This window comes from Deinococcus sp. Marseille-Q6407 (genome assembly GCF_946848805.1).
GTDB lineage: Bacteria > Deinococcota > Deinococci > Deinococcales > Deinococcaceae > Deinococcus.
Genome location: NZ_CAMPFU010000003.1, coordinates 397367 through 454135, shown reverse-complemented (window position 1 = coordinate 454135; position 56769 = coordinate 397367). Strand labels below are relative to the sequence as shown.

The following is a 56769-nucleotide window of genomic DNA, read 5'->3' as shown; positions in this document are numbered from 1 at the left end:
CAGGCCTTCACTCAGGACTTTCTTGGTTACGGTGGCTTTCATTGCCCTCAGTTTACCCAAGTCTCCGGGGAAGAGCCCAGCTTCTGTCTCCTTTCTGGCATTTCATCTCCCAGGCAAAACCCACCCGAAAACCTCAGTTACTATTTTCTGTTGTTTAAATTTAAAAGAACTAGTAGTAGTAATAGTAGGTCCTGTGGATAGTGTGGAAAAACGGTTCCGAAGCCGTCCACAGCGAGATTTGCCTTGTGGACAAATTTGTGGATAAGTCGCCCTACCCTGTGGATAACCTGTGGATAACTTCCTGGGTTATCCACAGGTTAAAGCTCCTCCTAGTTATCCACAAAGTTATCCACAGAAAAAATAGAGTTATCCACAGGGTTATCCACAGGGTTATCCACAGTAAAAGAAACTTTTCACATCCTTTTGGAACAGACTTTGGAACGTTTTCAGCTGTTCCGACTGTCTTTTATCCTGACTAGATTCAGAAATCTCCCGGGGTTTCTGTGCCTTCCAGGTCGGGGAGGCCCTCAAGCTGCCGGCGCAAGCGGCTGACCTGGAGAGCCATTTCCTCGTCTTTCTTGATGTTCTCGCTGACCTTATTTACTGCGTGCATCACGGTAGAATGGTCACGGCCAAAATACTGTCCGATCTCCGGCAATGAATGGGCGGTCATTTCCCGGATCAGATACATGGAAATCTGGCGCGGCACCACAATGTCGCGGGCCCGGCCACTGCCCCGGATCTGTTCGGTGCTGACGTCAAACAGCTGCGCAGCTGCCCGGACCACTTCCGGCATTTCCACCTGGAGTTCCTGCGGTGCAAAGACATTGGAAAGGGCTTTTGCTGCTACGGCGCGGCTGAAAGGTACGTTGTTGAGGCTGGAAAACGCCACCACCCGCATCAAGGCACCCTCCAGCTCACGGATGTTGGTGGTCACCTGCCGCGCAATCAGTTCCAGCACGTCCTGCGGGATATTGATCTGGGCCTGTTCCGCATTCATTTTCAAGATGGCCACCCGAGTTTCGAATTCCGGCGACTGGATATCAGTGATCAGGCCCCATTCGAAGCGGCTGCGTAGGCGCCCTTCCAAGGTTTGGATGTCCTTGGGCGGCCGGTCGGAACTGAGAATGATCTGCTTGTGGCTCTCGTAGAGGGCATTGAAGGTGTGGAAGAACTCTTCCTGGGTCCGTTCCTTACGGGCCAGAAACTGAATATCGTCCACCAGCAACAGGTCCACCGAACGGTAGCGGTCGCGAAATTGGGTGGTCTTGTCGTCGCGGATGGAATTGATCAGCTCGTTGGTAAAGGACTCGGTCGAGACATAGGCGATCCGTTTTTCGGGGTGCCGCTCCATCAGGTAGTGCCCCACCGCGTGCATCAGGTGGGTCTTGCCCAGGCCCACGTCGCCGTAAATGAACAGGGGGTTGTAGGCTTTGCCGGGCGACTCGGCCACCGCCAGTGCGGCGGCGTGAGCTAGGTTGTTGTTGGGCCCCACCACGAAGTTCTCGAAGGTGTACTTGGGATTCAGCAGCTTGCTCAGCTCGGGGTCTGGGGCTTGGCGCGCCGGCCTCAGTGTTCCCCCTGAAGGCTTGGGTGCTGGAGCTGGTGCATCCGGCAGAATCATGGCTTCCTGCACGGCTGGCAGCACCTCGAAACTGACCTGCGGATTCTCGGCGCCCAGGCTCCGCAGCGCGTCTTCAATCAGGCCCAGGTAGTGCTTGCGGAACCACTCCTGCGCAAAGGAATTGCGGACGCCCAGCACCAGCGCGCCCTCGCGCACACCCAGCGTTTTGACCGGAGCAAACCAGGTGTGGTACTCCACTTCCGAAATGTTATTGCGGACATAAGCCAGCACGTCCGACCAGATTTCCTGAGAAATAGCCGCACACCTCCTGTCGTTTGGCCGGGTGTGACCCCTTGGGCTGCCCCCGGCAAAGTGCGGCCAGCATAGCACCGGGATTGCGAGCTGCCGGGCCTCCAGATATAAAAAAACCTCCGCCGAAGCGAAGGTCATTGTCATTTATGGTGGGCGATACGTGATTTGAACACGTGACCCCTCGCGTGTGAAGCGAGTGCTCTACCGCTGAGCTAACCGCCCTGAAGACTCCTCGCAGAGCCATCTGGTGGGCCCTGCCGGACTTGAACCGGCAACCAATCGGTTATGAGCCGACTGCTCTAACCATTGAGCTAAAGGCCCGTATCAAGCTTCAGAAGTTTAGCAGCGCCCCGCCGAAAAAGTCAACGCTGGCTTCCCCGCCTCTACACAGGGACCGATCACAGTAAGATTGCCGCATGACCTTTTCTGCGCCGGCTGCTCCCACCGTCCACGTGGCTTCCGAGGTCTTTCCTTTCTCGCGCACTGGCGGCTTGGCCGATGTGCTGGGGGCCCTCCCGGCGGCGCAGGCTGCGGCCGGTACGGCGGTGATGGTGGTCTCGCCCTGGTACCGCGACCTGGCCGACGCCGCCGCTGTGGAGAGCGTAGGAACACTGAACATTGACGGCATAGGCGAGGTGCGGCTGGGCCACGAGCGGCGGGCCGGCGTGGAGTATCTGTTTCTGGGCCTGGAAGCTTTTGACCGCGAAGGGCTTTATCACTCCGACGATGTGCAGCGCTTCAGCGCATTTGGATGCGCCGTCCTGCCGGCTCTGCAAGCGCTGAATGTCCAGCCGCAGTTGCTGCACGGCCACGACTGGCAGGCCGCGCTGGCGGTGGCGCACGCGCATCTGAGCGGCTGGCCTACCGTCTTTACCATACATAACCTGCAGTATCAAGGGCGCTGGTCGCTGCACGAGGCGGCCGGCTGGACCGCTCTGCCGGCCTGGACCTTTCAGCCGGATTTCGTGGAATTTTTCGGCGACCTGAACCTGCTCAAGGCCGGTCTGGTCTTTGCCGACCGGGTGACCACTGTCAGCCCGACCTATGCGCAGGAAATCACCACGCCCGAATACGGTGAGGGGCTGGAAGGTGTGTTGCAGCGGCTGGACAGCGAGGGCCGGCTGTGCGGCATTCTGAACGGGCTGGACCTGGACCGCTGGAACCCCCGGCGTGACGCCGCAATCATGAATTATTCCGGCCCGCGCAGCAAGGCGAGCAACCGCCGCCGCCTGCGCGCGGAGTTCGGCTTCGACCGGGCGCCAGTGCTGGGCACCGTGAGCCGGCTGGCCGACCAGAAAGGCATGGACCTGCTGCTGCTGGCCCTGCCGGAACTGGTAAAAAGCTGGAACGTGGTGATTCTGGGCGGCGGCGACCCCCTGCTGGAAGCGGCTTTTCAGGGCTGGCACTTTCACCCACGGGTGGCCTTCGTGAGCGGGTTGAACGAGCCACTGGCCCACCGCATCTACGCTGGGGCGGATGTGTTTGCTATGCCCAGTCGCTTCGAGCCGTGTGGCCTGTCGCAGATGATTGCGCTGCGCTACGGCACACTGCCGGTGGTGCGGGCAACCGGTGGCCTAAAAGACACGGTGCCGCCCAGCATCGGTTTTCCCTTCGTCCCGGCCACCTCACAGGCACTGCTGGACGCCTGCAGCGAGGCGCTCGCCACCCGCCGCGACCGGGCGGAATGGGAGCGCCGGGTCAAGGCCGGCATGGCGCTGGATTTCAGCTGGAACGCTTCGGCACAGGCTTACCGCGATCTCTACAGCGAGATTCTGGCAGAAGGCTGAGGAAGGGGTCCGGCCGCGCAGCCGTGCGGCTCAGGCCGGGAACAGCTCCAGTACAGTGATTTCCGGCGGGCAGAGCATCCGCACCGGCAACCCTGACACCCCCAGCCCCCGGCTCACGTAGGCTGGGCTGCCGTGGGCACCCTGGTGCCAGCCCATCGCGTAGCGGGTGCCGTAAGCGCTGGGCACCTTGACAGCGCCGATGCCCGGCAGCCGCACCTGCCCGCCGTGGGTGTGCCCGATCAGCGTCAGCCCGATGTGCTGCGGAAAGGTGGGCAGGATGTCCGGGTTGTGGGTGAGCAGCAGCGTGGCCCGCTTCCCCGCGCCGGCCAGCAGGCGGCTCAGGTCCGGCCGGTCCCCCCACTGCCAGTCGTCGGTGCCGGCCAGATAGAGGTCCGGCCGGGGCTGGGCGGAGGCGTTGCGCAGAATCTGCACGCCGGCTTCTGCCAGCTGCCCGGTCAACTCACGGCGGAATTCCGGCCAGCCGGGGCGCCCTTCACCGCGCCAGCGCGAGTCGTAGCGGCCGAAACTGCCGTAGTCGTGGTTGCCCCACACGCCATAGACGCCCAGTGGAGCCTGCAAGCGGGCCAGCTGCTCCAGCAGCGCGGTGGGCCGCTCGCCGGGGCGGACATCCACAAAATCGCCGCCCAACAGAATCAGGTCCGGCCGCTCGGCCAGGGTCACGTCGGCCCAGCGTTGCACACTGCGTGCTTCGATAAATAGCCCGTAGTGCAGATCGGTCAGAAAGGCCACCTTCAGCGGGGCTTGCAGCCCGCTCAGGGGCCGGCGGTGCCGGGTGATGCTCAGGCCGTAGCCCTGGGCCACAGCGCTGCCACCCAACAGGCCACCCAGGCCCAACAGGCCCAGGCCCGTGCGCTGCAACCATTCCCGGCGGGTCAGCTGGCGGTCGTCGTTCATGCGTTTAGAGTAAGCCGCTCAGGTTAAACGAAGTAGACTGCGGCGGTGATGTCCGAGCCCCGCACCGTCTTTGTGGTTCCTGACCTGCATGGCCGCGCCGACCTGCTGGAAGCGGCTGTTCGCTACGCCGAAGCCCACTGGCCCAACTGGCATTTGCTGTGCTTGGGTGACGCCATTGACCGTGGCCCGGACTCGCTGCGCTGCGTGGTGCGGCTGCTGGAACTGCGCGCCGAGGGCCGCGCCACTCTGCTGATGGGCAACCACGAGCGCATGGCCCTGGACGGCCCGCAGCATTTTCAGCAGTTTGTAGACAGCGGCAATCCTGAGGAGTTCCGTCTGGCCATGCAGGGTCTGCAGTGGTGGATGCGGGCCGGCGGCGAGTCGGTGCGCCGCGAGCTGGGCGGCCTGACGCTGGAAGACTTTCCCGAGGTGCTGCGCGAGTACCTGTCGGAGCTGCCACGGATGGTGTTCGTGGACGCGCAGGGCGGTATTCACCAGCAGCCCCCGGCCGGCGGCCCCAGCGTGCTGGTGGCCCATGCCAGCCCGCCCAAAGCGCACCGCGACTATCCCAACCCCATGTCGGCGGTGCTGTGGTTGCGCCCGCAGGACGGCCCCTTCCGGCTGCCGCCCGGCGTGACCTACTCGGTGCATGGGCATACTCCGGTGCGGGTGGTGGTGCAGCAGGCGGAGCAGGTCTACCTGGACCTGGGCGCCTACCAGACCGGCCGGCTGGCGCTGCTGCCGCTGCATGTGGAGCGGCCCCGGGGCCTGGTGGTGCTGGAAGGGGCCGGCCAGCCGGAAGCTGCCGAGCGGTTCCCCGCTTTCGGGCAGATGCTGCCGGCCGAGCTGGTGCGGGTGTAATTCCGGGCGCCGGCGCCCAGAAAGCCACAGCTCAGGAAGGCAGGGCAAGAGCAAAGCAGGTAGGTGGCCAAAATCTGGCCTGCCTGGCCTGCTTCCGCGTATCTCTCAGGCCGCCCAGGGCGAGTCCTGAGAGCGGCCGGGTCTTACTTCAGCGCCTGCATGCTGGCCTTGCCGGCGGCGCCCAGCACCTGCAGCTTGTGGGCCACGATTTCGCTCATCACGTCACGGGCCGGGCCCATCCACTTGCGGGGGTCGAATTCCTTGGGGTTGGCCTGGAAGGCTTCGCGCACGCCCACGCTGGCGGCCAGCCGCAGGTCGGTGTCCACGTTCACCTTGGCAATGCCGTGCTGCACGGCGCGGGTCAGGTCCTCGTCGGCGATGCCGGCCGCGTCGCCGATTTCGCCGCCGGCGGCGCGGAAGCGGTCGGTGATTTCCTTGGGCACGCCGCTGGAACCGTGGGCCACCAGCGGAATGGTGGTCATGCCGGCGATCTTCTCGATGCGGTCGTGGTCGATAAAGGGCCGGCCCTTGCCCTTGTAGGCGCCGTGCGAGGTGCCGATGGCAATGGCGAGGTAATCCACGCCGGTGTCTTCAATGAACTTGACGGCTTCGTCAGGGTTGGTCAGGAAGGCGTCCTTCTCGTCCACCACCACGTGTTCCTCGATACCGCCCAGGCGGCCCAGCTCGGCTTCCACACTGATGCCCATGGCGTGGGCGGCTTCCACCACACGCTTAGTTTCGCGCACGTTGTCGGCAAATTCGTGGTGCGAAGCGTCGATCATCACCGAGGTAAAGCCCATGCTGATGGCCTTGAGGGCCGACTCGTAGCTGGAGCCGTGGTCCAGGTGCAGCGCGACGGGAATGGTGGCGCGGCGGGCCATATCAATCACGATGTTGGCGAGGTCCTGGCCGCCGTACTTGATGGCGCCTTCGGACATCTGCACCATCACGGGCGCTTCGAGCTTCTCGGCGGTGTGGATGATCGCCTGAGTACTCTCCATGTTGTTGGTGTTGAAGGCGGGAACGCCGTACTTGCCCTCGCGGGCGGGAACCAGAATTTCTTTGCCGGTAACGAGCATAAGTCTCCTCCTGTCGCAGCTGGTGTGCGCTGAATTGGGTGTGCGGTCCTACTCTACACTAAGGCGCGGCGCAGCGTGCAGAAGAAAAGCGGGCAGCGGTTTTTCCTCCGCTGTCCGCCCTGCCTGCTGATGGCCCTCTGCCCAAGGGGCCAGGAAGGCTCAGAGGCTCTGCACCCAGGCGTGGATGTTGGCGATGTCCTGGTCGCTGACCTGACTGTCGCTGAAGCGCGGCATGGTGGGCGACAGCTCGCGGCCGTCGGGGGTCTTGCCCTCGCGCAGGGTCTGGGTAAAGCCGGCCAGGTCCCAGCCGCTGGCGTGCGCGTTCATGGCCGGGCCAATGGCGCCCTGGCCTTCGGGGCCGTGGCAGCCGCCACAGGTGCTGCTGAAGAACTGCTTGCCGGCTGCCGCGTCACCGGCGGCGTTGCCGGCGTCAGCCGTCGCGCCGGCCGCTGCGGCGTCACCGCTCTGGCCTTCGCTGCTGGCCGCCGCGCCCGAAGCGTCGGTGGCTGCGCCGGAATCGCCGGCCGCAGCGGTCGTGTCCCCGGAAGCGGTGGTATCGCCAGCGTCGCCGCCGGCAGTGGTGGCCGGATCACCGACGGTGGGGGCCGATTCCTGGTTGGCGTTGGTGGCGCTGTCGGTCTGGCCTCCCTGGCTGCCCTGGCTCACGCCCGCCGTTTCGGGGGTGTTGCCTTTCTGGGCGGCCTCGTTCACACTGGCGTCCGCCGTGACCGCCGCGCCGTCGCTGCCCGAGGTCGGAACCTTGGCAGAGGGTGCGCCCGCGTTGGCCACGATCAGCAGGGCAATTCCCAGAACCAGGCCGAGAAGGATACCGGCGAGCCAGGACATCACATTGCCCTGAGTCATGCGTGCTTTGAGACTCGTCATACTGCCTAGAATAGCGCGCCTACCGAGCGGTTGGGAGGGTTAAATCACCCCTGAAGATGCCTTTATCCGCCGCCTGTGGCTGGGGCACCCTCCGCGTCTTCCGGCCACCACTGGTACTGCACCAGATCAAGCCGCCCGGAGCTGTCGAAAGTCACGCCGTCGTTGATCAAGAGGGCCAGCTGAAGGTCGCCCAGCCCGATCCGGCCGGTGCTGATGCGGCCCTGCGAATTCACCACCCGTTGCCAGGGCAGCTGATGGTCGCTGCTTTGCAGGCCGTTCATGATATAGCCCACCTGCCGCGCCGCGCCCGGCTGCCCGGCCAGCAGCGCCAGCTGGCCGTAGGTCATTACCCGGCCCCTGGGAATGCGGGCCACCAGGGCCAGGACACGCTCGCGGAACTGCGGACTTTGAGCCATACCCCGACTGTAGCGCGGCCAGGGCTGCTCCCCCGCCTCAGCTCAGTTTGGCTTTGAATTCCTGATAGCCGAAGGCCTTGACCCGCTCGTAGCGCCCATCCGCATGCAGAATGCCGATATCGGGGTGTTTGACGCCGTTGAAGAAGGTCGTCTTGACCATGGTGTAGTGAATCATGTCGTCGAACACGACCCGGTCACCCACCTTCAGCCGCTGCGGGAAGACATACTCACCTACCACGTCGCCGGCCAGACAGGTGGTGCCGCCGATGATATAGCGGTGCCCCACCGTTTCAGTCTCGGCCTCGCGGTGTTCGTCGTCGGGCGGGTCGCCGGCCCCCAGAATGCGGGGGCGGTAAGGCATTTCCAGCACGTCGGGCATGTGCGCCGAGACGGAAACGTCCAGCAGCGCGGCGTCCTTGACGTTATGCACCACGTCCAGCACGCTTGAGACCAGCCAGCCGGTCTGCCAGCCGAAGGCGCTGCCGGGTTCCAGAATCACGTGAACATTCCACTTTTCGCGGAAGGCGCGCACCACCCGGATCAGGCGCTCGATGTCGTATCCCTCACGGGTCATCAGGTGCCCGCCGCCGAAATTGACCCAGGTCAGCTGCTCCGAGGCCAGGATGTCGCCGAACTTTTCTTCCAGCACTTCCAGGGTGCGCTCCAGGGTGTCGGAATCCTTCTCGCAGAGGGTATGAAAGTGCAGGCCGTTGATGCCTTCCGGGAGAGTGTCCGGGAACTCACGGCGGGTGATGCCCAGGCGCGAGAACGGCCCGGCGGGGTTGTAGAGGTCGGTTTCCACCTCGGCGTATTCGGGGTTGACCCGTAGGCCGGCGTGAATGGTGCGGCCCCCTCCCCCGCGGGCAGCTTCCACCTGCGGCCGGAAGCGCTCCCACTGCGACAACGAGTTGAACACGATGTGGTCCGAGCGGCGCAGGATTTCCGGGAAGTCCTCGTCCGAGTAGGCCGGCGCGTAAGTGTGGACTTCGCCCTGCATCTCCTCGTCGGCCAGAATCACCTCGTTCAGGCTGCTGGCGGTGGCTCCGGTGATGCCGTACTCGCGCAGGACGGGAAACGTGGACCACATCGAAAAGCCCTTGAAGGCCACGATAATCTGCGCGCCGCTTTGCTGCTGCACATATGAAATCAGGGCCAGATTGCGCCGCAGCCGGGTTTCATCCAGCACGAAGGCGGGGCTGGGAATCTCCTGCCAGTTCACCCTCTGCGGGTCGGTCACTTCGGGCAGCTGGAGGCCTGCGGGCAGCTCGGTCATGCGCCCAGAGTACCGTGCAGGGAGTTTTTGCGCTGTGACCCAGGCAAGCCCCCCACCCGCCCGTCTACCGGAAGACCAGTCCGCCGGCTTCGCTGCCGCGCAGTTCCGGCACGCAGCTGCTGACGCCCAACTCGGCGCAGAAAGCCACGTCCAGCGCCAGGTCGGCAAAAGCCAGATCGGTGTCGCCCATGCCCAGCAGGCGCTGGCCGTGTGCGCTGGCCTGCAGCGCGGCAGCCGGGTCCGGCCAGCGGTCCAGCAGCGCCAGCGCCATCTGCGCCGAGTCGTTGGGCAGAAAAGTGCCTGCCGGCGCAGCCGCCAGCAGCCCGCGCACCAGCACGCCGGCGGTGTAGCAGTCGTCCAGGCTGACCTGGGCATCGGTGCCGGAACAGACGATGGTGATGTCGCCCTCCCGTGCCAGCGCCCGGGCCGCGGCTGCCGGCGCGTTGCGCAGGCAGGCCAGCAGGATGTGGTCGGCGGCCTGCGCGGCGGTGTGGGCGGCGGCGGTGCCGTTGGTGGTGTTCATGACCAGGGTGTGCCCGGCCCAGCTGCCGGCCTGCGCGTCCAGTGGGCTGTTGCCCAGGTCGAAGCCCTCCAGCCGGATGCCGCCCCGCTCACCGGCCAGCAGCGTCCGGGTGCCGGAAGCGGGGTGCTGCCGGCGGGCAAAGGCCAGCTCGGGGCTGGGCGCAAAGACCACCGCGTCGGCACCGTGTTCCAGAAAAGTGGTGGCGGTGGTGGTGGCCCGTAGCACGTCGATCACCAGCGCGGTGCCGCCTGCGGCCCCGGCCGGGTGCAGCCCCGGCAGCAGGTCCACGCTGAGGCGGCGGCTCATGCCTGCTCGGCCAGTGCCGCCTGGAAAGCCTGCACGCCGGCGGCGGCGCCCCCGGCGGCCCCGAAAATGGCACTGCCGGCCACCAGATTGGTCGCGCCGGCCTCGACCAGCTCGCGGGCGTTGGCGGCCGTCACGCCGCCGTCCACCTGCAACTCCGCCGCCGAGCCGATCTCGTCCAGCCAGCGGCGCACCGTGCGTACCCGTTCCACGCTGGAGCCGATGAATTTCTGCCCGCCGAAGCCGGGATTCACGCTCATCACCAGCACCAGGTCCACGTCGGCCAGCACCGGCCGGATCATCTCCAGCGGGGTGCCGGGATTCAGGGTGACGCCTGCCCGCTTGCCCAGCTCGCGAATCTGGCCCACTGCCCGGTGAATGTGCCGGGTGCTTTCCACCTGCACCGTCATGCCGTCGGCGCCGGCCTCGGCAAAGTCGTGCAGGAAGCGTTCCGGCTGCTCGATCATCAGGTGAACGTCCATATACAGGTCCGAAGCCCGGCGGGCCGCCGCCAGAATTGGCAGGCCGAAGGAAATGTTGGGCACGAACTGCCCGTCCATCACGTCCACGTGCGCCCAGGGCACACCGGCATTTTTCAGGGTGGCGAGTTCCTCGCCCAGCCGCGTGAAGTCGCAGGCCAGCAGGCTGGGCGAGAGGATGACAGGGGGGCGGGCAGCAGCGTCGGTCACGTTTCCGATGTTAGCGCGGGCGCTTCCTTTCTGGTCTGAAGGCCGGGCAAAGGCTAGGCCAGGAAAAGAGGCGCCCGCAAATGGGACAAGCAGCTCAGCGCGGCAGGCGGCTTTCGCCCATCAGGAACTGGTCGATGGCGCGCGCGGCCTGCCGGCCTTCCCGGATGGCCCACACGATCAGCGAGGCGCCGCGCCGGATGTCGCCGGCCGCGAACACGCCGGGCGTGCTGGTCAGGTAGCCGCTGACCTCATCGTCGCCGGCCTGGGCGTTGCCGCGCAGGTCCTGCGCCACTCCGAAGGCTTCCAGCAGGTGCGTCACCGGGCGGTCGAACCCGATCGCCAGCAGCACCAGATCGGCCGGGTACATTCGCTCGGTGCCGGGCACTTCCACCAGTTGCCCCTGTTGCAGGTCGGCCTGCACAGTCCGCACCCCGGTCACCCGGCCGCCCTCGCCCACGAATTCCTTGGGCACGGTGGCAAAGGCGCGCTCGCCGCCTTCCTCATGGCTGCTGCTGAAGGCCACTGTCATCGGCATGTCGGGCCAGGTGAGCAGCGGGTCCTGTCCGGGGAGCTCGGGCCGGCGGATGAACTGCGTCACGCCGGCTGCGCCCTGGCGGTGGCTGGTGCCGATACAGTCGCTGCCGGTGTCGCCCCCACCGATCACCACCACCTGCTTGCCCTGCGCCGAGGGTGCGCCGGCCACCGCGTCGCCGGCCACGCTGCGGTTGTGGGCAGTCAGGAATTCCATCGCGTGATGAATGCCGCTCAGGTCACGGCCCGGAATCTCCATCTCGCGGGGGTTCTCGGCGCCGCCGGCCAGCAGCACCGCGTCGAATTGTTCTTGCAGTTCAGCGGACGTCACCACGTCGCTGCTGAGGTCCACCACGCCGCCGCTGCGGTAGCGCTCAGAAGCCTCACGCTCTCCCACCACCACGCCGGGCCGGAAGACGACGCCCTCCGCTTCCATCTGGCTGATGCGGCGGTCAATGTGGTGCTTTTCCATCTTGAAATCGGGAATACCGTAGCGCAGCAGTCCACCAATGCGGTCGTTCTTCTCGAACACCGTCACGCTGTGGCCGGCGCGGGCCAGTTGCTGCGCGGCGGCCAGGCCGGCAGGACCGCTGCCCACCACCGCCACCGTGCGGCCGGTCTGCTGCTCGGGCGGCTCGGGGCGCACCCAGCCTTCCTGCCAGCCGCGCTCAATAATTGCCAGCTCGATGGACTTGATGCCCACCGGGTCGTCGGCGATGTTCAGTACGCAGGCCGACTCACAGGGCGCCGGGCAGGCCCGGCCGGTGAATTCGGGAAAATTGTTAGTGCTGTGCAGGTTTTCCAGCGCCTCGCGCCAGTCGTCCTGATACACCAGATTGTTGAAGTCGGGGATGATGTTGTGAACCGGGCAGCCGCTGTTGCAAAAGGGAATACCGCAGTCCATGCAGCGCACCGCCTGCAGCTGGGCTTCCTGCGCCGTCAGCGGGCGGATAAATTCCTTGCTGTAGGCGACGCGTTCCCCGGCCGGAGCATAGTGCTCAGGAACCCGGCCCTGTTCCAGAAATCCAGTGATCTTGCTCATGGTTTACCTCTTGCTCCTGTCCTCCCGGTGGGCGGGTGGGCAGCGGTGCCCTCTGGGGGTCAGCTGCCCTGTTCTGCCATTTTCCGGTGGTGTTGCCCCGGCGGGTGCGCCGGTGTCTGTCTGATGCTGAAGTGCTGAGAACTGGCTTACTTTGCTTGCCCTACTTCACCGCTCTTACTTCACCAGGGTGCCCTGGCCGCCGTGTTCGGCGGGGCCGGTCTGCATGCTGACGGTGTCGGCACTCTGCACGCTGCCGGCCGGAGCGGGCGTTTCGCTGCTGGTGGCCGTGCCGGCGGGGTGTTCGCTCAGGGCGCGGGCATATTCGTGCGGCATCACCTTGACGAAGCGCTGGCGGGCGGTGTCCCAGTCGGCCAGCAGCTCGGCGGCGCGGGGCGAACCGGTCAGCTGGCGGTGCTGCTCGATCAACGTGCGCAGCAGCGTTTCGTCGGCCTGGCCTTGATGCAGGGCCTGCGCCGGCACTGTGCGCAGCTGTTCGCTGGCCGGCAGCACCAGCTGGAGCGCCACCATGCTGGGGTTGCAGCGCTCGGCAAAGCGGCTGTCCTCGTCGTAGACGTAGGCCACGCCGCCGCTCATGCCGGCCGCAAAGTTGCGTCCGGTGCGGCCCAGCACCGCCACGGTGCCGCCGGTCATGTACTCGCAGCCGTGGTCGCCCACGCCTTCCACAACCGTCGAGGCCCCGCTCAGCCGCACGGCGAAGCGTTCGCCGGCGACCCCACGGAAATAGGCTTCGCCGCTGGTGGCACCGTACAGCACGGTGTTGCCCACGATGATGTTCTGCTCGGAGGGGCTGCGCAGGGCCAGCGGCGGCCGCACGATGATCCGCCCACCGCTGAGGCCCTTGCCCACAAAGTCGTTGGCGTCGCCGATCAGGTCGAAAGTCATGCCGGACGCCAGAAAGCCGCTGAAGCTCTGGCCGCCGGTGCCTTCTAGCTCCAGGTGAATGGTGCCGTCGGGCAGGCCCATCGGATTGTGGCGCACCACTTCGCCCGAAAGCATCACGCCCACGCTGCGGTTCACGTTGCGCACCTGCTGGGTAAAATGCACCGGCTCGCCGCGCAGGATGGCCGGCTGGCACTTGCGAATCAGCTCGAGGTCCAGTGCCACGGCCAGGCCATGGTCCTGGCCGTGGCACTGTGGCGGCCCAGCTGTCCGGGCACCTCGGCGCGGTAAAAGATCCGGCTGAAATCCAGGCCCTGCGCTTTCCAGTGGTCCACGCCGGCACGGGTGTCCAGCAGGTCGCTGCGGCCGATCAGGTCGTCCAGCCGAGCGTAACCCAGCTCGGCCAGCAGCTCGCGCACTTCCTCGGCCACGAAGAAGAAGTAGTTCACCACGTGCTCCGGCTTGCCGGTAAAGCGCTGACGCAGCACCGGGTCCTGGGTCGCCACGCCCACCGGGCAGGTGTTGAGGTGACACTTGCGCATCATGATGCAGCCCTCGGCCACCAGCGGCGCCGTGGCAAAGCCGTATTCGTCGGCGCCCAGCATCGCGGCGATCACCACGTCGCGCCCCGTTTTCATCTGGCCGTCGGTCTGCAGGCGCACCCGGTCACGCAGGCCGTTGAGCACCAGCGTCTGCTGGGTTTCGGCCAGGCCCAGTTCCCAGGGGGTCCCGGTGTTCTTGATGGAGCCCAGCGGCGAGGCGCCGGTGCCGCCGTCATAGCCCGAGACCACGATGTGGTCGGCCTTGGCCTTGGCGACCCCGGCCGCCACGGTGCCCACGCCCACTTCCGAGACCAGCTTCACCGAGATATCGGCCTGCGGGTTGACATTTTTCATGTCGTGAATCAGCTGCGCGAGGTCCTCAATCGAGTAGATGTCGTGGTGCGGGGGCGGCGAAATCAGGCCCACGCCCGGCACGCTGTGGCGCAGGTAGCCGATGTACTCGCTCACCTTGCCGCCGGGCAATTGTCCGCCTTCGCCGGGCTTGGCGCCCTGGGCCATCTTCAGCTGAATCTGCTCGGCGCTGACCAGGTAGCCGGCCGTGACCCCGAAGCGCCCCGAAGCAATCTGCTTGATCTTGGAGCGCAGCGAGTCGCCGGCTTCCAGCGGGTAGTCGCTTTCGACCTGCTCGGCACCGATCACGCTGGCCAGGGTCTCGCCCTCGCCCAACGTCTTGCCGCGCATTTCGCGCAGGTAACGGGCCGGATCCTCACCGCCCTCGCCGGTGTTGCTCTTACCGCCGATGCGGTTCATGGCGACGGCCAGCGCCGCGTGCGCTTCGGTCGAGATGCTGCCCAGGCTCATGGCCCCGGTGGCAAAGCGCTTGACGATTTCGGAGGCTGGCTCCACCTCGTCCAGCGGGATGGAGGCCCGGTCGCTGCGCAGTTCAAACAGGCCACGCAGGGTCATCAGGTTGCGGCTCTGGTCGTTGATTTCCCTGGCGTATTCGCGGTAGCTGCTGTATTCGCCGCTGCGCACGCCACGCTGCAGTTTGGCAACAGCGTCCGGGCTCCACAGGTGCGCCTCGCCGCGCACCCGCCAGGCATACTCGCCGCCCGGGTCCAGCAGGTGCTCCAGCTCCTGCTCGTCGCTGAAGGCACGGGCATGAATCCGCAGCGCCTCCTCGGCCACGTCTTCCAGTCCGATGCCGCCCACCCGGCTGGCGGTGCCGTAAAAGTACTTGTTCACAAAGTCTTCTTGCAGGCCCAGCGCCTCGAACAGCCCTGCGCCGCAGTAGGAGCGGAAGGTGCTGACGCCCATCTTGGACATGATCTTGCTCAGGCCCTTGCCGATGGCCTTGACATAGTTCTGGATGGCTTTTTTGGGGGTGAGGCCTTCCACGCTCTCCAGGCCCGGCACCACTTCCTGCCCGCGGGCCAGTACCGCCACAGTTTCCAGCGCCAGATAGGGGTGAATGGCTTCGGCGCCGTAACCGGCCAGCGCCGCAAAGTGATGCACCTCGCGAGCGTCGCCGGTTTCCACCACCAGGCCCACTTTCATGCGCAGGCCGCGGCCGATCAGGTGATTGTGCACGCTGCTCAGGGCCAGCAGGGCGGGAATCGGGGCGCGGTCACGGCCCACCCGCTTGTCGGTCAGGATGATGATGTTGTGGCCACTTTCCACCGCGTCGGCGGCCCAGGCGTTGATGGTCGCCAGTTTGGCCTCCACGCCACGCGAGCCCCAGAACGCCGGGTAGGTGATGTCCAGCTCGAAAGCGCGGAACTTGCCGCGGGTGTGCTGCTCGATAGAGCGCAGCCGGGCGATGTCGTCGAAATCCAGAATCGGCTGGCTGACTTCCAGACACATTGGCGGGTTGACCGAGTTGATGTCCAGCAGGTCAGGGCGCGGGCCCACATACGAGAGCAGGCTCATGACCACCGACTCGCGGATCGGGTCAATCGGCGGGTTGGTCACCTGCGCGAACAGCTGCTTGAAGTACGAGTACAGCGACTTGTTGCGCTTGGACAGCACCGCCAGCGGCGAGTCGTTGCCCATGCTGCCCAGGCCCTCTTCGCCTTTTTCCGCCATCGGGCCCATCAGGAACTTCAGGTCTTCTTGGCTATAGCCAAAGGCCTGCTGCCGGCGAATCAGCGGCTCGTCGAAGTGGTCCACGTCGCCGGTCACGTCCGAATCGTCCAGCCGGAAACGGGTGTTCTGCACCCACTGGCGGTACGGCTTGGTCAGCGCGAACTGGGACTTGAGTTCGTCGTCCTGAATAATCCGGCCCTGCTCGAAGTCAATCAGGAACATCCGGCCCGGCTGCAGCCGCCACTTGCGCACCACGTCCTGATCGGGAATCGGCAGCGCGCCGGTTTCGGAAGCCAGTACCACCAGGCCGTCCTTGGTTTCCAGGTAGCGAGCGGGGCGCAGGCCGTTGCGGTCCAGGGTGGCGCCCACCTGCCGGCCGTTGGTAAAGACCATCGCCGCCGGGCCGTCCCAGGGCTCCATCATGGCCGCGTGATACTCGTAAAAGGCGCGCCGGTCGTCACCGATGGTCCGGTCACCCTCCCAGGCTTCCGGGATCATCATCATGGCGGCCTGCGCCATCGGGTAGCCGCTGAGGGTCAGCAGTTCCAGCACGTTGTCGAAGGTGGCGGTATCCGACTCGCCCTCGAACGAGATGGGAAACAGCTTTTTCAGGTCGTCACCCAGCACTGGGCTTTGCAGCACGCTCTCGCGGGCCCGCATCCAGTTGAAGTTGCCCTTGACGGTGTTGATTTCGCCGTTGTGGGCCACCATCCGGTAGGGGTGCGCCAGCCGCCACTCGGGAAAGGTGTTGGTGGAAAACCGCTGGTGCACGATTGCCAGCGCCGAGGTCAGCTCGGGGCGTTGCAGGTCCAGGTAGTATTCGCCCACCTGATCGGCCAGCAAGAGGCCCTTATAGATCACCGTGCGGCACGACATGCTGGGCACGTAGTATTCGCGGCCGTGGCGGAAATTCAGGCTCAGGATGGCGTTGCTGGCGCGGCGGCGAATCACGTACAGCTTGCGCTCCAGTGCGTCGGGCACCAGGGTGTCGGGGCCGGCTCCGATAAATACCTGCCGAATCACCGGCTCCTTGTCGCGCACCGCTGGGCTCATCGGCATGTCGTGGTTAATGGGCACGTCGCGCCAGCCCAGCACCACCTGTCCCTCGGCCTCGATAGCGCGTTCCATCTCCTGCTCACAGGCACGCCGGGCGGCGATTTCCTTGGGCAGGAAAATCATGCCCACGCCGTAGTCGCCCTCAGCCGGCAGGTCCACGCCCTGCTGGGCCATTTCGGCACGGTAAAAGGCATCGGGAATCTGAATCAGGATGCCGGCGCCGTCCCCCATCAGGGCGTCGGCCCCGACTGCGCCGCGGTGGTCCAGGTTTTTCAGGATCAGCAGGGCCTGGGAAACGATGTCGTGTGACCGGCGGCCGTGCATCTGCGCCACCATGCCCACGCCGCAGGCGTCGTGCTCGCGCCCACTGTACAGGCCCTGGGCGCGCGCCTGCGCCGGCTGGGAAAACTGCTGCTGGTCCGGTGATGGAAAAGGCTGGGTCATGACGGGCCTCCTGCGGAAGTCGTGAAATTGGGAGTGATGGAGTGGTGTGAAATTCGGGAGATGGTTGTCTGGCTGCGGCCGTCACAGATACAGAAAATGTGAGAAACCGGAGCTTGTGGGTATAAGTATTCAGAAAAAAGCGCCAGTGTCCGGGTGGCTGCAAGAGGACAAACAGCAGGGGTTCCGATGCGGTAGGTGCCCAAAAAGGCGCTGCCCGGATGAGCGCAGAACTGCCTGGAAACGTCGGTAGGGGAGATTTAATATACAGGCATCTTTAATCTTTTTCTAGTATAAAGTTACCCAGCCAAGAACACTGCGTTCGGTTTAGCGTGCCCTGCTTAAGCAGTTGTGTACTGCCTGGGTACTTCCTCCTTACGCCTGTAGGGCGGCCCGGCTTATGCAGTGCGAATAGAGTGGCTGAAATCGGGGGAAAGCGAGGCTTTGACCAGGGTGCGGTTCCTGGCCGGCTGGCGCAACAGGTTTATGATGGGCGCAACATCCATTTTTCCAGCCGAACATTCCAGGCGCTCCCCCCGTGTCTCCCGCCGCTGTTCACTTTTCCTGCCTACTTTTTTGCCAAGGAGCCAGACCATGACCGATTCCGCACCCAAGCGCCCCGCCCTGCAAGACTGGCAGGCGCTCGCCACCAAGGACCTGCGCGGCGAAAGCCCCGAGAAACTGAACCGGCTGACTGCCGAAGGGCTGACCCTCAAGCCGCTGTATACCGCTGCCGACGTAGAAGGCCTGGAAACCGATACTCTGCCGGGTTTCTCGCCGTTTACCCGTGGGCCCCGCGCCACCATGTACGCGGCCCGGCCCTGGACCATCAGGCAATACGCCGGCTTTTCCACCGCCGAGGAGTCCAACGCCTTTTACCGCCGCAACCTGGCCGCCGGACAAAAGGGCCTCAGCGTGGCTTTTGACCTCGCTACCCACCGCGGCTACGACTCGGACCACCCCCGCGTGGTGGGCGACGTGGGCAAGGCCGGCGTGGCGATCGATTCGGTAGAGGACATGAAAATCCTCTTCGACGGTATTCCGCTGGACCAGATGTCGGTTTCCATGACCATGAACGGCGCGGTGCTGCCGGTGCTGGCCGGCTTCATCGTGGCCGGCGAGGAACAGGGGGTGCCCAGAAGCCAGCTTTCGGGCACTATCCAGAACGACATCCTCAAGGAATTCATGGTGCGCAACACTTATATCTACCCGCCGGAGCCGTCCATGCGCATCATTGCCGACATCATCGCCTACACCGCCAGCGAGATGCCGCGCTTTAATTCCATCTCCATTTCGGGCTACCACCTGCAGGAAGCCGGCGCCAACGCTGCGCTGGAGCTGGCCTATACCCTCTCCGACGGGCTGGAGTACGTCAAGGCGGCGCTGCAAAGTGGGCTGGACGTGGACGCTTTTGCGCCGCGCCTGAGCTTCTTTTTTGCTATCGGCATGAACTTCTACACCGAAGTCGCCAAGTTGCGTGCCGCCCGGCTGCTGTGGGACGAGATCATGAGCCAGTTTGAGCCCAAAAACCCTCAGAGCCGGATGCTGCGTACCCACTGCCAGACCTCCGGCTGGTCACTGACCGAGCAGGATCCCTACAACAACGTGGTGCGCACGGCGGTCGAGGCGATGGCGGCGGTGTTCGGCGGCACCCAGAGCCTGCACACCAACGCTTTTGATGAGGCAATCGGCCTGCCCACCGACTTCAGCGCCCGGATTGCCCGCAATACCCAGCTGATCATTCAAGAAGAAACTGGCGTGACCGACGTGGTGGACCCCTGGGGCGGCAGCTACCTGATGGAGCGCCTGACCCACGATCTGGCTGACAAAGCCCGCGAGCTGATGCGCGAGGTGGAGGAGCTGGGCGGCATGGCCAAAGCCATCGAGCAGGGCATTCCCAAGCTGCGAATCGAGGAATCGGCGGCGCGCAAGCAGGCCCGGATCGACCGCGGACAGGACGTGATCGTGGGCGTCAACAAGTACCGCCTGGACCGAGACGACAGCGCCTACGAGGTCCTGGACATCGACAACGCGGTGGTGCGCGATTCGCAGATTGCCCGCCTGCAGAAGCTCAAGGCTGAGCGCGATTCGGCGCGGGTGGAGGAAACCCTCAGTGCCCTGCGTGAAGCGGCCCGCAGCGGCGAGGGCAACCTGCTGGCCCTCAGCGTGGAAGCGATGCGGGCGCGGGCCACCCTGGGCGAGGTGTCGAGTGCCCTGGAAGACGTGTGGGGCCGTCACCAGGCAGAAGTGCAGACCCTCAGCGGCGTGTACGCGCAGGGCTACGAGGGGGTGGACGAATTCAGCGAACTGCAGGCGGAAATCAGTGCTTTCGCTGAGGCAGAAGGCCGCCGCCCACGCATCCTGGTGGCCAAAATGGGCCAGGACGGCCACGACCGGGGCGCCAAAGTGATTGCTACCGGCTTTGCCGACCTGGGCTTCGATGTGGACGTGTCTCCCCTGTTTCAGACTCCCGAGGAAGCCGCGCGGCAGGCCATTGAGAACGACGTATACATCGTGGGTGTGAGCAGCCAGGCGGCCGGGCACAAGACCCTGATTCCGCAGCTGATTGCGGCGCTGAAGGCGGAAGGCGCCGGCGACATTCTGGTGATCGCCGGCGGCGTGATTCCGCAGCAGGACTACCAAGCACTGTATGACGCGGGTGTGGTGGGTATCTTCGGCCCTGGCACCCCGATTCTCAGCGCAGCGCGGGATACCCTGCGGCTGCTGACCGCCCGGCAGACCCAGCCGGCCTGAGCGGCTCTGGAGGCGGCCTGGCAGGACAGTGGCTTAGCTGCTGCCGCTGCCCCGCCGCTAGGCCTTAGGCGTGGGCTGCTGCGCCTTGATCGCCCTGGCCCACCACGTAGAACGTTTCCTCGGTGATGCGTTCGGGGAACTTGCGGATAAAGTCCACGCTGCTCAGTGCCTGGGTGCGGTGGCAGCCGATGGCCTTCAGCTTGCGGGTCACGAAGCGGCTCACGTCGCGCCTCAGGTTGGCCGGCAGCCAGGCAGGCAGCAGCGAATCGTCCTCGGGGGCGCTGGTGCCGGCGTAGTACCACAGGGCAGGCCGCTCGCCTTCCGGCAGGCTGTCCCAGGCCGCTTTGACCGCCTGGTGGGTGGTGGTGTGGTCGGGGTGGCCGTTGGAGCCGTTGGGCGGGAAAGTCAGCACGATTTCCGGCTGGTAGCGCTCAATGGCCTCGCGGGCCACCTCGGTCAGCTCGGCCAGGTCACAGCTCTTCAGTTCCCGGTCGGGGTAACTGTGCTGCTCGTGCACGGTGATGTCCAGCACGTCCAGGCAGGCGCTCAGCTCCACCTCGCGCATCTCGGCCAGCTGCTCGGGCGTGTCGCACAGGCCCAGGTTGCGCCCGGCGTTGCCCCGGGTCAGGGTGACCAGGCCGCAGCTGTGCCCCGCCTCCTCGAATTCCATGATGGTGCCGCCCGCGCCATACACCTCGTCGTCGGGGTGCGGCACGATCAACAGCAGTTTCAGGCGGGGGGTGTCGGTGTGTTCGGCAGTCATGCGGCCCAGCATAGGGCAGCCGGCCGGGGCGCACCGTGGCTCACGGCATGACCGGTTTGCTGGCTGCGCCGCCTAACGTGTTCAGGCTGCGGCTAGACTGACTCCCGTGCTGCTCTCCATAGACTGGGATGCCTATTCCGGCACCCGCGAGCTGGTGTTCGACGCGCCCATCTGGGGCACGGCCGACCGGGACGCTGACCGGCTGGAGCGCTGGCGTGAGCGGGCCCGGAAGCGCAGCCAGCAGCGTGGCGGCTCCGGCGCCGGCTGGGACGCCCTGGCCGACGATTTCCCGCTGTACCCTGGCTGGGAAGCTCTGGCACGGTACGCGGGCCTGCCGGCTTTCGTGACCCTCTCGCACGCCGATATCTGGCCTTTGCTGGAGCGCTTTGGGCCGGGGCAGGAGGTGCTGAATATAGACAGCCACCATGACCTGACTTCCTTCAGCGGCGACGGCATCCGCCTGCGCCCCGGCAACTGGGCCGGGCTGGCACTGGGGGCCGGGCTGGCCGCGCACTATGAATGCCGCTATCCCCTCTGGCACGCGGAGTTGCCGGTGGCCGAGGGCTTTGACCTGGCCCGCACCCGCGCTGAGCTGGAACCGCTGCTGCCCGCCGAGGCGCTGGCGCGGGTGAAGCTGACCCGCTCGGCCGCGCTGCCAGACCCCGCCGAAGTCACCGCGCTGGTACTGGTGCAGTCGCCGGCCTGGACCAACCCGGCCCATGACCGGGAGTTCTGGGAACTGGCCGGGACGCTGGGGGCCGAAACGCTCGTCTCGCCGCTGCGGCGGGCCTGAAAGCTCAGAGGCCCAGCAGGCCCCGGTACCACGCCACCAGGTGATTGCCCCATAGCATGGCGACCACGGCACCAATGGCCAGGTAAGGGCCGAACTTCAGGCGGTTTTCGGACTTCAGCGCCATTTGCAGTAGCCCCAGGATGGCCCCTGCAAAGATCGCCACGCCGATGCTGACCAGCACGCCGCTCACGCCTAGGAAAGCGCCGATCACGCCGGCCAGCTTCACGTCCCCGAAGCCCATCGCACTGGGGTCGAAAGGGGCGTCTTCCTCGGCCTCCGTTTCGCCGCTCTGCTTCTGAACGAAGGCGTACTGAATCCACCAGTACAGCCCGGCAATCAGCGCCGCTGCACCTGCGCCCTGGAGCGCCCCATTGACCATGCCCAGCGGGTCGCGCCCGAAGTTCGCCCCCAGTGCCAGGCTGAGCAGCGCCCCACCCAGGGTCAGCAGTTCCGGCACACGTACCACCCGCCGCGCCGCCGCATTGACTGCCGCCGAGAGCAGCGCCGCGCCCAGGCCCCACAGCGGCCCGGCCCAGGCCCCGACCAGCAGCGCCAGCGCAATCTGCTGGTGCCCGATCGGTGCATCCGGATACTGCCGCTCGCGGAAGCGCCGCAGCACCCACGACCCGATCAGGTCAATGGTCATCAGCAGCCCGGCGCCGGTGAGCGCCCCGGCCAGCGCTTCGGGCAGCGCTTTGGGCAGGGTCGGCAGGCCGCCTCCTGCCACTCCTGTTTCAGCCACTCCCGTCCCGGCCAGCCCCGTTCCAGCCAGCGCGGCAAAGCCCAGCCCCAGCGCCACGCCCGGCAGCGTCAGCTCGTCGGGAATGGTATAGGTATCCAGGTCAATCGCGCTGCCGGCCAGCAGGATGGTGAACAGCAGCATCAATCCCAAGGTGCCCAGTCCGTAAGCGGCCGGCGGATAGAAGTAGGCGATCAGGGCGTAGGCCACGCCCGAAATCAGCTCTATCACCGGATAGCGCGGCTTAATGGGCGCCCCGCAGTAGCGGCACTTCCCGCCCAGGCTCAGCCAGGAAAAGACCGGCACCAGGTCTTTCGGGGCCAGCGGGTGGTCACAGTTGGGGCAGTGGCTGGGCGGAAAGGAAATGCTCTCGCCGCGCGGCAGCCGCCAGATCAGCACGTTGGTAAAGGACCCGATCAGCAGCCCGAACACCAGGGCGATGAGCAGGATGATGGGCAGGGGCAGGAGTTCCACGGCCCGCAGTGTACGGGGCGGGCTCTCACAGATTTGCACGCCGGCCGGGGCGCCGCCGGCTTGGCGGGCCCGCCCGGATAGTTATTCGGTTTATTCAGTCCGGGACGGGCCTGCCGCGCTACGCCCGTCTGTCCACCTTCGCTGGACCTGCACGCCTGGAAACGGTAGAAAAGCGTCCAGAGCACGCTCAGGCCGGCCTGTGAAAGTTGCATAAGTATCCTGCCGGGGATAACATCGCGGGGATAAGTGGTGCTGTCTGAAGCAGCGCCCGGCTTCCCCGGAGGAAACAACCATGAAATATCTATCAGCTGTTTTGCCCCTGATGATGCTGGGGACCCTGTCCCTGAGCGCCTGCACCAAGCAGGAAACCAAGACCACCTCGACCACACAGACTACCGCCAGTCAGAGCACCACGGCCACCACCGCGCCCGCAGGCGGCGGCACCTGCATGGACAAGATCCGCAAGGACGGCCTGCGCGTGATCACCAGCCCGGACTACCCGCCTTACGAATCCACCAACGAGCAGAACCAGATCGTGGGCTTCGATGTGGACTTGGTCAACGCTCTGGCCAAGGAAATCGGCATCGAGGCTAAATTCACCGGGCAGGGCTTCGACGGCCTGATTCCTTCCCTGATCGCGAACCGCGCCGACCTGATTGCCGCGGGCCTGACCAAGACCGAGGAGCGCGCCAAGTCGGTGTCGTTCAGCGATCCTTATGAAGAAACCAAGAACGTGATCGTGGTGTCGGCCAAGGACACTGGCATCAACGGCCCCGACACCCTCAAGGGCAAGACGGTGGGCGTGCAGCTGGGCACCGTACAGGCCGACATGGCTGCCAAGATCGACGGCGCCGACGTGCGCACCTTCAACCTGTTCAGCGAAGCGCTGGCGGCCCTCAAGGCCGGTCAAATCGATTCAATGATCGTGGACGCCCCGGCTGGCGACAACTATGTCAAGGCCAACAAGGACGTGAAGCTGGCCGGTCAGATGGACGGTGGCAACAAGGCCCTGGCGACCCGCCTGGAATGCACCGACCTGGTGGCTGAACTGAACGCTGCGCTGGCGACCGTGCAGCAAAACGGCCAGATGAAGCAGATCCACGACAAGTGGTTCAACACCCAGGCGAAGTAAGCGCCCCCGGATGGATTTTCAGTTAATCGCCAACAACCTGCCTTATCTGCTTCAGGCGGCTGTTCTCACCATCGAAGTCACGGCCATCTCCTTGGTGGCCGGGACCGTTCTGGGAACCCTGCTGGCCCTGGCGCGGCTGTCCCCTATCAAGCCGCTGTCGTGGCTGGCGACCGCCTATATTGAACTGATTCGCGGCACGCCGCTGCTGGTGCAGATTTTCCTGATTTATTTCGGCCTGCCGCAGGTGACCGGTGTCAATATGGACCCGTTTCCGGCCGGGGTGCTGGCCTTCTCGCTGAACTCGGCGGCTTATGTGGCCGAGATCATGCGTTCGGGCATTCAGGGCGTGCCGCTCGGGCAGACCGAAGCGTCGCTGTCGCTGGGCTTCTCCCCGCGCGACACCATGCGCTATATCGTGCTGCCGCAGGCGTTCCGGCGGGTGCTGCCGCCGCTGGTCAACGAGGCCCTCAACCTGCTGAAGAACACTTCGCTGCTCTCCTCTATCGCCCTGGTCGAACTGACCCGCGCCGGGCAGATCGTGGCCTCGCGCACCTACAAGCCGTTCGAGATGTACCTGGCGATTGCGCTGGTGTACCTTGCCATGACGCTGGTGCTGAGCTTCCTCTCAACCCGTCTGGAGCGGCGCTGGGGCGCGGGTGAGCGCAGGTGACCACCCAGACCGTGACTGTAGAAAACGAGGTGCCCATGAGCGGTGAACCCATCATTGACGTCCGTGGCCTGAACAAGTGGTATGGAGACCATCACGTCCTGAAAGACGTGGACATGCAGGTGCAGCCGGGGCAGAAGGTCGTGATCGTGGGGCCTTCGGGCTCGGGCAAATCCACCCTGATTCGCTGCATCAACCGGCTGGAGGAATTCCAGCAGGGCGACATCGTGGTCAACGGCCACCGCCTGACCGAAGCGCACAACCTGCCACTGGTGCGCCGCGAGGTGGGGATGGTTTTCCAGAGCTTCAACCTGTTTCCCCACATGAGCGTGCTGGACAACGTGACGCTGGCGCCGCGCAAGCTGCGGGGGCTCTCGGACGTTCAGGCACGCGAGCGGGCGGCCGCGCTGCTGGAACGGGTCGGTATTGCCGAGCAGGCGGGCAAGTTTCCTCCGCAGCTCTCGGGCGGTCAGCAGCAGCGGGTGGCGATTGCCCGCGCCCTGGCGATGCAGCCGCAGGTGATGCTGTTCGACGAACCCACCTCGGCCCTCGATCCGGAAGTGGTGGGCGAGGTGCTGGACGTGATGCGCGGCCTGGCCGAAGAAGGCATGACCATGATCGTGGTGACCCACGAGATGGGCTTTGCCCGCGAGGTGGCCGACCGGGTGGTGTTCATGGACCGGGGCGAGCTGCTTGAGGACCTGCCGCCGGCCGAGTTCTTCGGGGCGCCCCGGTTGGAGCGGACCCAGAACTTCCTCAGCCGCGTGCTGAACCACTGACCTGGATTCTGCTTCCAGCGCTGCACCTTGCAAATCCGGCCGGCGCTGGGGCAGAGTGACAGCACGCACACAGCTATTCCGGCCCGGCCGGGCGGAAAGGACATTCTTATGACTTCAGCCACGCTGCCCCGGACCCAGGTCGTCAATCTGGCCCTGGGCTACCCCGCCGACTCTTTGCTGCCGCACGCCGTATTCGAGCAGGCCGCCCAGCACCGCTTCTCGCAGGGTGATCCCTACTTTCTGCAGTACGGCGACGAGTGGGGTGACCCGGGCCTGCGCCGCGAGCTCTCCGCTTTTCTGACCCGGCACTACGGCTTTGAGGTGCCGGCAGAGGAACTGATGATTGCGGCCGGCATTTCGGGCGGGCTGGATATCGCCTGCACCATGTTGGCCCGGCCCGGACAGACGATCATCGTGGAGGAAGACACTTACTACGCGGCGCCCGACGTGATGCGCAGCCACGGCCTGACGGTGATTCCGGCCCCGATGGACCATGACGGCCTGGAACCTGCGGCGCTGGAAGCCCTGGTGCAGCAGCACCGGCCCCGGCTGGTGTACACCATTCCGTCACACCACAACCCCACCGGCCTGACCCAGAGCCGCGAGCGCCGCGAGGCCCTGGTGGCCCTGGCCGAACGCTACGACTTTTACCTCGTGGCCGACGAGGTGTATCAGCTGCTCAGCTACGGGGTCACGCCACCGCCGCCTTACTCGGCGTATGTGGGCGGCGGCCGGGTGGTGTCGCTGGGCACCTTTTCCAAGATTCTGGCGCCGGGCCTGCGGGTGGGCTGGATTCATGCCCGCCGCGACCTGCTGGAGCATCTGGTGACCAACCCCACCTTGCAGAGCGCCGGGGGCACCAACCCTATCGGCTCCTCGCTGGTGCGCTCGGTGCTGGAACTGGGCCTGCTGGACCGTTACCTGGGCGACATCGTGGACACGTTCGGTGCCCGCGCCGCTGCCATGGCCGAGAGCCTACGGGCCCCGGCTTTTGCCGAGTGCGAATTTCAGGAGCCGCACGGCGGGTATTTCCTGTGGCTGCGGCTGCCGGCCGGCATGACGGCGGAGGCACTGGGGCCGCTGGCCCGCGAACGCGGGGTCGTCTTCAAGCCGGGCGACATCTTCTCGGTGGACGGCCACTCTGCCGACCATGTCCGGCTGTGCTTTGCCTTTAACGACGAGGACCAGATTCGTGTGGGCATTGAACGGCTGGGACAGGCCATCGCTGACCTGCAGTCCCGGAAGGCCGAAAGTGACTCTGCAGGAACAGAATGACCGGCTGACGCTGGACGGCCGGACCTGGGCCGTGCGCTGGCTGCGTCACCCTCCCGGCGGGCCGGCCGACACTCTGACCCCGCTGGTCTTCCTGCACGACTCGCTGGGTTGCACGGCGACCTGGCGCGATTTTCCGCAGGCGCTGGCCGCCGCGGCAGGCCGGCACGCGCTGGTATATGACCGGCTGGGCTACGGGCAGTCGGACCCTTTCGACCGGCCCCGGACCCGCGACTACCTGATCCATGAGGCACAGGGAGTGCTGCCAGCCCTGCTGGACGCGGCTGGCGTGCGGCAAGCGGTCCTGTTCGGTCACAGCGACGGGGCCACCATTGCGCTGCTGGCCGCTGCTCTCTGCCCGCAGCGGGTGAGCGCCGTGATCACTGAAGGCGGGCACATCTTCAACGAGGACGTGACCCGGCGTGGAGTGGCCGCCGCCGCCCGTGCCTATACCGAAACCGATATCGCGGCGCGGCTGGTCAAGTACCACGGCGACCGAGTAGACGCCCTCTACCGCGCCTGGACCGACACCTGGCTGTCGGACGAGTACCGCGACTGGACGGTAGAACCGCTGATGAACCGGATTCAGGCGCCGCTGCTGTTGATGCAGGGGCGGGGTGACGAGTTCGGCACGCTGGCGCAGGTCTAGCGCACGGCCGAGGCGGCGCGGGGGCCGGTGCAGACGCTGGTGCTGCCCGGCTGCGGGCATACCCCCCACCGTGAAGCGCGTGAGGCTGTGCTGGACGCAACCACCCACTTTCTGTCGGGTCTGACCTAGCCGCTCTTCTTCCTATAAGTGCTTCCTACAGGCGGCGCTCGAAAGTCAGCCACAGCGGCTCCGGCCGGTATCCCAGCCGCAGATTGGCCCGCAGCATCGGCAGATTGGCGACAGCGCCGCCGGTACTGGCCTGGGTCCAGCCGGCCTGCCGCAGCTCGGTCAGGGCCTGAGCTTTGAGGGCAGTGGCCAGACCCCGGCCGCGCCGGTCCCGCCGGGTCACCGTGCCAGTGCTGTCCGGCTGGCCGCCTGAGAAGGCGAAGCTGGTATAGGCCAGGGCTTCTGGTCCCTGCCACACGACCCAGGTACGCTGCTTTCGCAGAGCAGCGGCAAACTCCTCCCGGCTGAGGTGCCCGGCTGGAATGGCCGGCGTGCTGGGCGCGTCTTCTTCAAACTGGAGGTGCAGGGCGTACAGCTCCTCCAAACCTTCAGCCGGCTGCCACTCGCGGACCTCGGCACCGGCCAGATACAGCCGCTTCAGCTGCGGTGCAAAGCGCTCCGGGTCAAAGCCGGTCAGGTCAAGGTGCGCTCCAAAACTCTGCCACACGTTGGCAAAGCCGGTCGCCTGAAACCAGTGCACCTGCTCGCTCCAGTCTTCCCGCACCACGCCCAGCACCCGGCACAATGGCCGGCCAGCGGCGCTGCGCCGGTCCACAGCGCTCAGGGCTGTCAGATAAAGCCCCGAGAAGCAGCGGCTCTCGCCACACAGGCTCAGGCGCAGGGCATCCTCCGCGCCGGCGCCGAAAGGAGCCAGCCGGACGCTGGCTACCCGCACCTCACCTTCTGCGGCGACCCATCGCTGGCCGCTTTGCGCCAGGATGTCGGCAGCCGTCAGGGGCCACTGCCCCCGGCAACTGGCCTCATACAGGCGGGCCACTGCGGCAGCGTCGGCAGGCACAAAAGGGCGGAACTGAAGAGATGGGTCAGCGGGCATGCCTCCAGCCTGCCGCCTCCTTTTTTACGTGGCAAGAGCGGTGCTCTAGGCTATTTGGCGCAGGCCGAGGGGGGGGGAGCGCGCCAAAGTTCACCCCTTGACCAAATCTTGACCCGAATATGACCCAAACGTGACCCAACTCATGCTAAATTTGCGCCAAGTTGAAAGCCCACTGCTGCCGCCTCCGTCATTTTCCGCCGCCCTTTTCCAGCGGGCCCGGCCGGAAGTGCGGCGCTGACAACTCTGACTCTGACCCTATGGGGCTGCCATGCCAGGCGGCCCCTTTTGTTTTGGAGGTTTCCTATGACGCTTGAAACCCAGTACAAGACCCTGCCCAAGTTGCTCAAAATCAGCGAGGTGGCCGATTTCACCTGCACCCACGAACGCACCGTTCGCCGCTGGATTCGTGACGGCCGCCTGCGGGCGGTAGAAGCTCCAGAGGGCCTGCGGGTTCACCGCCGCGCACTCTGGCGCTTCCTGGGCCTGGACCTTGAACTGAGTGCCTGAAAGCGGGGTCGGTGCCGCCGGGAACAGCTGAGCAGTCTTTGCTGGCTCTAGACTGGGGCCATGCCAACCAACCTGACTGACCGCCTGCGCACCGAGCTGCAGGAGCTGCGTGACGCCGGCCTACTGATTTCTCCCAAAGTGCTGGAGACGCCCAACCGCGCCCACACGCAGATTGGTGGGCGGCCGGTGATCAATCTGGCCTCCAACAATTACCTCGGTTTTACCGATCACCCGGCGCTCAAGGCCCGGGCCGAGCAATACCTGCGCGAGTGGGGCGCCGGAGCCGGGGCGGTGCGTGGGATTGCCGGTACCCTGCGGATTCACGAGGATTTCGAGCAGCAGCTGGCCGAGTTCAAGCACACCGGCAGCGCCCTGGTGCTGCATTCCGGCTTTACCACCAACCAGGGCGTGCTGGGCGCCCTGCTGAAACCGGGTGATCTGGTCATCAGCGACGAGCTGAACCATGCCAGCATCATTGACGGTCTGCGGCTGACCAAAGCGGACAAGAAAATCTTCAAGCACGCCGACGTGGCCGACCTGGAACGGGTGCTGCAGGAGAACGATACGGACGGCCTCAAACTGATCGTGACCGACGGAGTCTTCAGCATGGACGGTGACATCGCTCCGCTGGACCGCATCGTGGAAGTGGCCCGCCGTTACGGCGCCGTGACCTATGTGGACGATGCCCACGGCTCCGGCGTGCTGGGCGAGGCTGGGCGCGGCACGGTGCATCACTTCGGCTTCGAGCATGCCGACGACGTGATTCAGGTGGGCACGCTCTCCAAGGCCTGGGGTGGAGTGGGCGGCTACGCTGCCGGCCCGGCCGACCTGCGCGAACTGCTGATCAACCGGGCGCGGCCTTACCTGTTTTCCACCGCGCAGCCCCCTGCCGTGGTCGGCGCTCTCTCGGCGGCCCTGGAAGAAGTGCAGCGTGACCCCAGCCTGATGCAGCGCCTGTGGGACAACGCGCGTTACTTCAAGGCCGGCATCGAGCAGCTGGGCTTTGACCATCTGGGCAGCCAGACACCCATCACCCCGGTCATTTTCGGTGAGGCCCCCGCTGCTTTCGAGGCCAGCCGCCTGCTGCTGGAGCGCGGCATCTTCGCCACCGGCATCGGCTTTCCCACCGTGCCGCTGGACAAGGCGCGCATCCGCAACATCGTGACCGCCGAGCATACCCGGGACGATCTGGATCAGGCGCTGGAGGCTTACGGCGCAGTGGGCAAGCAGCTGGGCGTAATTTCCTGAGCTCACATGCCGTGCAGGGACTCAGGACCAGTTCAGCACCAGCTGCTCCAGGTGCCCTGCCGGCGTGTCGAGAAAACGGCTGAGGCCAGCCGGCTGTACGGCGTGGGCCTCTACCTCCGGCAGCGGCACCCAGTCCAGCACCAGCTCGGTCTGGTCCTGCACGGGGCGTACTGTCAGCGGTAAGGGCTGGGCCGCCTCCACGCGGTAGCACAGGCCCAACTGCTGCCTGTGACTGGCCGGATCGAACCCTTCGGTGAGGCCCACCAGCTGGGCCGAAACGGCCTCCACGCCCGTTTCTTCCCGGAACTCGCGCAGGGCCGCCGCCTGTGAATCCTCATTCAGCCTGACCGAACCGCCGGGCAGGAACAAGAAGCCGGAGCCGGGGACCGTGTTGGTCAGCAGCTGACCGTCCTGAACATAAAGGAGATGAACCCGCACCTGCACCTCGGTCCCTTCCAGGCCGAAGCGGAGGTCGCTGCTTGGCGCTGGCGCCCAGTCCCGGTGGATGATGTGCCGGAACTGGCCGGCTGGCACGTCCAGCAATGTGAGGGCCGGAGTGGGATAGATGGGCAGCCCACCGCCTTGCAGGTCGGCCCAGTCCAGGTGGTTGGCCGGATTGTCGGCATTCTGGCGACGTTCGCTGAAGTCTACGGGCGTGGTCAGGCGAAAGTAGAAGCCCAACTCGTGCCAGCGCCGGCCAGTCAGCTCAAAGAAGTTCTCTACCAGTGCAGTCAATTGCAGCTCGCCTACGTCCAGCCCTGTTTCCTCGCGCCACTCACGGGCGGCGGCGTCCCGCAGCGTCTCACCCAGCTGCGCTGCGCCGCCGGGAAAGTTGCGGAAGGGATAATTGCCGCCCTCCACCAGCACCTTGCCTTCCCGTTCGCAGAGAATGACTGCCCGCAGCGTAAAGAGTGCTCCATCCAACTCTGTCCGAAGATCCGTCATCATGCCAGTCTGACGGCAGGTCGGCCTGAGTGCCTCAGCAATTTGGCTTAGGCTTATGGCCGTCCTGCCACGCAGCGTGCATACATATCCCGTAGCCTCTGCCCTGCTGCTCTACCATGTCCCCATGACTGACCCCCAACGCCCCCACAGCAAACCCGCCGTGGGCGACAGACAGGATAAGGGCGCCGACGTGCAGGCCATGTTCGCCACGATTGCCCCGCACTACGACCTGCTGAACCGGATCCTCAGCCTCGGCGTGGACCAGACCTGGCGCTGGACGGCGGCCCGGGAAGCCCTCGCCAAAGCCCCCCGCCGCGTGCTGGACATCGCCACCGGCACCGGCGACTTCGCGCTGGAACTCAAGCGCCGTGCTCCCTACGCCGAAGTGACCGGCAGCGACTTCGTGCCGGAAATGCTGGAACTGGCCCGGGCTAAGGGCCGTCAGACAGGCCTGAAGGTGACCTGGGAGGAGGGCGACGCCCTGCACCTGCCCTACCCGGACGCCAGCTTCGATGCGGTCACCTGTGCCTTCGGATTCCGTAACTTCAGCGACTACGAGCGCGGCCTGGCCGAGATGTACCGGGTGCTGGCCCCCGGCGGCCGGCTGGCGATTCTGGAGTTCCCGCCGCCCGCCGAGAACCTGTTCGGCCAGGTCTACCGGCTGTACTTTCAGCAGGTGCTGCCACGCATCGGGGCGGTCATCAGCGGTGACGGCGGCGCCTACACTTATCTGCCCGAAAGCGTGCTGGCTTTTCCTGAGCCCCGCACACTGCTTGCCATGATGCGCCAGGCCGGCTTCAGCGCCCGCTACCGCCCACTGACCTTCGGCATTGCGGGGCTGTGGGTGGCTGACAAGCGGTAAGGGCGGCCGCTGGACCTATCTGACTTGGCCGGGCCGCCCGTTCAGAGCGGCCTGGTTTTATGCTTTCTGGTAGGCCAAAAAAAACTCCCCCGGCTGGGGGAGCTTTCTCGCTGGAGGCGTCCTCAGACGCTCAGCACCTGGCGGCCGTTGTAGTAGCCGCAGTTGGCGCACACGTGGTGGCTCAGCTTCTTGGCGTGGCACTGAGGGCACTCAGTCAGGGCCGGCAGGCTCAGGGCGTGGTGGCTACGGCGCATATCGCGCTTGCTCTTGCTGGTCTTTTTCTTGGGAACGGGCTTCTTGGACATGGTTCAACTCCTTGTGGCGGATGCAGGGAGAAGAAGTGGACCTTCTTCTCTTTCTGCTCCGGACCGCTGCCGGCGGCCGGGAGGCTGACAGCAGTCCTGTGTGGTTTTGCCGGGGCCGCGGGCAGGCGCCCGTGCCTTTCTCGCGTCTCCTGAATTCCTTCAGGTGCAAGAGAACAGCAGGCAGTGTAGCACAACCGCGCCCGGATGCGCAGCCAGGGCTGCCACAGCCCGGCCCGCCAGCCGGCAGGACAGTTGGTAAGCTGAGCGGATGGTTTGTCCCGTGCCGGCCCCTTACACTGGGGGGCAGCGGTGCCCGCAGGCGCTGGCCATGGCAGGGCCCCCCCGGGAACTGGAGCCGCGCCGGCCGCGTACCGGGGCGCAGGAGCCTGGCCGCCGACAGGCTGGCCCGAATCCTTTATCCTTTTCTTTACCTTTATCTACAGTCCTTTACTGGCCGCCGCCTGTGTGCCCAGTGTTCTGATGACAGGAACGCCGGAGCGCCGCGGGCCAGCAAGAAAGCGAGAACATGACCAAAAAATTACTTCTCATTGCAAGTGGCGCTCTGCTGTTGACCGGCTGCGGGGGCACTAACCGCATTCCGCCGTTCGGTCACACCCTGACCCAGGACTGGCTCTCGGCCGATTTTGATGGGCAGCAGGGCGAAGAGGCCATTTCCCGGTCCAACCTGGCCGACATCGTCTTTAACAACAAGGGCGAAATCATCGGCTGGTACGTCAAGACCTACGCCGGCTCCCCTTATATCAAGCAGAATGCCGACGGAACTTTTGATTTCTCGGCGCTGCAGAACGAACGCGGCATCATCAACCTGGTCAACGGCCCCGCACTTCAGATTCAGCTGAACGGCATTGACTCCAAGGCGCCGGTCAAGGCGGCGCAGCCGGTGCTCAAGGACGACAAAGAGAACAACCAGCAGACGGCCGTCTTCCATTATGAGCAGGGCGGCGCTCCCGTCACCAAGACGGTCACGATTCATACTCGCAACTACGTGCTGAACGTGCAGACCGAGGTCGGCAACGACAGCAAGCAGAGCTACCAGATGCTGCTGCCGGGCCTGGGCAACGAAGGTAACCCCCGGGTCCGCGCCCTGCCGCAGACAGGCGAGGTCGCGACCGTGCAGGGCGCCGGCGTCACCAAGGTGGAGAACATCCGCTACGCCGCCATGCAGCGCGTGCCACCCAACCAGATGTCGCCGGCCATCTTGGTGCGGCCGGCCGAAGGCACCCGGATCGATGCCCAGATGACTGGTGGCAGCAACGCCCTACTGGACCTCAGCATGACTGGGAAAAGCTCGGTGGACGTGTACGGCGGCCACAACGAGTTGGTTCACCTGACCCAGTCGGGCTTCGCGCAGATGCCAGGAGTGTTTGACCCCAACATCTTCGGCCGCCTGAGCTTGGGCATCGTGTCGCTGATGGACGCGCTGTACCGCCTGGTGCACAACTGGGGCCTGGTCATTTTGTTGCTGACGCTGCTGCTGCGGCTGGTGATGTGGCCGATCATGCAGGCCCAGGCCCGCACCACCGCCAAGATGCAGGTGCTGCAGCCCAAGATGAAGGAAATCCAGGACCGCTACAAGGACGCCAAGGACATGGAATCCCAGCGGGCCATGCAGGTGGAGATGGCCGCGCTCTATAAGGAACACAACTTCAACCCGGCCGGCTGCCTTTCCAGCTTCCTCCCGCTGCCGGTCCTGATCGCGCTGTGGGCCACCATCCGCAACTTCGAGTTCGATTCGGGCTTCCTGTGGATGCCTGACCTGGCGATTCCTGACCCGCTGTGGATTCTCCCCGCGCTGTACCTGGTCGTGAACCTGGGGCAGCTGTGGGTCAGCACCCGCCGCACGCCGGAAATGTTTAAGCAGCAGTCCATCATGTACATCTTCTTCGTGTACCTGGCCCTGATTTTCCCGGCTGGCGTCAGCATCTATCTGGTGCTGTCCACCCTGATCGGTATCGGCCAGCAGCTGCTGGTCAACCGCCAGGTGGAAGCTGACCTGGCCCGCGCCGGTCAGACGGTCCAGAAGACGGTGACGGCCGCTGGCGGCCCTGGCCGCAAGGACAAGTCCAAGAACACCAAGGTGATTGATGCGCCCAAGGACTGAGCCCTGCTATCCCCGCTATCCCCTCTCTCAGCCCCCTAGCGCGGGGGCTTTTTTTGTGGCTGCAGCCCACGGTCAGGCGGCAGAGTCTTCCTTTACAGTGAAGAGGATGTTCCGTTTCTCTGCCCTCTATCTGCTGCTGATTGTGGCGGGCCTGGTCGGCCTGGGCACGGCGGGCTACCACCTGATTGAGGGTTACTCGCTGCTGGATTCGCTGTACATGACCATGATGGTGCTGACCACGGTGGGGTTCGGAGAGGTTAGGCCGCCTTCGGTGGCCGGCAAGTGGTTCAGCATCCTGCTGATGTTTCTGGGCGTGGGCATGATGCTGTTTTTGCTGGGCGCGGTGGCCGAGCAGGCGGTGCGCCGGCTGACCGACCCCAAGCTGCTGCGGCGGCAACAGGAAAGGATTCTGGCGCGAATGAAAGATCACGTGATCGTATGCGGCTACGGCATGATGGGCCAGGCGGTCTGTCAGGAACTGTTGGACGCCGGCAAACAGGTACTGATTATCGACACCAACGAGGAACTGCTGGTGCAGGCCGAGCAGACCGAGCTGCGGACCCTGCTGGGCGATGCGGCCGACGAGGACATTCTCAACCGCGCCGGGCTGGACCGCGCCGAGGCGCTGATTTCGGTGATGGATTCGGACGCACAGAATATGTTCGTGCTGGTCTCGGCCCGCGAGATGGCCCCCGACCTGCCGATTATCGTGCGGGTCAGCAGCGAAGCGGTGGGCCGCAAGATGAAACATGCCGGCGCGACTGCCGTCATTGACCCTCACCGCCTGGGCGGGCGGCGGATTGCCGGGCTGCTGGTGGCACCTCACCTCAGCAACTTTCTCAACTACGACCTGCGCGGCGCTCCCTCCGATGACGAGGGATCTTTTCGCCTGCGCGAGTGGCCGGTGCCGCCGGAGCAGGCCGGGAAGACTGTCAGCGAACTTCACCAGCACAGCGAGGTACTGCCGGTCGCCATCTGGCGCGATAACGAACCGCTGCTGGCCCTACCGGAAACCCCGCTGGCCAAGGGCGACGTGGTACTGCTGGCCGGTGAGGGCGGCACTCTAGGCCAGCTGGAGTATTCCCGCCAGCCGATTCAGGACCAGGCCGAGGAAGAGGCGCAGACCTGAACCCGCCGCTCTCGCAGCGGCGTAGGCATTAAAGGCGCGGGCAATAAAAAAGCCGCTCACTCGGAGCGGTTATGTTGAATACTATAGCGTCTTATACAGTATTCGTCAAGCTTATGCGGCGGGCCGGGGCTACCACCAGCCGCGCCGCTTGAACACCCAGACCAGCGCGGCCGAGATCAGACCAAAAATGACCCAGGCCATCGCATAGCCGTAGTGCCAGTGCAGCTCGGGCATCTGATCGAAGTTCATGCCCCAGACACCGGCCAGAAAGGTCAGCGGCAGAAACACGGTGCTGACCGAGGCCAGGGTCCGCATCACCTCGTTCATGCGCTGGCTCTGCACTCTGGAATAGATGTTGAGCAAGTTGGATAGGTTGTCGCGGCTGCTGTCCAGCCGCTTGTAAATCCGGTCAACCGAGTCGCGGACGTCGCGGAAGCGCAGCAGATCGGCTTCGTCGGCTGCGGTGTGCCGGGTCAGCAGCACCAGGGTGTCCTGGGCGTCCAGACACAGCCGCCGCGCCTGCGTCAGCCGCTGCTTGAGGTCAAAGACGGTCTGGACCAGGTGGTCCTGGTGCCGGTACCGGCCTTCCCCGAACATGCCCAGCTCCAGCTCGTCGATGCGGTCTTCCAGGATATGAGCAAACTGCGAGTAGCTGCCGACGGCCTGATCCAGCAGCCGAAAAGCGATGTCTCCGGCCGACTGCGCCGGGTCGTCTTTCAGGGACGCCAGGACATCGTCCAGATAAGTCACCTCATGCAGGCTGAGGGTCAGCAGGCGGTCACTATACAGAAACAGTGTCAGGCGCTCGGATTCTTCGCTCAGGCTGGCCGGGTCGCGCAGCGAACGAAAAGTCAGCACGTCGCCCTCGGGGTACTGGCTGTAGCGGCTGGCGTGCCCTTCTTCCAGCGCCAGTTTGTTCATCGGAAAGGATCTGAGCAGCTGCTGCATTTCCTGCACGCCGGGCTGCATCGCCTGCGCCTAGAGGCCGGCCTGTGTCTCCGCAGGCGGCCAGGGCAGTGACTCTCCGGAAAAGTCGGTGGCCTCAATCACACTGGCCAGTTTAGTTCCGGGGAGCCGGGCTGTCAGCGCCTCTGCCCCGGAACACCGAGCAGGGGGGGACACTAACCACGGAAAGCCATAAAAAAACCGCCCTCAGTGGGCGGTGATGTTGAATAATATAATGCCTTATACGGTATTCGTCAAGCATATGCAGGCCGGCAGCGTACCGCTGTCAGCGCGCTGCTACCTCTGGCCCAGTCCAGACCGGGCCCAGCGGCTGCTGTTGGGTCAGGCAGTGAAAGGACCCGCCTCCCTCGATAATCTGGCGGCTGGGCAGGCCGATCACCTCGCGGCCGGGGAACAGGGGCCGCAGGATCTCCAGCGCCCGCCCATCATTGGGATCGCCGTACTGCGGCACAGCCACAAAGCCGTTGCCGATATAGAAATTGGCGTAGGTGGGCGGCAGCCGGCCCTCGGCGCCTTCCAGCCGGGTCGCCGGCAGCGGCAGCTCCACGATGCGGAAAGACTGGCCCTCAGCGTCCCGCATCTCGCGCAGCTGCTGCAGATTGCCGGCCATCACGGCAAAGTTGGCGTCGGACGGGTCCTCGGCCACGCTGGTCACGATGGTGTGGGGGTCCACGAAACGGGTGATGGTGTCGATGTGCCCGTCGGTGTGGTCATTTTCCAGGCCGCCGTCCAGCCACAGCAGCTGCTGCACGCCCAGCGTCTGGCGCAGCAGTTCGGCGTAACCGGTTTCGTCCAGGCCGGGGTTGCGGGTATCGGTCAGCAGGCAGGATCGGGTGGTCAGGCCCACGCCGTCTCCGGTCACTTCCAGGCCGCCACCTTCAAGCACCTCGGGCCGGTCCCAGTGGCCCATGCCCAGCCGCGCGGCCATGTATTCGGGCACCCGGTTGTCGTTCTCCCACTCGAACTTGCCGCCCCAGGCGTTAAAGCGCCAGTTGACCAGCGCCACCTCACCGGCCGCGTTCCGCACGAAGATGGGGCCGTTATCTCGCACCCAGGAATCGTCCAGCGGCACCTGATGAAAGGTGACATTCCGGGCGTCCTCGCCCAGGCGCCGACGGGCGTCGGCCTCGCACTCGGCGCTGCGGCACAGCAGCTCTACCCGCTCGAAACGGGCGATGGTGCGCACCAGTTCGGCGTAGTCCTGCCGCACCCCTTCCAGGTGACCGAACCACAACTCGTCGTCGGCGGGCCAGCTCATCCAGGTGGCGGCGTGCGGCTCCCATTCGGCCGGCATGGCGAAGCCCAGGTCGCGGGGCGTGGGGGCAGAGGTAGACAGATGCGTCATGGCGCCATTAAATCATTCACGCCGCGTCCGCTTCTGTGGCTGGAAGGAGACGTCAGTCATAGAAAAGCGGGCCGGATGGAAGCGTATGACTCCGCCGGCCCACTTTCTCTGCTGAGCTTGGTCTTACTGCTGGTTCAGCCAGTCCTGCGCTACCTTGGCAGCGTCTTCGCCCTTCACGGCAATCCGGCCGTTCAGGTCGCTGAGGGTCTGCTCGTCCAGCTTGGCGAACAGCGGGTTCATCACGTCAGCAATCTTGGGGTATTTGTCCAGCGTGGCCTTGCGGACCGTCAGCGCCGGCTGATACACCGCCACGGCACCTTCCGGGTCGGTCAGCGCCTTGAGGCCCAGTGCGCCGATGGCGCCGTCGGTGCCGTAGGCCATCGCTGCGTTCACGCCGCTGGTGCCCTGGGCGGCGGCCGTCTCGGTCTGGGTGGTGTTGCCGCCAGGGACAATCACCAGCTGATCCGGCTTCAGCTGAAAGCCGTAGGTTTTCTCGAAGGCCCTGAGGGCGTCGTCACGGTCCACGAATTCCTGGCTGGCGGCCAGCTTCACTTTGCCGCCGCCGGCCACCCACTTGCCGAAATCGGCCATGGTGTTCAGATTGTTGGCGTCGGCCAGCTTTTGCGGCACGGCCACAGCCCAGGTGTTGTTGGCGGGGGCGTGGTCCAGCCACATGATGCCGTTGTCGGCGTCCAGCCGCTTAACGGTGTCGTAGGCCTGCTGGGCGTTGCGGCTGACTGCCTCGTCAATCTTGGCACCGCCCTCGTTGAGGATATAGATGGCGCTACCAGTGTATTCGGGATACAGGTCGATTTCGCCCTGTTCCAGTGCCTTGCGGACCACGTTGGTGGTGCCGGTGCTGCACTTGTCGTTGACCGTGAAGCCGGCGTCGATCAGGCTCAGCTTGGTGATCTGGCACAGCAATGCACCTTCGGTGTCAATTTTGCTGCCCACCGTCACTGCGCCGGTCGCGCCGCTGGCCGCTCCGGTGCTGGCCGCGCTGGCGTCTGCCGTGCTGTCGCTGGCGGTGCTGACGCTGGATACAGTTTCGCTGGACGCGGAAGTGTCGGTGGACGCCGACGTAGACGCAGTTTCGGTGGTCGTGACCGAGGCGGCGCTGTTTTGGGTGGTCGTGGACGAAGTGGTGGTTTCTTTCTGAGGGGCGCAGCCGGCCAGCAGCGCGGCACTCAGGGTCAGGAAGACAGGTGCGAATTTCATGGTTCCTCGTTTCTCCAGTGGGGCCAGGGGGCGGGAAGGCTGAGGGGGCGCGGCGTGATTGCCGCTCCGCTCGCTGCCGGGCAGCCCGCCCTGGGTGTCAGGCTAGCGGGCCGGGCCAGGGCCAGCGCCACTGTGTTAAAGCCGTCCTAACGTTTGCCAGCGTCCCTGCGGCAGCCTTGACCTAAAGTGAACGGATGAACCGCGCCCGCCCTGATCCCATCTTGCTGCTGGGCGCTGCACTGGGTCTGCTGTCATTGCTGCTCCCCTGGGTCAATTTCCGGGCCAACCGGCTGGTGCTGGGCGAAGGCGTCCGGCTGCTCGGCAGCGTGCCGCTGGGGGCCGCGTTGCCCGCATTGTGGTTGGCGTTGGGCGCCTTGGCCTTTGCGGGTGAGCGCCTGCGCCGCCTGGCCGGTCCACTGCTGTTTGTGCTGGCCAGCGTGGCGGTCAGCTGGCTGCTGGGGGCCGCCGCAACCCAGTTGGCCGGCGACGCTGGCCCACTTTCCCGGGTGTCCCCCGCCAGCGGCTTCTGGGTGAATGTACTGGCCCTGTATATCGCTGGCTTCGGGCTCAGCCGCCTGGGCGGCGCCGGTCGCCTGGCCGGGGTGCTGGGGCTGGCTGGGTTTGCCGCCGTGCCGCTGTTGGGCTGGTGGCAGGACTTGGGCCTGGCGCAGGAATACGCCAACATTGCCGGTACTTTCTGGCCGCAGCTGGGGCTGCACCTGGTCCTCAGCCTGACGGCCCTGCTGCTGGCGCTGATTCTGGGCCTGCCGCTAGGCCTGGCTGCTGCCCGCAGCGAGCGGCTCTCGGGCAGCGTGCTGGGCGTGGCCGGCTTCTTGCAGACCATCCCCTCGGTGGCGCTGTTCGGGCTGGTGCTGCCGGTTTTCTCGGCCCTGGGGCATGGAACCACGGTGGGCACCTATCTGGCCTGGGCGGGGGGCGCCGTTCTGGTGGGCGCAGTGCTGCGCCGGCTGTTCGGCGACCAGCGCCTTCCCGGCCTGCTGGGCGGTCTGGCGGCGCTGCTGGGGTTGCAGGCGCTGCTGCTGCTGGGCGGCCTGGCCCTGATCGGAGCGCTGGAAGGCCTCTGGCTGGGTGGCCGTGGCTTCAGCCCGCAGGCTTGGTCGCTGAGTGCGCCGCTTTCCAGCTGGGGCGTGCGCGGCATCGGTGCGGCGCCCGCGCTGCTGGCCCTGACCATCTACGCCCTGCTGCCCATCGTCAACAACACTTTCGTGGGGCTGCGCTCGGTGCCGTCGGCCTTGATCGACGCGGCCCGTGGCCTGGGCATGACCGAGGGCCAGGTTCTGCGCCGCGCCGAGTGGCCCATCGCCCTGCCGTTCATCATGGAAGGCATCCGGGCCGCGCTGGTGCTGACATTCGGCATTGCGACCATCGCTCCCCTGATCGGCGCAGGCGGCCTGGGCTTTTTCATCCAGCGCGGGGTGGAAGGGAACGTGCCGGACCTGGTGCTGCTGGGCGCCCTGCCGATTGTCCTGATCGCCCTGCTGCTGAGCGGGGCAGTGGGCTGGCTGGGCCAGCAGCTGACCCCGCCGGGCCTGCGCGGGGAACTGCCCGGCTCGGAAGGAGCGCAGGGATGAGGAGAATCCAGCCATGATCGAATTTAGAGACATCGTCAAGCAGTTCGCCGGCGGCCCGCCGGTGCTGAACGGCATTAACCTGCAGGTGCCCGAGGGCGAACTGGTGGTTCTGATCGGCCCCAGCGGTAGCGGCAAAAGCACCCTGATGCGCCTGGTCAACCGGCTGCTGGAACCCACCTCCGGCAGCGTCTGGGTGGACGGCCAGAACGTGGCCGAGACTGATGTGGTGGAGCTGCGGCGCAACATCGGTTACGTGATCCAGAGCGTGGGCCTCTTTCCGTACCTGACCGTGGCCCAGAACGTGGAACTGGTGCCCAGCATCACCGGGGTGCCGGCTGCGCAGCGCCGCCAGCGTGCCCAGGAACTGATGAATCTGATGGGCCTGGAGCCGGCCGCTTACGCCGACCGCTACCCCCGGCAGCTCTCGGGCGGGCAGCAGCAGCGGGTGGGCATCGCCCGCGCTCTGGCTGCCGACCCCGCCTATCTGCTGATGGATGAACCGTTCAGCGCCCTGGACCCGATCACCCGTGAGGGCCTGCAGGACCAGTTCATTCAGCTCAAGCATGAGCTGGGCCAGACCATCCTCTTCGTCACTCACGATGTGGAAGAAGCGGTACGGCTGGGCGACCACGTCTGCCTGCTGGGCGACGGGATGATTCAGCAGTTCGGCCCGCCTGACGAGTTGCTGCACCGCCCTGCCAATCCCTTTGTGGCCTCCTTTATGGGCGACAGCCGCGAGCTGCTGCGCCTGGGCCTGCGTACCGCTGCCGACTATATGCGCCCGCCTGACCCGGCCGCCCGTGGGCAGGTGGGCCTGGACTGGACCGCCGACCGGGCCCTGTCGGCCCTTCTGGGTGCCGGCGGCCAACCGGCGCAGGTGCTGGCTCCTTCCGGCGAGGTGGTGGGCTCGCTGCACCTGAGCGACTTTGCCGCTCCAGCTGGCAGAGGCGCGGCGGCCGGGACAACGGGAGCCGGCGCCGCACCCGCTGAACCCGGGAGCCGCAGCGCGTGAACTGGCCCAGCGCCCAGGCCGCGCTGCTGGCCGCAGGCTGGGCGGCCTTCTTCTGGCTGGTCTCGGCCCAGGACCTCTGGGCCCGCACCATGCACCGCCTCTTTCCGAATGTCAGCACGCCCGTGTACGAGCGCAATACTCTCTGGCAGCTGACCTGGCAACACCTGGCTCTGACCGGCTTCACCATGGCGCTGGTGCTGGTGATCGGGGTAGGGCTGGGTACCTGGGCCACCCGCCCGCAGGGCCGTCCCTTCCTGCCGCTGGTCAACAACCTCACCACGGTAGGCCAGACGTTTCCACCGATTGCAGTGCTGTTTCTGGCGCTGCCGCTGGTGGGTTTCGGAAACATTGGCGCCATCGCGGCGCTCACCCTTTACGCCCTGTTGCCGGTGACCCGCTCTACCGTGCTGGGCCTGCAGGGAGTCGAAACACCCGTGCTGGACGCTGCCCGTGGCCTGGGCCTCAGCCCGGCGCAGCAGCTGTGGCGGCTGGAAGTCCCGGTGGCGCTGCCGGCTATCCTGTCGGGCATCCGCACGGCGCTGGTGCTGACCATCGCCACCGCCACCCTGGCGCCGATGGTGGGCACCGGCGGCCTGGGCGTACCTATCGTTGCCGGTCTGGGTGCCGACAACCTGGCGCTGATCCTGGAAGGTGCCGTTCCAGTGGCGCTGTTGGCCCTGCTGGGCAACCTGACCATGCGCGCGCTGGAACGCTGGCTGACCCCCTGGGCCCGCTGAGGCCGGCTCAGTTCAGCGGGCGATGGTCAGGCGCAGGTCGTCGCCACTTCCGGTAACATCGGCCAGGTACGGCGCGTTCCCAGTGGCGCGGGACGGCGTTCCAGGGCGCCAGACCAACGTCTGGAATTGCCAGCGGCCCTGCTGCACTGCCAATACCCGCGCCCGGACCTCGCCGGCCCAGTGCATCTGGGCCGGGCTGAGCCAATGCCGCCGGCGCCGCCAACAGGGCCAGCGGAAGAAGCCATCTGGTCACGCCCGGAAACCTGTTGGTGTTCATGGCCCGGAGCCTAGCGCCCCAGGCTGACGCGTTTCTGCGAGACTGGTCAAAAGGCTGTCAGGGAAGGCCCATCACTCTCATGAGAGCGGCTTCTAGAGTGCGGATGTGCTGAAAGTTGGTTCCTACATTCTGGGTGCGCTGCTGCTGTTTGCAGTCGTGTTTGCATTGCTGCCGGTCAGCAGTCCGCGTACCCAGACCGGGGCCACCCTGGAAGGCGTTTCGCTGACTCTTTATCCGGCCAGTGACCCGGACGCTTTCTGGAAATTCGAAGCCGATCAGGTGGTCAACGACCCGCTCAGCGGTGAGACCCATCTCTCTGCCCTCAAGGACGGCGGCCGCTGGGTGCCGGAGCAAAGCACCAACGGCCAGCCCACCGGGAAAACCGTGCTGGACGCCGGCCTGACCGCTGACGATCTCACCATTGACCGTCAGGACGACATGGTGACCGACTCGGCCACCATCATGCTGGTCAAGGAATGCGCCAAGGTCAAACTGACCGGGAATGACCAGCAACCGGTGCGGGTGGAGCAGAACGTGGGCTTTAGCGCGCCGCTGGCCGAGCTGGATTCGCCCGCGATTACCGGCAAGGTGCTGGATATGAAGATGACCTTCGGCTTCGAGATTCTGGAAAGCAGCGATAAATCCAACTTCGGTTGGGATATGAACGCCACCGAACAGTGCGTGAACGGCCAGCGCGTCCCGGTCTGAGTGGGCGCTCTGTCCGGCTCGTGCCGGCACACCATTCTGTACTCCCCCACCCCACTTTTTCACTCTCGCTTCCTGATTCACTGCCCGCTTCCTGAGGAGGAACCCCATGTCTCTGATTCCTAGCACCAAAAAAGCCATTGCTCTGGGTCTGCTGGCTGTGGCCGGCACCGGCGTGCTGGCTCAGGCCAACGCCAACCGCATCATCAACATTCAGGGTTCGCCGCGGGGTGACCTGCGCAACGGCCCCATCGTCTTTAGCGGCAACCCGGTGCAGGCCAAGGTCAGCACGCTGAGCATCACCGCCCGTGAAGCCCGACTGGCGGCGCCGCAGGGTCAGACCATCGTGGGGTCGCAGGGCCGGCGCAACTCGCGCTTTGCCGGCGACGTGCGGGTGCAGCGCGGCCGCCTGTCGGCCCAGGGTTCGGAACTGGTCTACAACGAAGGCACCGGTGAAGGGGTACTGCGTGGCAACGCGCGGGCGTCTTTTGTGCCCGAAGACCGCAACCGCGGCGAAATCGTGCAGATCAAGGGCCAGAGCATGAGCCTGGACGTGGACAAGAACATCTCGACCTCCAAGGGCAGCGTGGTGCTGCGCCAGGGCAACCAGAGCGCTGCCGCCGCACAGCTGGTCTTCGACGAGGACCGTGAGCTGGGTGTGCTGACCGGCTCGCCCCGTTTGCGCCAAGACGCCCGGGGCAACCAGAAAGAATTGCTGATCACCGGCGGACAGGTCCGCGCCCTGACCGGTAGCAAGACTGTCTACGTCAAGGACAACGTGAAGCTGGTGCAAGGCTCCATTACCACCACCGGCAATGCCCTGTTTTATGACGACAACAAGAACGTGGCCTATGTGGTGGGCAATGCAGTCAGCCGTGACTCCAAGTCCGGCAGCACCGTGCGTGCGCCTTCCAGCGGCGCCCTGGAACAGCGCACCGACCTGGCCCGCGTGCGTACCCTGAACAGCGGCTACAACATTCCCACCTCGCAGTTCAAACTGCGCGGCGAATAAGCCGGGCACCGGGATCTTCTGACCCCTATGAAACGCCGCTCGCTGCTCAGGCTTCGCCGTTCCCACCTTATTTCGGGCAGCCTGGGTCTGGCGCTGCTGCTGGGCCCGGGCACGACCCTGGCTCAGCGGGCCTGGCCGGCGCCCCCAGTTTCCAGTTCAGCTCCGGCGGCTCCGGCGCCTGCCCCTACAGTCTCTTCTACTGCCGCATCTGCAGCTTCGGCCTCAGGCGCAGCTGCAGATGATACCGGCAGCTGGCCGAATGACAGCTGGTCCGATGAAGGCTGGGATGAAATTGAACGCTGGGCGGCCGAAACTTCCGGTGCTGAGGAGCCGTCTGACAGTGCACCGGCGGCTGCGCCTGAGGCCCCTGCCCCCGGCGACGAGTATTCCTCGTTGGAACTGGTACGCCAGGGCAATGACGGAAAGCAGCGCCGAATCCAGGTGGTGCGCAAGAGCACCGATGACACCAGCGGTGTCTTTGCCTTTTGCCAGCCACAGGAAGGCGCGACGCCGGATACCCCGACTCTGGCCGTTTTCAGTGAATCAGGCGCGGGCGGCGTGGAAATCTCGATTGACAAGAACGTCATCCGGGTTCCGCTGACGCTGGTCACCCAGAGGCAGAAATCCGACGGCAGCTCTGGCGACGGCAACATTGAGGCCGGCGGGGGCACCGCACGCTTCCTAGATGAACCGCCGCCCGGGGCCACCGACCGCTTGAGCCTTTGCAGCGTGGCGGTGGAGCGGCAGGAGCAGCCCGGCGCGGTGCAGGTGACCCAGGGTCAGACCCGGTTGACCGGGCAGAGCCTCAAATACGATGAGTCCGACGGTATCGCCCGGATCACCGGACCTATCTCCTTTCAGCGTGCAGGCAGCGGCGAGAACGCCTCCAACTCGCTGACCGGAACAGCCGAGAGCATCGAGGTCAATGTGGACAGCGAGCGCACTGTTCTGGTGGGTAACGTGGTGCTGAATTCCAGCGGGGGCCGGGTCAGCCGGGCGGCGCGGGTCGAATACGATGACGCGGCCAACCTGGCCCGCCTGATCGGCACGCCCGAGCAACCTGCCGTGACCACCCGTGGTGATGAACGCTTGCAGGCGGCTGAGATTCTTTATGACCTCGGGCGCGATGAGGCGGTGGCCTGGGCGTCCAAAGGGGTCCGCATCAGCGGCGAATTTACTGACGGTCCCTGAAACTTACCCAAATAAATCAGCCGGAAGATACAGAGAGTCTCCCGGCTGGTTTGCGTTATGCCCTGGCAGGGGCACAGTGTGACACAGGCCTGTTCAGCGGGGCGTGCCCTGTTCCGCGCGGGGCTTCCGGGGGAGCCGCACGGTCAGCACCGGCACGTGGCTGCGGGCCACCAGCTTCTCGGCGGTGCTGCCCAGGAAGAAATGCTCCAGGGGGCCGCGGGCGTGGGTGCCCACGATCAGCAGATCGGCCTGCCACTCGCGCACAGCGTCCAGCAAGCTGTTGACCGGTTCGCCCACCAGCTGCTCATGGCTTTCGCCTTCCCGGACCAGGCTGGCCAGCTGCTGACCGTCGCTCTTTTCCACCGATTCCATCAGCGCCGGGTCGTAGCTCATCGGCGTCATTCCGCCCATGATGTCTGGCGAGGCGGTCAGGCGCACGTCTACCGTGTGCAGCAGCAGAATCTCTGCTCCCGGAAAACGGGTGCGGGCCACTTCCAGCGCGTAAAGCGAAGAAGGCGAGAAATCGATACCGACCGCAATGCGGCTGAACCCTTCGGCAGGCTTGGACATACCTCAGTTTAAGCTTTCCCGGCTGGGCCGGGTGCCCTCTCTCCTGCCGGCCCTGGGCAAATAAAAGCGGCCGCCTGGAACTCTCCCCGGACGGCCACTTTGAAAAGCTCACCTGCTGAGTGGCGCCGTTTACCCCTCTGCGTCGCCGTAGCCCAGCAGTCCCAGCAGCCGCTCCAGCTCCTCACGTGAGCCGTAGTTCAGCTCAATGCGGCCTTTGTCCTCGCCAGTGATTTTGACCCGGGTGCCGGTCCGGCGGCTGAGGTCCACCTCAAGTTGCTTGAACGGCCGCGGTGGATTGACCTTGACTGGCGCCGGCACTTCCGTTTCACGGCCCCGGCGTAGGGCTTCGGCCTCGCGCACGTTCAGGGAGCGGCGGCGAATTTGGTCCAGCGCCCAGAGCCGGTCGTCTTCCGGCTGGGCCAAAATGGCGCGGGCGTGCCCGGCGCTGATTTCGCCGGCTTCCAGCGCCTGCAGGGCTGCCCCCGGCAGGCTGAGCAGCCGCAGGGCATTGGCCACTGTGCTGCGGCCTTTCCCCACAGCCTGCGCCACTCCTTCCTGATTCAGCCCATGCTCCATCAGGGTCTTGTAGGCGCGGGCTTCTTCCAGTGGGCCGAGGTCCTCACGCTGCAGGTTCTCGATGATGGCGATTTCCAGCGCTTCACGGTCCGACAGATCGCGGATGATGACCGGCAGTTCATCCACGCCGGCCAGCTGCGAGGCCCGCCAGCGCCGCTCGCCGGCCACGATTTCAAAGCCGTCTCCCCGGGGGCGCACCAGCAGCGGCTGCAAGATGCCTTTTTCGCGGATGCTCTGGGCCAGTTCAGCCAGCGCGGTGGGCTCGAAGACCTGCCGGGGCTGATAGGCCGCCTGGGTGACTCGGTGGGTGGGCAGCAGCTGCACGCCGCGTTTCTCCTGCTCCGGCTCGCTGAGCTGCTCGGTGCTCCCGGCACTGCCCTGAACTTTGGGGCTGTCCTTGCGGCTCAGTAGGGCGTCCAGACCACGGCCCAGGCTGGGTTTCTTAGGACTTTTCGGCACGTTCAATCACCTCCTCGGCCAGACGCTGATAGGCGGCGGCCCCCAGCGAACTGGGCGCAAACAGGTTAATCGGCTGCGCGAAACTGGGCGCTTCCGACAGCCGCACGTTGCGCGGAATGACCGCCTTGAAGACCAGGGGGCCAAAGTGCTGGCGCACCGTCGTCTCGACCTCCTGCGCCAGATTGGTGCGGCCATCGAACAGCGTGAGCACCACACCCATGACCTGCAGCTGGGGGTTAAGGCTCTCCTGCACCCGCTCCACCGTTTCCATCAGGCCTGCCAGCCCTTCCAGCGCAAAATACTCGGCTTGCAACGGAATGATCAGGCGCTGCGCTGCCGCCAGCACGTTGACGGTCAGCGGCCCCAGGCTGGGCGGCGCGTCGATAATGACCAGATCGTACCCGCTCACGCTGGCCAACAGCCGCGAGAGGGCGTCCGGGTCGTCGGCCAGTTCGACGCCGGCGCCGGCCAGATCCGGAGTGGCCGGCAGCACGTCCAGCCCCGGCTGTACCGAAGGCTGAATATACTCGCTGACTTTGCTGGGCAGGCCCAGCGCCTCATACAGTCCGGCTTCGGCGCCACGCAGGCCCAGCGCGCTGCTGGCGTTGCCCTGCGGGTCCATATCCAGCAGCAGCACCCGGCGGTCCTGCGCGGCCAGATAAGCGGCCAGGTTCACCGCTGTGGTGGTCTTGGCAACCCCGCCTTTCTGGTTGACGATTCCTATTATTTTCACTGTGCGGCCTCGGTTCATGGATTCGGATGCTGCCGTCTGTTCAGGCGAAGGGGCCTGCAGCGGCGCGAAGATTCGGGAGAGAGAGTTTAGCCGAGCGGGCGTTTGTTAGGAACGCCGGTTCTTCTGGGGTATGTCTCGGGCGTTTGCGTGACTTTACGCAGCACGATCAGGCTGCGGGGGTCGCCCAGTACCGGCAAAGTCCCTTGCCACTCTTCGGCCAGTTCGCCGCCAATTTGCTCAGCAGCCCGCAGGCCAGCAGCGCGTTCCTCGTCGAAAAGCTGCCCTTTCTGAGCGACCAGCACTCCACCGACTTTGAGTAGCGGCAGGGCCAGCTCGGCCAGGACCGGCAGCGCCGCGACCGCCCGCGTTACCACGACATCATACTGGCCGCGGTGCTGTTCGTCGCGGCCTATTTCTTCGGCACGGCCGCTCAGGCCACTGACATTCACTCCCAGTTCACGGGCGGTCCGTTCCACAAAAGCCACCTTTTTGGCGGTGGCGTCCAGCGCCGTGATTTGCAGTTCCGGCCGCACAATGGCCAGCGGCAGTGCTGGAAAGCCGGCTCCGGTGCCCAGGTCCAGCACCTTAACTGCACCCTGCCAGGCCTCAGCGTTCAGGCAGCTCAGCGAATCTACAAAGTGCTTGAGCACCACATCTTGCTCGCTTTGCAGTGCTGTCAGGTTCATCTGTGCCGAGCCCTCCTGCAAGCGGCGGTAGAGGTGGTCAAATAGGTCCTCTTGCGCGGCGGTCAGTGGCTGACCGGCTTCGGCTGCCGCCTCTCTGAGCAGGGACCGGCCCGTTTCCGAAAGGGCAGCGGGCGGATGGGCGTCGGCAGGGGCGGCACTGTCAGACATCATTCCTGGCAGTATAGCCATCAGGCCGGGCCCGCCGATGTTTCACATGAAACATTCGAGGAATTGTTCAGTTGTCGTTTCACGTGAAACAAGCCTGGTCCCTCCCGCTGCGGTGAAACAGAAGAGGGGTTAGGCCGGTTCCGCAGCAGCTTGACGCTGCTTCAGATGCACCAGCAGTGCGCTGATGTCGGTGTGCCGGACACCCTGAATGCGGCTGGCCTGCTCAACCGTGGCCGGGGCGTGCTTCAGTAGCTTTTCGCGGCCTTCCAGTGAGAGGGCCGGCACAGCGCCGAAGTCCACGCCACTCAGGCTCAAGCGGCCGGCCTTGGCTTCAGCGTTCAGCTGCCGGCGGGCACGTTCCAGATAGCCAGCGTATTTCACCTGGATTTCCAGCGATTCTTTTTCCTCCCGGTCCAGCGGGGGCAGGGTGATGCCCCTCTCTTCGAGTTCAGCCAGGGTTATCTCAGGGCGCCGCAGCCAGCTGTCGGCCGGCTTGCCTTCCAGCTTCTCGCGGGTCAGGGCCTGCCGGCCAGCTTCCACCCGGGCGTATTTCTCCTGCACTGCCGCCAGCCGCTCGGCCGGGACCAGACCCAGCTGGTGGCCCAGCAGAGTCAGGCGCTCGTCGGCGTTGTCCTGCCGGACCAGCAGGCGGTGTTCTACCCGGCTGGTCATCATCCGGAAGGGTTCGTCGCAGCCCTTGAGAATCAGATCATCCAGCAGCACACCCAGGTATCCGTCGGCGCGGCTGAAGGTCATTTCAGGCAGGTCGGCGGCGCGGCGGGCGGCGGCAGTGCCGGCCACCAGCCCCTGCATGGCCGCTTCCTCATAACCGCTTGTGCCGTTGATCTGTCCAGCGGTGTAGACGCCGGGCAGCCGGCGCGATTCGAGGTTCATGGTCAGCTCGGTGGAATCCACCACGTCGTATTCCACTGCGTAGGCGTAGCGCTGAATCACTGCCTGCTCGAAGCCGGGCAGTGTGCGCACCAGGATGTCCTGCACCTCGGGCGGCAGGCTGGAGGAAAAGCCCTGCAGATACACCTCGCTGGTCTGGAGGCCTTCTGGTTCCACGAACAGCAGGTGCCGGTCGTGATGGGCAAAGCGCATGATCTTGTCCTCGATGCTGGGGCAGTAGCGGGCGCCGGTGGCGTCGATATCGCCGGCGTACATGGGCGAGTAACCGATGTTGGCCCGCACCAGCTCATGGGTATGCGGCGTGGTGTGGGTCTGCCAGGTGGGGGAGGCCTCGGCCAGCGGTCCGGGTGTGCCGGTAAAGCTGCGGGCCGGGCGGTCGGCCGGGATGACAGTCAGGTCCTCGAAACGGACCGAGTCGGCCCGCACCCGCGGCGGGGTGCCGGTCTTGAAGCGCTTGAGGCTGTGGCCGCCCCGTTCCAGGGCGCCGCTGAGAAAGCGGGAAGGCGGCTCACCCTGGCGGCCCTCGTGACGCGACTGCCGGCCGTACCAGGTCACGCCGCGCATGAAGGTGCCAGCGGCGATGACCACGCTGCGGGCCCGGAAGCGCCGGCCGTCGGTGGTGATGACCCACCAGCCGCCCTGGCCGTCACTTTCCAGGTCGGCCGCTTCGCCGCGCAGGATGTCCAGGTCCGTTACATTCAGCAGCGCGTCCTGAGCCGCTGTAGCGTACTGGTCGCGCTCGTTCTGCACCCGCAGCGACTGCACCGCCGGGCCCTTGCTGGCGTTCAGCACCCGGGTGTGAATGGCAGTCTGGTCGGCCAGCGTCGGCATCAGGCCGCCTAGGGCTTGTAGCTCGAACACCAGCTGGCTTTTGCCGGGGCCGCCCACCGACGGGTTGCAGGGCATCCGGCCGATGGTGGCCGGGTTGCCGATCAGCAGTGCGGCCCGGCCGAACTTGGCAGCGGCCCAGGCGGCTTCTATTCCCGCGTGGCCGCCGCCGATCACTATGACGTTCCAGCGGTTCTTCATGCCCGCCAGCTTAGCGAGTGAAGACGCCAGGCATTGTGTGCTGGCGGGAACGATAGAGGCGCCGAAGCTGGCCGGCACGGGCCTATTTTTAGCATCTGTAAAGCCCTCTAGGCACTCATCTGGCGTGAGGCGAAATGATAGCGAGTTGTAAGACATCTCTGAACAAGTAGCCGCCTGGAAGACTGTTCAGCACGCCTTCTGGTGGCCTTCCTCCCTGCCTTCTGCCCACTTGTGCGTGCCCTGTTTGGGTTATGATGCGGCCACGCATAACCCCACAACTCAGCTTTGACCTGACTGGCCATTCCCGGTACGCAGGACGCTGCCTGACAGCATGTCCTGGCACCCTTTCTGACCAGTCAGGCGGAGAAACAGGGCCCGGGGGCCAGCTTGCTTGGCCTCCTGCCAGGCCCAAGGACCAGGAGGCCAAGTCATGAAGATTCAACCGTTCACTGCGGAACCCATCTGCTGGGTGTCCGAACAGGGCGAGCTGCTTCAGCCGTTGCCGGAGCGATACACCCCTGAATTCATCCGGTCGCTGCACCGCGAGATGTTCCGCGCCCGCGAATTCGACCGCAAGCTGATCACCCTGCTGCGGCAGGGACGCACCAGCTTTTATGCGCAGGCCCACGGCATGGAAGCCACCCAGGTGGGGCTGGCCCTGGCCTGCCGCGCCGGGCACGACTGGTGGTGGCTCTACTACCGCGATCACCCGATTCTGCTGACTCTGGGCGTGCCGATGCTGCAGATCATGAGCCAGATCATGGGCACCAGTTCTGACCTGTGCAAAGGCCGCCAGATGCCGCACCACTTCAGTGCGCCCGAGCAGCACGTGGTCTCGATCAGTTCCAGCATCGCCTCGCAGGTGCCGCCCGCGACCGGCACAGCCATGGCGCAAAAATATCTGGGCACCGACGAAATTACTGTCTGTACTTTCGGAGACGGCGCAACCAGTGAGGGCGACTGGCACGCTGGGGTCAACATGGCCGCTGTGAAACAGGCCCCGGTGATGTTCGTCTGCGAGAACAACCAGTGGGCGATCTCCACCGGCGTGGCCAACCAGACGGCCAGCGAAACCATTCACGTCAAGGCGCGCGCTTACGGCATTCCCGGCTATTACGTGGACGGCAACGATATCGTGGCCGTGCTGGAAGTGATGAGCGCGGTGGCCGAGCATGTCCGCAGCGGAGAAGGTCCCGCCATTGTGGAAGCGCTGACCTACCGGGTGGGTTCTCACTCCAACGCCGACGCCGACGCCGAAAAGCAGTACCGCACCCGCGAGGAAGTGGCGCAGTGGACCGGCCGCGACCCGATTGAGCGGGTAGAGAAACTGCTGGCAGGGCTGGGCCACCCCATCACGCCAGAGGAAAAAGAAGCGCTGGCTCAGGAAATCGGCGCCGAGCTCAACGCCGCTATCGAGGAAGCGGCCGCCAGCGGCGCGCCGACCTGGGACGTGATGTTTCAGGACGTTTACGCCGAGCAACCCCCGCACCTGGCCGAGCAGGAAGCCTACGTGCGCGCCGAACAGGAGGTGGGTGTATGAGCCTGACTGCCCAGAATGCCGCCCAGAACGACGCCAATCAGAACGATGCCAATCAGTCCGAGATGTCCCAGAATCCGGCCGCCCCGCAGGCTGCTTCCAGCGAAACCCGCACCATTAACCTGATTACCGCTGTGACCGAGGCGCTTGACGAGGAATTGACCCGCGACGAGCGGGTGGTGGTTTTCGGAGAAGACGTGGGCCCGCGTGGCGGTGTGTTCATGGCAACCGCTGGCCTGACGGCCAAGCACGGTGAGCACCGGGTCTTCAATACCCCGCTGTCCGAAGCGGCCATCGTGGGCGCCGCGGTGGGCATGGCGGTGCGCGGCATGCGTCCGGTGGCCGAAATCCAGTTTGCCGATTACATGGGCCCCGCTTTTGACCAGATTCTGTCTCAGGTGGCCAAGATGCGCTACCGCTCGGGTGGCCACGACACGGCGCCGTTGGTGATTCGCACGCCGTCCGGCGGGGGCGTTAAGGGCGGGCACCACCACAGCCAAAGCCCCGAAAGCTACTACCTGCATATGGCCGGGGTGCAGGTGGTGATGCCCAGCACGCCTTACGACGCCAAGGGCCTGCTCAAGTCGGCGCTGCGCGGCCAGGACCCGGTGATCTTTTTCGAACCCAAGCGGCTCTACCGTGCGGCCAAAGGCGAGGTGCCGGCCGCCGACTACACCGTGCCTATCGGCAAGGCGGCGCTGCGCCGTGAAGGCAGCGACATCACCATCATCGGGTACGGCGGGGTGATGCCCGACGTGCTGGACGCCGCGCAGGCGCTGGCCGCTGAAGGTGTGCAGGCCGAGGTGCTGGACCTGCGCTCGCTGATGCCCTGGGACAAGGAAGCTGTGCTGGCCAGCGTCGCCAAGACGGGCCGGGCAGTGCTGGTCAGCGAGGCGCCCCGCACTGCCAATTTCATGGGCGAGGTGGCTTACTCCATTCAGGAGGCGCTGTTCGATTCGCTGCTGGCGCCGGTGCTGCAGGTGGCGGGCTTCGACACGCCCTACCCCTACGTGCAGGACCGCATTTACCTGCCCAGCGGAAACCGCATCGCGGCCGCCTGCGTGAAGGCGCTCAACTACTAGGCCCGGTGCCAGGCCGGCAGGCGCGGTGGGACCCGGCCCGGGTCTCTGCCCTCCCCCGGCGCTGCGCCGCTGTCATTCCTTTTTCCCGTATTTCCCGGAGTTCCTGAATCCCAGGAAGTCCAGCAACAAATGAACGAGCGAGGTAATCCATGAAAGAAGTGCTGCTGCCCGAACTGGCCGAAAGTGTGGTCGAGGGTGAAATTCTCAAATGGCTGGTGGCAGAAGGCGAGAGCGTCACTGCCGAACAGCCGCTGTGCGAAGTGATGACCGACAAGGTTACGGTGGAACTGCCCAGCCCTTTTGCCGGCACCGTGGCCCGGCTGCTGGTCAAGGAGGGCGACCTGGTGGCAGTGCACGCCCCGATTCTGCAACTGGACGAGACCGGCGGAGCAGCTTCGGCCGGGGCTGCTCCGGCAGCCGGTGCGCAGCCCAGCCCCGAGCAGGCTATTCAGGACACTGCCGAGAACCCGGCGACCAGCGACGTACAACTGCCCCAGACGGAACAGGCGCAGGGTGCGGCAAGCGGCTCAGCCTCCAAAGACGACGATTCCAGCAGTCTTTTCCAGGCTTTTGAAACTGGCGGCGCCGTGAGGGTGCAGGGTCTTGGCCAGCCGGGTGCAGCCACGCCTTCGCAGGCGGCCCGTGAGGCTGGAAATCTGGGTGCCACGGCAGCTGCCAGCCGCAGCGGCCCCGGCCGGGTACTGGCGGTGCCGGCGGCCCGGCAGCTGGCCCGTGAAATGGGCCTTGATCTGCAGGAGGTGAAGGGCAGCGGCCCCAACGGCCGCATCCGGATTGCCGATGTGGCGGGCCACCTCAAGGCCCAGGCCACTCCGGCCCCGGCTGCGGCGGGCGGCGGGCAGGGCGGCCTGCCGGTGCCACCGGTGCAGTACCGCACACCCAAAGGCTACGAGCACCTTGAAGACCGGGTCCCGCTGCGGGGCATGCGCCGCGCCATCTCCAACCAGATGCTGGCCAGCCACCTCTACACCGTGCGCGCCCTGACGGTGGACGAGGTCAACCTGACCCAGCTGGTGCGCTTCCGCAGCCGGGTCAAGGACGAGGCGGCGGCGGCCGGGGTCAAGATCAGCTATCTGCCGTTTATCTTCAAGGCGGTGGCGGCAGCGCTCAAGAAGTACCCTAGCCTCAACACCTCGCTGGACGAGGCCACCCAGGAAATCGTGCAGAAGCGTTACTACAACATGGGCATGGCGGTGGCGACCGAGGCCGGGCTGACCGTGCCGGTGCTGCGCGATGTAGACAAGAAATCGGTGTACGAGCTGGCCCGCGAGGTGGTGGACCTCTCCAGCCGTGCCCAGGAAGGCCAGCTGAAGCCCGACGAGCTGGCCGGCAGCACCTTTGCCATCACCAACATCGGTTCTATCGGGGCACTGTTCTCCTTCCCGATCATCAACGTGCCCGATGCGGCCATTCTGGGCATTCATTCCATCCAGAAGCGGCCCATCGTCAACGAGCGCGATGAGGTCGAGGTGGCGCACATGATGTACCTCTCGCTCTCGTTCGATCACCGCCTGGTGGACGGCGCCGAGGCGGCCCGCTTCTGCAAGGAAGTGATTCGCCTGCTGGAAAACCCCGACCGCCTGATGCTGGAAGCGATGTAAGAACGCGGCCGTGTCAGCCCTGGACACGGCTGCTGAGAGATGCCACCCGCGCTGGCTGCCGGGTGGCGCTTTGCTGTTTCGCTCTTGCCCTATAGCCAGCCACCATACGGCGCATTGCTCTGCGGTTTCAGGGCAGCTAAAGAAAATGCAGGCGCGGGTCACTTCGGCGTCAGCTTGGTTGTTTATGCTGGGGGTATTGACAGCTGCGCTGAGGCCGCCTTGGCCTTGCCTCACAGCAAAACCCGAGCATGGAATGGAGAAAAAAATGACACATAAAATTGCTGGAAAATGGTTCAGAGGGGTGATCACCCTGCTGGCACTTTCTGGCCTGGCTGCGCCGGCCGGCGCACTGGACATGATGATCTGGGACCAGAACCTGGATACCAAGCTGGCTTACGGCGAATCACAGGGCGGTGCGATGCATGGGCAGATTGTCCGTGACGCTTCGGGCGGCGTGGTGATTCTGTTCTCGCGCAGTGACCTGGAGCGCAACCGCACGCTGTATTCGGGCCTGCGCTCGCGCTACGAGGGTGAAGTGCGTGGCGGGCAGGTGCTGATCAAGGTGCCCGGCGGCCTGCAAACGTTGGAGAAATTTCTGGCCGGCTATAAACTGAAACTTGAACTGACCGAGATTTCCGGAGGACGCTGAATGTTGCCCCAACTGCTGCTGGTCGAAGATGATCCCCACCTGGGACCGCTGCTGCGCGATTACCTGAACGCCGATTATCAGGTGCAGCACGCGGCCACCCTGCGCGCCGCCGAAGACTGGCTGGGCACCCACGCCCCGCAGCTGATCCTGCTGGACCTGAACCTGCCCGATGGTGACGGCCTGGACCTGGTGACGCAGCTGCGGCAGTATTCCTCTACGCCGGTGCTGGTGCTGTCGGCCCGCTCCGACGTGCAGCAGCGGGTGGCGGGGCTGAACGCCGGCGCCGACGACTACCTGACCAAGCCGTTCGCCATGCCCGAGTTGGAAGCGCGCATCACGGCGCTGCTGCGGCGCACCGCGTCGGGCGGCGGGGTCAACCTGGGCAACACCAGCCTCTCGACCAGTTCGCTCACCATGACGGTGGGCGAGCAGAACATCAACCTCACCGAGCACGAGGCCCGCATTCTGGAACTGATGATGCGCACGCCCGAGCGGGTCTTCAGCCGGGCCGATATCGAGTCACACCTCTACGGCTGGGAAACCCCCAGCTCCAACTCGGTTGAGGTGAGAATCTCGCAGCTGCGCAAGAAGCTCGACGGCGCCGGTTCGGACCTGCGGATTCGCACCATTCGCAACGTCGGCTACGTGCTGCAAAGCTGAGCGCCCCGGTGCCCGCACCCCTGCCGACCCCGAGTAACGCCAAGGTGGCCTGGCACGAGAGCCTGCGCTTCCGGCTGGCGCTGGCCTTCAGCCTGGTCACGCTGGTGCTGGTCACGTTGGTGGGCGGCGCCATGATGACCCTGCTGCTGCGCGGCATGGACACCCAGTTCCAGATGCGTCTGGCTGACCGGGCCGATACATTGTCGCTGCGGCTGAGCAGTCCTTCCGAGGGCCTGGGCGAGTCGCTGGGGCCGGCGCTGGACAATTTCTCGGCGGTGCTGGACGAAGGCGGCAAGGTGATTCTGGCGCCCAAGGATTCGTCGCTGCCGCTGCAAATCGGGGATCAGTTTCCCTACCCGCTGGACGGCGACCTGATGTCCGGCGGCGTGCCTTTCCGGGGCCTGTCGCGCCGGCTGACCGGGTCTTTTTTCGAGGGACAGACCCTCTGGGTGGCGCTGCCCAGCGAATCTCTACTGGACGCCCGCGAGGCGGCCCGCCGCGCCCTGCTGCTGGCGATGATCGTGACGCCGCTGCTGACCCTGCTGCTGGGCTACCTGCTGGGCCAGCGGATGCTGTCGCACCTGGGCCGCGCTGCCGAGCTGGCCGATCAGATCGACCCGGCCCATAGCGTGGCCGCGTTGCCGCTGCCCAACCGCCAGGACGAGGTTC

Annotated in this window: 51 protein-coding genes, 2 tRNA genes and 1 pseudogene (2 of these 54 only partly in view); 27 read left to right on the top strand and 27 right to left on the bottom strand. The window is 65.5% G+C overall.

All coding sequences use genetic code 11. The features are described 5' to 3' along the window. The 4 genes from dnaN to OCI36_RS09345 all read right to left on the bottom strand — a co-directional run. A protein-coding gene (dnaN, locus tag OCI36_RS09360) for a DNA polymerase III subunit beta (RefSeq protein ID WP_261664806.1) crosses the window boundary here: on the bottom strand, positions 1–42 show its 5' portion. 1041 nt of this gene lie to the left of the window's left edge; the window shows 42 of its 1083 coding nt (coding positions 1–42); its start codon is at positions 40–42; the stop codon falls past the left edge of the window. 439 nt (positions 43–481) lie between these two features. Then, positions 482–1855, bottom strand: a complete 1374-nt coding sequence (gene dnaA / locus OCI36_RS09355; protein ID WP_409996732.1) for a chromosomal replication initiator protein DnaA — start codon at positions 1853–1855, stop codon at positions 482–484. Positions 1856–2023: 168 nt separating this feature from the next. Next, positions 2024–2098, bottom strand: a tRNA-Val gene (locus OCI36_RS09350). Between the two features lie 23 nt (positions 2099–2121). Then, a tRNA-Ile gene (locus tag OCI36_RS09345) sits at positions 2122–2197 on the bottom strand. A 95-nt stretch (positions 2198–2292) separates the two neighbouring features. Here OCI36_RS09345 and OCI36_RS09340 point away from each other — a divergent pair. Further along, the gene (locus tag OCI36_RS09340; protein ID WP_261664805.1) at positions 2293–3663 is read left to right on the top strand and encodes a glycogen synthase; all 1371 of its coding nucleotides are present in this window, start codon (positions 2293–2295) and stop codon (positions 3661–3663) included. 30 nt (positions 3664–3693) lie between these two features. Here the strand turns inward: OCI36_RS09340 and OCI36_RS09335 are convergent, their stop codons facing one another. Beyond that, positions 3694–4578 (bottom strand): metallophosphoesterase, encoded by an 885-nt coding sequence (locus tag OCI36_RS09335; RefSeq protein ID WP_261664804.1) that lies wholly within the window; start codon positions 4576–4578, stop codon positions 3694–3696. Between the two features lie 48 nt (positions 4579–4626). On the opposite strand from OCI36_RS09335, the gene OCI36_RS09330 reads away from it, so the two are divergent. Then, complete coding sequence (locus OCI36_RS09330; protein ID WP_261664803.1) at positions 4627–5439, top strand: metallophosphoesterase; 813 nt, start codon at positions 4627–4629, stop codon at positions 5437–5439. A gap of 143 nt (positions 5440–5582) precedes the next feature. Here the strand turns inward: OCI36_RS09330 and fba are convergent, their stop codons facing one another. From fba to OCI36_RS09290, 8 genes and pseudogenes are all read right to left on the bottom strand, one after another. Then, complete coding sequence (fba, locus tag OCI36_RS09325; protein ID WP_261664802.1) at positions 5583–6518, bottom strand: class II fructose-1,6-bisphosphate aldolase; 936 nt, start codon at positions 6516–6518, stop codon at positions 5583–5585. 159 nt (positions 6519–6677) lie between these two features. After that, complete coding sequence (locus tag OCI36_RS09320) at positions 6678–7403, bottom strand: c-type cytochrome (RefSeq protein WP_261664801.1); 726 nt, start codon at positions 7401–7403, stop codon at positions 6678–6680. A gap of 62 nt (positions 7404–7465) precedes the next feature. After that, the gene (locus OCI36_RS09315) at positions 7466–7819 is read right to left on the bottom strand and encodes an MGMT family protein (RefSeq protein WP_261664800.1); all 354 of its coding nucleotides are present in this window, start codon (positions 7817–7819) and stop codon (positions 7466–7468) included. 37 nt (positions 7820–7856) lie between these two features. After that, positions 7857–9092 carry a carboxynorspermidine decarboxylase gene (gene nspC / locus OCI36_RS09310; RefSeq protein WP_261664799.1) on the bottom strand — a complete coding sequence of 412 codons (1236 nt, stop codon included), beginning with the start codon at positions 9090–9092 and terminating at the stop codon, positions 7857–7859. Between the two features lie 64 nt (positions 9093–9156). Further along, positions 9157–9921: a 2-phosphosulfolactate phosphatase gene (locus OCI36_RS09305; protein WP_261664798.1), complete on the bottom strand. Its 765-nt coding sequence runs from the start codon at positions 9919–9921 to the stop codon at positions 9157–9159. Next, the gene (gene rpe, locus OCI36_RS09300) at positions 9918–10607 is read right to left on the bottom strand and encodes a ribulose-phosphate 3-epimerase (RefSeq protein WP_261664797.1); all 690 of its coding nucleotides are present in this window, start codon (positions 10605–10607) and stop codon (positions 9918–9920) included. Before rpe ends, OCI36_RS09305 begins: the two co-directional genes overlap by 4 nt. 94 nt (positions 10608–10701) lie before the next feature. Next, entirely contained in the window at positions 10702–12180 is a 1479-nt protein-coding gene (locus tag OCI36_RS09295) for a glutamate synthase subunit beta (protein WP_261664796.1), read from the bottom strand. A gap of 174 nt (positions 12181–12354) precedes the next feature. Further along, positions 12355–17060: pseudogene (locus OCI36_RS09290) on the bottom strand (glutamate synthase-related protein). Positions 17061–17759: 699 nt separating this feature from the next. Between OCI36_RS09290 and scpA the strand changes: the two are divergent. After that, complete coding sequence (gene scpA / locus OCI36_RS09285; RefSeq protein ID WP_261664795.1) at positions 17760–19919, top strand: methylmalonyl-CoA mutase; 2160 nt, start codon at positions 17760–17762, stop codon at positions 19917–19919. A 64-nt stretch (positions 19920–19983) separates the two neighbouring features. Here the strand turns inward: scpA and OCI36_RS09280 are convergent, their stop codons facing one another. Next, positions 19984–20682, bottom strand: coding sequence for a PIG-L deacetylase family protein (locus tag OCI36_RS09280; protein ID WP_261664794.1), 699 nt, complete (start codon positions 20680–20682; stop codon positions 19984–19986). 106 nt (positions 20683–20788) lie between these two features. Between OCI36_RS09280 and OCI36_RS09275 the strand changes: the two genes are divergently transcribed. Beyond that, a complete protein-coding gene (locus OCI36_RS09275) occupies positions 20789–21475 on the top strand; it encodes an arginase (protein WP_261664793.1) in 687 nt (228 codons plus the stop codon). Positions 21476–21479: 4 nt separating this feature from the next. Here OCI36_RS09275 and OCI36_RS09270 read toward each other — a convergent pair whose 3' ends face one another. Beyond that, entirely contained in the window at positions 21480–22688 is a 1209-nt protein-coding gene (locus tag OCI36_RS09270) for a prepilin peptidase (protein ID WP_261664792.1), read from the bottom strand. 292 nt (positions 22689–22980) lie between these two features. Here OCI36_RS09270 and OCI36_RS09265 point away from each other — a divergent pair, with 292 nt between their 5' ends. From OCI36_RS09265 to OCI36_RS09245, 5 genes are all read left to right on the top strand, one after another. Then, the gene (locus tag OCI36_RS09265) at positions 22981–23820 is read left to right on the top strand and encodes a basic amino acid ABC transporter substrate-binding protein (protein WP_261664791.1); all 840 of its coding nucleotides are present in this window, start codon (positions 22981–22983) and stop codon (positions 23818–23820) included. A gap of 10 nt (positions 23821–23830) precedes the next feature. Then, positions 23831–24490, top strand: coding sequence for an amino acid ABC transporter permease (locus tag OCI36_RS09260; RefSeq protein WP_261664790.1), 660 nt, complete (start codon positions 23831–23833; stop codon positions 24488–24490). 50 nt (positions 24491–24540) lie between these two features. Beyond that, a complete protein-coding gene (locus OCI36_RS09255) occupies positions 24541–25266 on the top strand; it encodes an amino acid ABC transporter ATP-binding protein (RefSeq protein ID WP_261664903.1) in 726 nt (241 codons plus the stop codon). A gap of 108 nt (positions 25267–25374) precedes the next feature. After that, positions 25375–26541 carry a PLP-dependent aminotransferase family protein gene (locus tag OCI36_RS09250; protein WP_261664789.1) on the top strand — a complete coding sequence of 389 codons (1167 nt, stop codon included), beginning with the start codon at positions 25375–25377 and terminating at the stop codon, positions 26539–26541. After that, positions 26519–27187 carry an alpha/beta fold hydrolase gene (locus tag OCI36_RS09245; RefSeq protein ID WP_261664788.1) on the top strand — a complete coding sequence of 223 codons (669 nt, stop codon included), beginning with the start codon at positions 26519–26521 and terminating at the stop codon, positions 27185–27187. Before OCI36_RS09250 ends, OCI36_RS09245 begins: the two co-directional genes overlap by 23 nt. 154 nt (positions 27188–27341) lie before the next feature. On the opposite strand, the gene OCI36_RS09240 is transcribed toward OCI36_RS09245, so the two are convergent. Next, positions 27342–28247 carry a hypothetical protein gene (locus OCI36_RS09240; protein WP_261664787.1) on the bottom strand — a complete coding sequence of 302 codons (906 nt, stop codon included), beginning with the start codon at positions 28245–28247 and terminating at the stop codon, positions 27342–27344. 303 nt (positions 28248–28550) lie between these two features. Here OCI36_RS09240 and OCI36_RS09235 point away from each other — a divergent pair, with 303 nt between their 5' ends. Then, the gene (locus OCI36_RS09235; protein ID WP_261664786.1) at positions 28551–28754 is read left to right on the top strand and encodes a helix-turn-helix domain-containing protein; all 204 of its coding nucleotides are present in this window, start codon (positions 28551–28553) and stop codon (positions 28752–28754) included. Positions 28755–28814: 60 nt separating this feature from the next. Further along, positions 28815–30002 (top strand): glycine C-acetyltransferase, encoded by a 1188-nt coding sequence (locus OCI36_RS09230; RefSeq protein WP_261664785.1) that lies wholly within the window; start codon positions 28815–28817, stop codon positions 30000–30002. A gap of 21 nt (positions 30003–30023) precedes the next feature. Here OCI36_RS09230 and OCI36_RS09225 read toward each other — a convergent pair whose 3' ends face one another. Further along, positions 30024–30947 (bottom strand): NUDIX domain-containing protein, encoded by a 924-nt coding sequence (locus tag OCI36_RS09225; RefSeq protein WP_261664784.1) that lies wholly within the window; start codon positions 30945–30947, stop codon positions 30024–30026. A 124-nt stretch (positions 30948–31071) separates the two neighbouring features. Here OCI36_RS09225 and ubiE point away from each other — a divergent pair, with 124 nt between their 5' ends. Beyond that, entirely contained in the window at positions 31072–31809 is a 738-nt protein-coding gene (gene ubiE / locus OCI36_RS09220) for a bifunctional demethylmenaquinone methyltransferase/2-methoxy-6-polyprenyl-1,4-benzoquinol methylase UbiE (RefSeq protein WP_261664783.1), read from the top strand. Between the two features lie 122 nt (positions 31810–31931). On the opposite strand, the gene rpmF is transcribed toward ubiE, so the two are convergent. Next, positions 31932–32114: a 50S ribosomal protein L32 gene (gene rpmF / locus OCI36_RS09215; RefSeq protein WP_261664782.1), complete on the bottom strand. Its 183-nt coding sequence runs from the start codon at positions 32112–32114 to the stop codon at positions 31932–31934. 526 nt (positions 32115–32640) lie between these two features. Between rpmF and yidC the strand changes: the two genes are divergently transcribed. After that, the gene (yidC, locus tag OCI36_RS09210; protein ID WP_261664781.1) at positions 32641–34236 is read left to right on the top strand and encodes a membrane protein insertase YidC; all 1596 of its coding nucleotides are present in this window, start codon (positions 32641–32643) and stop codon (positions 34234–34236) included. 106 nt (positions 34237–34342) lie between these two features. Continuing rightward, a complete protein-coding gene (locus OCI36_RS09205; RefSeq protein ID WP_261664779.1) occupies positions 34343–35365 on the top strand; it encodes a potassium channel family protein in 1023 nt (340 codons plus the stop codon). A gap of 129 nt (positions 35366–35494) precedes the next feature. Here the strand turns inward: OCI36_RS09205 and OCI36_RS09200 are convergent, their stop codons facing one another. The 3 genes from OCI36_RS09200 to OCI36_RS09190 all read right to left on the bottom strand — a co-directional run bounded on the left by OCI36_RS09200 (position 35495) and on the right by OCI36_RS09190 (position 38630). Beyond that, positions 35495–36313 carry a magnesium transporter CorA family protein gene (locus OCI36_RS09200; RefSeq protein ID WP_261664902.1) on the bottom strand — a complete coding sequence of 273 codons (819 nt, stop codon included), beginning with the start codon at positions 36311–36313 and terminating at the stop codon, positions 35495–35497. A gap of 283 nt (positions 36314–36596) precedes the next feature. Continuing rightward, complete coding sequence (locus tag OCI36_RS09195; protein WP_261664778.1) at positions 36597–37676, bottom strand: agmatine/peptidylarginine deiminase; 1080 nt, start codon at positions 37674–37676, stop codon at positions 36597–36599. Positions 37677–37799: 123 nt separating this feature from the next. Further along, positions 37800–38630: an ABC transporter substrate-binding protein gene (locus tag OCI36_RS09190; RefSeq protein ID WP_261664777.1), complete on the bottom strand. Its 831-nt coding sequence runs from the start codon at positions 38628–38630 to the stop codon at positions 37800–37802. Between OCI36_RS09190 and OCI36_RS09185 the strand changes: the two genes are divergently transcribed. The 4 genes from OCI36_RS09185 to OCI36_RS09170 all read left to right on the top strand — a co-directional run bounded on the left by OCI36_RS09185 (position 38611) and on the right by OCI36_RS09170 (position 42235). After that, positions 38611–38835 (top strand): hypothetical protein, encoded by a 225-nt coding sequence (locus tag OCI36_RS09185; protein ID WP_261664776.1) that lies wholly within the window; start codon positions 38611–38613, stop codon positions 38833–38835. The two genes, OCI36_RS09190 and OCI36_RS09185, sit on opposite strands and share 20 nt — an antisense overlap. 253 nt (positions 38836–39088) lie before the next feature. After that, positions 39089–40486: an ABC transporter permease gene (locus tag OCI36_RS09180; protein ID WP_261664775.1), complete on the top strand. Its 1398-nt coding sequence runs from the start codon at positions 39089–39091 to the stop codon at positions 40484–40486. A 13-nt stretch (positions 40487–40499) separates the two neighbouring features. After that, entirely contained in the window at positions 40500–41498 is a 999-nt protein-coding gene (locus OCI36_RS09175; RefSeq protein ID WP_261664773.1) for an ABC transporter ATP-binding protein, read from the top strand. After that, complete coding sequence (locus tag OCI36_RS09170; protein ID WP_261664772.1) at positions 41495–42235, top strand: ABC transporter permease; 741 nt, start codon at positions 41495–41497, stop codon at positions 42233–42235. Before OCI36_RS09175 ends, OCI36_RS09170 begins: the two co-directional genes overlap by 4 nt. A 12-nt stretch (positions 42236–42247) precedes the next feature. Here OCI36_RS09170 and OCI36_RS09165 read toward each other — a convergent pair whose 3' ends face one another. Beyond that, entirely contained in the window at positions 42248–42421 is a 174-nt protein-coding gene (locus OCI36_RS09165; RefSeq protein WP_261664771.1) for a hypothetical protein, read from the bottom strand. Between the two features lie 196 nt (positions 42422–42617). Between OCI36_RS09165 and OCI36_RS09160 the strand changes: the two genes are divergently transcribed. From OCI36_RS09160 to OCI36_RS09150, 3 genes are all read left to right on the top strand, one after another. After that, the gene (locus OCI36_RS09160; RefSeq protein ID WP_261664770.1) at positions 42618–43220 is read left to right on the top strand and encodes a hypothetical protein; all 603 of its coding nucleotides are present in this window, start codon (positions 42618–42620) and stop codon (positions 43218–43220) included. Between the two features lie 106 nt (positions 43221–43326). Then, on the top strand, positions 43327–44229 hold the full coding sequence (locus tag OCI36_RS09155) for an LptA/OstA family protein (RefSeq protein WP_261664769.1): 903 nt from the start codon (positions 43327–43329) through the stop codon (positions 44227–44229). A gap of 27 nt (positions 44230–44256) precedes the next feature. Then, positions 44257–45420 (top strand): LptA/OstA family protein, encoded by a 1164-nt coding sequence (locus OCI36_RS09150; RefSeq protein WP_261664768.1) that lies wholly within the window; start codon positions 44257–44259, stop codon positions 45418–45420. 93 nt (positions 45421–45513) lie between these two features. On the opposite strand, the gene OCI36_RS09145 is transcribed toward OCI36_RS09150, so the two are convergent. From OCI36_RS09145 to mnmG, 5 genes are all read right to left on the bottom strand, one after another. Continuing rightward, entirely contained in the window at positions 45514–45990 is a 477-nt protein-coding gene (locus tag OCI36_RS09145) for a universal stress protein (protein ID WP_261664767.1), read from the bottom strand. A gap of 129 nt (positions 45991–46119) precedes the next feature. Continuing rightward, positions 46120–47025: a ParB/RepB/Spo0J family partition protein gene (locus OCI36_RS09140; RefSeq protein ID WP_261664766.1), complete on the bottom strand. Its 906-nt coding sequence runs from the start codon at positions 47023–47025 to the stop codon at positions 46120–46122. Continuing rightward, positions 47009–47758, bottom strand: a complete 750-nt coding sequence (locus tag OCI36_RS09135) for a ParA family protein (RefSeq protein ID WP_315941274.1) — start codon at positions 47756–47758, stop codon at positions 47009–47011. The genes OCI36_RS09140 and OCI36_RS09135 overlap by 17 nt, the downstream gene beginning before the upstream one ends. 86 nt (positions 47759–47844) lie before the next feature. Beyond that, positions 47845–48615, bottom strand: coding sequence for a 16S rRNA (guanine(527)-N(7))-methyltransferase RsmG (gene rsmG, locus OCI36_RS09130; RefSeq protein WP_315941268.1), 771 nt, complete (start codon positions 48613–48615; stop codon positions 47845–47847). A gap of 126 nt (positions 48616–48741) precedes the next feature. After that, entirely contained in the window at positions 48742–50553 is a 1812-nt protein-coding gene (mnmG, locus tag OCI36_RS09125) for a tRNA uridine-5-carboxymethylaminomethyl(34) synthesis enzyme MnmG (protein ID WP_261664764.1), read from the bottom strand. Positions 50554–50983: 430 nt separating this feature from the next. On the opposite strand from mnmG, the gene OCI36_RS09120 reads away from it, so the two are divergent. The 6 genes from OCI36_RS09120 to OCI36_RS09095 form a co-directional block, all read left to right on the top strand. Further along, complete coding sequence (locus OCI36_RS09120; RefSeq protein WP_261664763.1) at positions 50984–52093, top strand: thiamine pyrophosphate-dependent dehydrogenase E1 component subunit alpha; 1110 nt, start codon at positions 50984–50986, stop codon at positions 52091–52093. Between the two features lie 62 nt (positions 52094–52155). Next, positions 52156–53172 carry an alpha-ketoacid dehydrogenase subunit beta gene (locus OCI36_RS09115; RefSeq protein WP_261664900.1) on the top strand — a complete coding sequence of 339 codons (1017 nt, stop codon included), beginning with the start codon at positions 52156–52158 and terminating at the stop codon, positions 53170–53172. 149 nt (positions 53173–53321) lie between these two features. Continuing rightward, complete coding sequence (locus tag OCI36_RS09110; RefSeq protein ID WP_261664762.1) at positions 53322–54791, top strand: dihydrolipoamide acetyltransferase family protein; 1470 nt, start codon at positions 53322–53324, stop codon at positions 54789–54791. A gap of 265 nt (positions 54792–55056) precedes the next feature. Further along, a complete protein-coding gene (locus OCI36_RS09105) occupies positions 55057–55440 on the top strand; it encodes a hypothetical protein (RefSeq protein WP_261664761.1) in 384 nt (127 codons plus the stop codon). Next, positions 55441–56100, top strand: a complete 660-nt coding sequence (locus OCI36_RS09100; RefSeq protein WP_261664760.1) for a response regulator transcription factor — start codon at positions 55441–55443, stop codon at positions 56098–56100. An 8-nt stretch (positions 56101–56108) separates the two neighbouring features. After that, positions 56109–56769, top strand: the 5' end (the start) of a protein-coding gene (locus tag OCI36_RS09095) for a sensor histidine kinase (RefSeq protein WP_261664759.1). Its footprint extends 743 nt past the window's final position; 661 of the gene's 1404 nt are visible here — the first part of the coding sequence; its start codon is at positions 56109–56111; the stop codon falls past the right edge of the window.

Excerpts from the sequence above, each read along its gene's own strand:
- OCI36_RS09340 (WP_261664805.1), top strand. The coding sequence starts at position 2,293 with ATGACCTTTTCTGCGCCGGCTGCTCCCACCGTCCACGTGGCTTCCGAG.
- OCI36_RS09280 (WP_261664794.1), bottom strand. The coding sequence starts at position 20,682 with ATGACTGCCGAACACACCGACACCCCCCGCCTGAAACTGCTGTTGATC.
- scpA (WP_261664795.1), top strand. The coding sequence starts at position 17,760 with ATGACCGATTCCGCACCCAAGCGCCCCGCCCTGCAAGACTGGCAGGCG.
- rpmF (WP_261664782.1), bottom strand. The coding sequence starts at position 32,114 with ATGTCCAAGAAGCCCGTTCCCAAGAAAAAGACCAGCAAGAGCAAGCGC.
- OCI36_RS09250 (WP_261664789.1), top strand. The coding sequence starts at position 25,375 with ATGACTTCAGCCACGCTGCCCCGGACCCAGGTCGTCAATCTGGCCCTG.
- nspC (WP_261664799.1), bottom strand. The coding sequence starts at position 9,092 with ATGACCGAGCTGCCCGCAGGCCTCCAGCTGCCCGAAGTGACCGACCCG.
- fba (WP_261664802.1), bottom strand. The coding sequence starts at position 6,518 with ATGCTCGTTACCGGCAAAGAAATTCTGGTTCCCGCCCGCGAGGGCAAG.
- OCI36_RS09330 (WP_261664803.1), top strand. The coding sequence starts at position 4,627 with ATGTCCGAGCCCCGCACCGTCTTTGTGGTTCCTGACCTGCATGGCCGC.
- OCI36_RS09105 (WP_261664761.1), top strand. The coding sequence starts at position 55,057 with ATGACACATAAAATTGCTGGAAAATGGTTCAGAGGGGTGATCACCCTG.
- OCI36_RS09265 (WP_261664791.1), top strand. The coding sequence starts at position 22,981 with ATGAAATATCTATCAGCTGTTTTGCCCCTGATGATGCTGGGGACCCTG.
- OCI36_RS09260 (WP_261664790.1), top strand. The coding sequence starts at position 23,831 with ATGGATTTTCAGTTAATCGCCAACAACCTGCCTTATCTGCTTCAGGCG.
- OCI36_RS09335 (WP_261664804.1), bottom strand. The coding sequence starts at position 4,578 with ATGAACGACGACCGCCAGCTGACCCGCCGGGAATGGTTGCAGCGCACG.
- OCI36_RS09320 (WP_261664801.1), bottom strand. The coding sequence starts at position 7,403 with ATGACGAGTCTCAAAGCACGCATGACTCAGGGCAATGTGATGTCCTGG.
- OCI36_RS09295 (WP_261664796.1), bottom strand. The coding sequence starts at position 12,180 with ATGAGCAAGATCACTGGATTTCTGGAACAGGGCCGGGTTCCTGAGCAC.
- OCI36_RS09315 (WP_261664800.1), bottom strand. The coding sequence starts at position 7,819 with ATGGCTCAAAGTCCGCAGTTCCGCGAGCGTGTCCTGGCCCTGGTGGCC.
- OCI36_RS09110 (WP_261664762.1), top strand. The coding sequence starts at position 53,322 with ATGAAAGAAGTGCTGCTGCCCGAACTGGCCGAAAGTGTGGTCGAGGGT.
- OCI36_RS09165 (WP_261664771.1), bottom strand. The coding sequence starts at position 42,421 with ATGCACTGGGCCGGCGAGGTCCGGGCGCGGGTATTGGCAGTGCAGCAG.
- OCI36_RS09150 (WP_261664768.1), top strand. The coding sequence starts at position 44,257 with ATGAAACGCCGCTCGCTGCTCAGGCTTCGCCGTTCCCACCTTATTTCG.
- OCI36_RS09200 (WP_261664902.1), bottom strand. The coding sequence starts at position 36,313 with ATGCAGCAGCTGCTCAGATCCTTTCCGATGAACAAACTGGCGCTGGAA.
- rsmG (WP_315941268.1), bottom strand. The coding sequence starts at position 48,615 with ATGATGTCTGACAGTGCCGCCCCTGCCGACGCCCATCCGCCCGCTGCC.
- OCI36_RS09155 (WP_261664769.1), top strand. The coding sequence starts at position 43,327 with ATGTCTCTGATTCCTAGCACCAAAAAAGCCATTGCTCTGGGTCTGCTG.
- OCI36_RS09305 (WP_261664798.1), bottom strand. The coding sequence starts at position 9,921 with ATGAGCCGCCGCCTCAGCGTGGACCTGCTGCCGGGGCTGCACCCGGCC.
- OCI36_RS09195 (WP_261664778.1), bottom strand. The coding sequence starts at position 37,676 with ATGACGCATCTGTCTACCTCTGCCCCCACGCCCCGCGACCTGGGCTTC.
- OCI36_RS09115 (WP_261664900.1), top strand. The coding sequence starts at position 52,156 with ATGTCCCAGAATCCGGCCGCCCCGCAGGCTGCTTCCAGCGAAACCCGC.
- OCI36_RS09100 (WP_261664760.1), top strand. The coding sequence starts at position 55,441 with ATGTTGCCCCAACTGCTGCTGGTCGAAGATGATCCCCACCTGGGACCG.
- OCI36_RS09235 (WP_261664786.1), top strand. The coding sequence starts at position 28,551 with ATGACGCTTGAAACCCAGTACAAGACCCTGCCCAAGTTGCTCAAAATC.
- OCI36_RS09175 (WP_261664773.1), top strand. The coding sequence starts at position 40,500 with ATGATCGAATTTAGAGACATCGTCAAGCAGTTCGCCGGCGGCCCGCCG.
- yidC (WP_261664781.1), top strand. The coding sequence starts at position 32,641 with ATGACCAAAAAATTACTTCTCATTGCAAGTGGCGCTCTGCTGTTGACC.
- OCI36_RS09145 (WP_261664767.1), bottom strand. The coding sequence starts at position 45,990 with ATGTCCAAGCCTGCCGAAGGGTTCAGCCGCATTGCGGTCGGTATCGAT.
- mnmG (WP_261664764.1), bottom strand. The coding sequence starts at position 50,553 with ATGAAGAACCGCTGGAACGTCATAGTGATCGGCGGCGGCCACGCGGGA.
- ubiE (WP_261664783.1), top strand. The coding sequence starts at position 31,072 with ATGACTGACCCCCAACGCCCCCACAGCAAACCCGCCGTGGGCGACAGA.
- OCI36_RS09225 (WP_261664784.1), bottom strand. The coding sequence starts at position 30,947 with ATGACGGATCTTCGGACAGAGTTGGATGGAGCACTCTTTACGCTGCGG.
- OCI36_RS09180 (WP_261664775.1), top strand. The coding sequence starts at position 39,089 with ATGAACCGCGCCCGCCCTGATCCCATCTTGCTGCTGGGCGCTGCACTG.
- OCI36_RS09205 (WP_261664779.1), top strand. The coding sequence starts at position 34,343 with ATGTTCCGTTTCTCTGCCCTCTATCTGCTGCTGATTGTGGCGGGCCTG.
- OCI36_RS09120 (WP_261664763.1), top strand. The coding sequence starts at position 50,984 with ATGAAGATTCAACCGTTCACTGCGGAACCCATCTGCTGGGTGTCCGAA.
- OCI36_RS09230 (WP_261664785.1), top strand. The coding sequence starts at position 28,815 with ATGCCAACCAACCTGACTGACCGCCTGCGCACCGAGCTGCAGGAGCTG.
- OCI36_RS09240 (WP_261664787.1), bottom strand. The coding sequence starts at position 28,247 with ATGCCCGCTGACCCATCTCTTCAGTTCCGCCCTTTTGTGCCTGCCGAC.